Below are 56,162 nucleotides of genomic sequence, written 5' to 3'. Positions count from 1 at the left end.
GGTGGGGCAAACAGCGGAAGGGGTGCACCGTTAGGGGGAAACGTGCTCGGTGCGCTTGACGCGGGCGTTCGTCTTGGTGATGAAACAGAACGGTAAACCCCAGGTCACGAAGGGCGGGGTCGGCGTTCGGCAGCGGACGGGTCGCTCTTAGAGTGATGCCTTTCGACCGGTTTCGCGGTGGCGCCGTGGCGCCCCGGCCGGCCCCAAGTGCCTGAGGAGATCGACCCGATGAAGCCCCTGCGCGTCAGAGCTGCGGTGTGTGTGCTGGCCCTGGGGCTGCTGACCGCGTGCGGGGGGCCGGGTCAGGACGTCGTCGACTCGTCGGACGTCCCGCGGCTGCGGGCGCACGCCGCCGACGCCGTCAACGGCCGGCCGCGGACGGTGCTGCCGCAGGGCCCCCGGTCGGTGTTCACCACCTACCGCACGACCGGGGACGACGGCACCAAGGTGCTGCACACCAAGTGGCACGGTCGGGCCTCCGGCTACACCGGGGACGTCTGGGCCTGGGTCCCGCCGCAGTACGCCCAGCCGCAGTACGCCCGGAGCGGCTTCCCGGTGCTGATCGCGCTGCCCGGCGCCTGGGGGTACCCGGCCAACTACTGGACGGACGCGCCGTTCGCGCTGGAGGAGCGGCTCGCGGAGTGGGCGAAGCAGGGCAAGACGCTGCCGTTCATCCTGGTGATGCCGGTGCTCAACCCGCGCAAGACGTACTACGACGGCAGTGACATCCCGGGGCAGCCCAAGATGGGCAGCTGGCTCACGAAGGACGTGCCGGACTTCGCCCGCGCCAACTTCCGCACGTACGGCTCGCGGGACGGCTGGGCGTACATGGGGTCCTCGTCGGGTGGGTTCGCGGCGTTGAAGGCGGTGCTCAAGGAGCCGCAGCGGTTCAAGGCGGCGATCGTCAACGGTCCGGACACCGCGCCGGACTCGCCGTTGTGGAAGGGGCACCCGGCCGAAGAGCTGGCCAACGATCCGCGGCACCTGGCGCGGCAACTGGTGGCGCGCGGCGGGCCGCAGGTCTACCTGGCCTTCGAGCTCGGCAGCAAGGAGGACGCGGTGCCGGACGTGAAGCGCTTCATCAGCGGGTACACGAACGGGGCCCGCGGGCCGATCCACTCCACGCTCTTCGAAATACCGGACGGCGTGCACAGCGGCCACACGTACATCAAGCGAATGGCTGATTCGTTGCACTGGATCAGCGAGCAGATGCAGGGACCGGTGGCGGCGCCGTCGGTCTGACGGCCCGTCGGCACGGCGCACGGGGTCCGCGGGACCATCGCCCGCGGTCCGTGCGCCGACGGCTGCGCGGCTCACGACGCCGGCCCGCCCTCGCGGTCCCGAGGCGGCCGTCGCGGTCGCCGACTTCCCGTGCACCGAGGGCGGTTGACGGTGCCTCGTCGCGGACGCCGCGGGGCTGCGCGGCGAGCGCTACGCAGCGGTCAGGGGTGCTAGCGGACCGTCAGGAAGCGCCCCAACCGGTTGCGTCGGGAAGGCGTGTCGGGAGCCAATGTCCCCAAAGGGCACCTTTGTTGAATCTCCGTCAGGTGCCAGAACGTTACAGATCTCTGTTGGACTTCAGCCGATGTCGTGATGCTAAGATCATCGCACTTGCCAACCGGGTAGTCACCTGCTATGGCAAAAGAGAATTCCGCGCATTGGCCTGAGAAAATCGCCACCCCGGGGAGAGCTATGCCATTAACCGGGCCTTCAGAGGCTTTCTGGCAGGCGACCGTGCGCGGCCGTTCGTCTATTGTCTGGGGCCGCGTGTGAGCATCTGCACGGCCGCCGGGCATACGGCACCTGGTGGCTTCGTCATCCGAAGAGAGACCTATGACGCAATATCTCCAGGATCCAGCACTGTGGGCATTGGTCGCTGGTACACCTGTCGCCGCTACCGCGATTGTTCGTGGCCGAAAAAAGATTTCGGAGCTGAGAAAAGAAAGGGTTGAGCTAAAGCAGCACTACACCCAACTCGAAGAGCACTACGCGGAGGCCGTGGAGGAGGCCAAGGACCGTGCAGAAGAGGCCACCAAGAACACCTTGAAGGCCGCCATGCGGACCCTCCAGGGACTGGCGAGCGAACAGCAGCTGACGATCTCCAAGATTCAGGAGACCTACGGCGAGCACAAAATCCTGCAGGACCTGCTGGACATCGACCACATGAACTCGCAGTTCGCGCGACGGGCCCAGTCCATCGCGGTGCTCTGTGACGGTTGGCTCGGTCGTCGCCGTAACGATGCCTCGCTCTACGACGTGGTCCGCAGCGCCAAGGGCCGTATTCGTCACTTCACGCGCGTCGAGATCCGATCGCAGAGCAATTTCGCCATCGTGAGCCGTGCCGTTGAACCGGTCGCGCTGGTCCTCGCGGAATTGCTGGACAACGCCACCAGCTATTCGGCGCCGGAAACCATGATCGAGATCAACATCCGCCCGGTACCCAAGGGCGTGTGCATCGTCGTGGACGACGCCGGTGTCGGCATGAACGAGGAGGAGAAGGCGCGGGCCGGACAGCTGCTTTCCGGTGGCAATTCCGCCGGCGTTTCCAGCCTCGGCAACCCGCCGCAGTTCGGCTTCACCGTCATCGGCGTGCTCGCCGCCCGCTACGGCTTCACGGTCTCGGTCGACTCCACCTCGCCGTACGGCGGTGTGCGCGCGGTCGTCCTGCTCCCCGACGAGCTGCTCACGTCCCTGCACGAGCCTGAGGAGGGTCCTGCCGTGGCCGCGTCCAACCCGTTGCCGCCCGAGATTCCTCCTGGTCAGCAGAGCACCCCGACTCCTGGACGGCACCGCGCGCCGGCGGCTGCCGCGTTCGGCGCTTCGGACGAGGGCGCTCCGGCCGCGCGCGAGACGACTGCCGGCGGACTGCCGAAGCGGCGCCGCCGCGGCGCGATATCCATCGTGCCGTCGGCGACCGAGGACACCCCCACTCCGACCCGCGACAGCGCCCGGACCGCCTCCGCCATGGGGGCTTTCCAGCGCGGTACGCAGTCGGGTCGCCGTTCCACCCAAGCAAGCAGTGAAGGGCATGAAGTTCCGTGAACTACGATCTGTCGTGGATGCTTGACAGTGCTCTGGAATTGCCTGAAGCGCAGCATGCCATTCTCGTCTCCGCCGACGGTCTCCTTATGGCTCGTTCCAAGGACGTCGGCCGGGATCACGCCGACACCGTGGCCGCCGCGATGAGCGGTATGCAGTCGCTCAGCCGCACGGTCTCCGATTTCTGCAACAACGGTCCTGCGATGCGCCCGCAATGGCGGCAGACGTTGGTGGAGTTCGACCACGGCTGGGTCTTCCTCATCTCGGCCGGTGAAGGCGCGTATCTCGCGGTCTCGGCGTCGCCCGACGTCGACATGGGAGAGATCTCGTTCCGGATGCAGCAACTGGTCGGTCAGCTGGGCAAGGCGCTGACCAGTCCTCCGCGTGAGAGGGCCGATATCCAACCATGACGACCGATGACGAGCCGGAGCTGGTACAGGAAGCAGCGGGATTAGTACGGCCGTACGTCATCACCAACGGCCGGGACCTCGTCGAAGACAGCGCTTTCTCGCTGTTGACGCTGGTCACCGTCGCTCAGGAACCACCCCATCAAAAGCCGCTGGACCCGGAGAAGCAGAGCCTGCTGGAGCTGTGTGCCGGGGGTTTTCTGTCGATCGCCGAGATAGCCGGGCACACCGGGTTCCCGGTGGGCATCGTCAAAATTCTGGTGTTCGATCTCACGGAGGAGGGCCATCTCTATGCGCGCGCGCCCATCCCCAGCGCTCAGCTTGTCGAACGGCAAATCCTGGAGGAGGTGCTGAATGGGCTCCAGGCTCGCTTTGGATGACGGAGTGTACGTACGGGATTCCGTGCAGACCGCGGCGAAGATCTTGGTCGTCGGTCACTTCGCCGTGGGCAAGACCACGTTCATCGGGACGATGTCGGAGATTCCGCCGCTGCGCACCGAAGAGGTGATGACGCAGGCCAGCGCGGGAATTGACGACCTGCGGGCGGTGCCGGGGAAGACCACGACCACCGTGGCCATGGACTTCGGCCGGTTGACGCTGAGTGAACGGCTGGTTCTCTACCTGTTCGGAACTCCCGGGCAGCAGCGCTTCGTTCAGGTGTGGGAGGACATGACGCGTGGGGCGCTCGGGGCGTTGATCCTCGTCGACCCGCAGCGCCTGGAGGAGTCCTTCGCCATCATGGACCTGGTGGAGCACTACGGCATCCCCTACGCGATCGCCGTGAACCGCTTCGACGGGACGCCGGAGCATTCGCTCGACGAGATCCGGGAGGCGCTCGATCTCCTCCCCGAGACGCCGGTCATCAATTGCGACGCGCGGGACGAGAAGTCGTCGGCGGATTCCTTGATCACATTGGTTCGTTATCTGCAGTCCCGCCTCAACTAGGAGTGCCTCCATGCAATCTCATCCGGAATTCCAGACTCCACCGCCGGGTTGCCCGGCACATGCCGAAGGCATAAAAACCTCCCTGCACGGAACGGAATTCGCCGCCGCACCGCACGCGGTGTACGAGCATCTGCGGAAGTACGGCCCGACCGCGCCGGTCGAACTCTCGCCCGGTGTGGAGGCGGAACTCGTCACGGACTACGCGACGGCGCTGCAGATCCTGCAGAACCCGGATTCCTTCGCCCGCGATCCGCGTCGTTGGCGCGCCCTCAACGAGGGCCGGGTGCCGCTGGACAGCCCCGTCCTGCCGATGATGATGTACCGGCCGAACAGCATGTTCTCCGACGGACCCGCGCACCTGAGGCTGCGTCAGGCGGTGACCGACAGCCTCTCCCGCCTGGACATGCACCGCGTGGGACGGCACGTGGACCGGGTGGCCAAGTACCTGATCGAGCAGTTCAGCGGGCACGGCAAGGCCGACCTGGTCGCTGACTACGCTCGCTGGCTGCCGCTGCTGGTCTTCAACGACCTCTTCGGCTGCCCGGCCGAAATCGGCGACCGCCTGGTGTTCGGGTTCTCCGGCATCTTCGACGGCGTCGATGCCGAGAAGGCGAACGAGACGCTGACCGAGTCGCTGCTGGAGCTGGTCGCCCTCAAGCGCGCCAACCCGGCCGACGACGTCACTTCGTGGCTGATGCAGCACGCCTCCCAGCTCTCCGACGAGGAGATGATCCACCAACTGGTGATGCTGATCGGCGCCGGCGCGGAGCCGATGCAGAACCTCATCTCCAGCGCGTTGCGGCTGATGCTGTGCGACGAGCGCTATGCGGGCGGCCAACACTCGGCAGGCCTGCCGGTCGACGACGCCATCCACGACGTGCTGTGGAACAGCCCGCCGATTGCCAACTACGCCACGCACTACCCCACTCACGACGTCGAGGTGGCCGGCAGCAAGCTCGCCGCGGGGAGCCCGGTCCTGATCAGCTTCGCGTCGGCCAACACCGATCCGGGGCTCGCGGGCGGCCGGCAGACGCTGAGCAAGCGGGCGCACCTGGCCTGGGGAGCCGGCCCGCACGCCTGCCCGGCGAAGGATCCGGCGCTGCTGATCTCGGTGCTCGCCATCGAGAAGCTGCTGAACGCACTGCCGGACATCGAGCTCGGGGTGCCCGAGGAGAGTCTGTCCTGGCGTCCGGGCCCCTTCCACCGGGCCCTGAACTCGCTGCCGGCACGTTTCACCCCCGTGCGGATCGACCGCCGTTCGGTCGGACCGATGCCGGCCCCGGTGGGCGCCGGTGCCATTGCCGCGAAGGAGACGACGTCCGGCAAATCCCGGAAGAGTAGTTGGTGGAGCGGGTTCCTGACGTGGTGGAAGATGTGACGTTCGCAACGAAGTCGATCATGAGTGCGTCGTATGAATGTTCAAGGGTAGGGGTAGGAAGGGGTGTTGCGTCCTACATGATCTTCTGAAAGGGAGTTGTCGTGGAGCCCGCCCTGGCCTCTCGGTCTGTTGACCGGCGTGCGGTGGTTTCGCTCTTCTCGCGTTTGCGGAAGCCGAGCGGACAAGCGAATCCGTTGCCTATCTACTCCGAACTCAGGGGAATGGGCGATGTCGTTCCAGCCCCCTGGGGCGGGTATCTGATCAACTCTTTCGGCTGGTGTGACCGGATCCTTCGGGATCGTGCGTGGGGGGTCCCTGACAGTGCCTGGCGGGCACGTCAGGGGGGTGGTACCCGCTGGGGAGCACCTTCGTCGACGGAAATGGGGCGGACCTTGCCGGCGCTCAATGCGCCGCATCACACCCGGGTGCGGCGATCGTTGGGCAACATGTTCGACCGGAAATGTCTCGGCGGCATCACGCAGACCATCGAGGTTCATGCCGAGCGCCTGCTTGACCGTTTTGCGGACGAACTCCGCAGCGGTGAGGCGGATTTCAGTAAACTGGTGAGTGAACAACTCCCGATGTATTCCATCGGAGAGTGGCTCCAATTGCCGCAGGCAGATTACGAGTTGCTCCGCTCGCTCGCCCATGACCAGGTATTCACCCAGGAATTGTTGCCCTCCGCGAGTCAACTCGCGCTCTCCGACGCCGCCACGCTACAGCTGGAGTCCTATTTCCGGGCACTCGTGCAGGAGCGTCGGAGGGCACCGGGTGACGACCCGGTGTCGAGGTGGTTGCATACCTGGGACGAGCTCGAACCCGATCGGGAAGCGGCCGACGAGGCCGTGTACCTGCTGGCGCTCCTGGTGTTCCTGGCCGCGCCGGAGACCACCGCGACCCTGCTGTCCAGCATGGTGTGGCTGCTCCTGGAGCACCCGCGCCAGCTCGGGTGGCTGCGCGCCCATGAGGAGCACATACCGGCGGCCATAGAGGAGGTCCTGCGCTACGACTCCCCGAACCACATCATCAGCCGGGTCGCCCCCGAAGACACCACCATCGGCGGCGTGCGCATAGAGAAGGACCGCATGGTCCACCTGATGGTGGGAGTGGCCAATCACGACCCCGCGCACTTCGCGGACCCGGAGGTCTTCGACATCCGCCGCAAGGCCAACCACCTCAGCTTCAGCGGCGGCGTCCACTACTGCCTCGGTGCGCCCCTGGCTCGCCTGGAGGCCAGCACACTGCTGACCGCGATGCTCCGCCGCATGCCCGGCCTGCGGGTGAGCGCCCCGCCGGTCTATGCGCCGCGAGTGGGGTTCCGGCGCATCGTGGAGTTGCAGGTCGCCGGGTTGTGACGGGGTTTCGAACGCTCTCGGGTGAGTACAAGCGAGGAAGACAGCACACCGTGATGGAAGACTTCAAGGCCCTCCGCGTGATCATCGAGGGGCCGGTGGCAAGAGTGGAACTGCACAGTCCGGAGACGGGGAACGCCGTGTCCGGACTGCTCCTTGACGAACTCCTGGCCGTACTGGGAGCCGTGCACGACGACCCCCACATACGCGTCATGGTCCTGTCCGGTGGGGGTGACGACTTCTGCCTGGGCGGCGACCGCCGGGAGTTCGGCGACCTCCTTGCCGCCGACCCCGGTGGCGCGGAACTGCGCGCCCTGGCGGGCAAGGCACGCCGGGTCTGCGACGCCCTCGCCACCGCTCCGGCGGTCACCATCGCCCGGCTGCACGGCGGGGTCATCGGGGCGGGGCTGGCGCTCGCGCTCTTCTGCGACCTGCGAGCCGGCGCGGACACCTGCCGTTTCCGGATGCCGGAGCTCGCACTCGGCATGCCGCCGGCCTGGGGCGGTTCCCTGCCGCGCCTGTTGCAGGAAGCGGGTGCCGCCAAGGTGCGCGAACTGATGCTCACCGGCGCCAACTTCGGTGCCGAGAAGGCCGCCGAACTCTCGATCCTGCACACCGTCGTCCCCGAGGACGAGCTGGACGCCGCCGTCACCCGCTGGACCAAGCCGCTGGTCCGCCGGTCGCCCACGGCGCTGCGCACCGCCAAGCTCATGATGAACGCCTACGGGAACGCCAACCGCCTCGCGGACGCCACACTCTTCGACGCGGAGCTGCTCTCCTCCGCGCTCAGCGGCGCCCATCAGGCACGGCGGGACTGAAACCCCGCCCATGACGGGGGACGTCGACCCGTGGGTGCGGCCCTGACCAGGCCGCACCACCGCGTGTCCGCAGCCGTCAGTCCGTGGAATCCCCGGCCTGCGCACCGTCCGTGGCGAGCGGGACCGCCGCGCGGTGACGGGCCGTCAACTCCAGGTACATCGCGGCGTTGAGCCTGATGGACTCCCGCTCCTCGGCGGTCAGTTCGCGCTTGACCTTGGCGGGCACCCCGGCGACCAGCGAGCCCGGCGGCACCCGCATCCCCTGCGGCACCAGTGCCTGGGCCGCGACCAGTGACCCCGCGCCGATGTGCGCTCCGTTCAGCACCGTGGCGCCCATGCCCACCAGTACGTCGTCCTCGACGGTGCAGCCGTGCAGCACGGTGTTGTGGCCGACCGAGACCCGTTCGCCGACCGTCACCGGGAAGCCCGGATCCACGTGCACCGTGCAGTTGTCCTGGATGTTGCTGTCGGCGCCCAGGACGATCGGGCCGCAGTCGGCGCGCAGCACGGCGTGGTACCAGACGCTCGCCCCGGCGGCCAGGGTGACGTCCCCGACGACCACGGAGGTGGGCGCGGTGTACGCGCCGGGGTCGATGTCCGGTGCCTCGCCGCCCACCGCTGCGATCACTGCCCGTTCTGCCATCTGCGCATCTCCTCGCCGGTTGAGTGCCGCGCCACCAGCACCGTAGACGACCCGGCCGGTGGTCGGAGCGGCGGTCGGTGGGGTGAAGATCACAGCCGCTCGCGCGATCGGTGGCCGGGCCCGCTGAGTACGGTGTGCGGGTGCCGATAAACCAGAACGTGTTCTCGTCCCTGACGGCCTGGCGGCGCCGGGCGGTGTCCCGGGTCGTCCACCGCGGGGCGCGTTGGGTGCGGGAGACCGGGGCCGTCACGGCCGAACGGCCGGGCCCGTACCGCTTCCGCCGGATCGGCACCGGCACCCGGCTGGCGTTCCCGCAGGGCACCGTCTTCGGCGCCCCCTGGATCGAGCTGGGCGCGCACTGCATCATCGGCCAGGACGTCACGCTCACCGCGGGCATGATGCCCGACCTGGACCTGGGCCCGGATCCGATCCTGACGCTGGGCGACGGCGTGGTGCTCGGGCGCGGCAGCCACGTGATCGCGGACGTCCGCCTGACCATCGGCGACGACTGCTTCTTCGGCCCCGGCGTCTACGTCACGACCACCAACCACAGCTACGACGACCCCGAGACGCCGGTCGGGAAGCAGTGGCCGCGCACCGACCCCGTCGTCATCGGCCCGGGCGGTTGGATCGGGACCGGGGCGGTCATCCTCCCGGGCGCCCGGCTGGGGCGGAACGTGGTGGTCGCGGCCGGTGCGGTGGTCCGCGGCGAGGTCCCCGACCACGCGGTGGTGGCCGGGGCGCCCGCCAGGATCGTCCGCCGCTGGGAGCCGGACGAGGGCTGGCAGCCGCCGCTGCGGACGCCGGCGCCGGTGCCCATCCCGGAGGGCGTCACACCCGAGCAGCTGGTGGCGCTGGGGGAGTGGGACAAGGCGCAGGGGTAGGTGTATCGCCCCGGTGGCGAGGGCCGTGCGGTGATGATCGAGGCCGTCCGCCGCGCCCGCCGGGCCTGCTAATTTGACGGCATGCCCGTGCCGATGGATGCCTTCGACGAAGTCCGGCCCGCCACCGAGTGCCTGGACCTGTTGCCCGCCCCCGTTGCCGCCGCACTGCGCGACTGGCGCGGCTCGGTCCCCGTCGCGGAACTCCGCTACGTCGACACCGACCCGGCCATCGCCGACACCGAACTCCTCGTCGCCCACTACGGCGACTGGCTGTTGGAGCAGTCGGCGAACTGCGTGGTGGTGGCCGGCAAGCGCGGCGGCGAGGTCACGCTGGCCGCCTGCGTCGTCCTCTCCACCACCCGCGTCGACGTCAACGGCGTGGTCCGCCGTCACCTGGGCGCCCGCAAGGCGTCGTTCGCGCCGATGGACACCGCGGTCGGCGACAGCGGAATGGAGTACGGGGGCATCACCCCCATCGGCCTGCCCGCGGCCTGGCCGCTGCTGGTGGACGCCGCGGTCGCCGACAGCCCCTACGCGCTGATCGGCAGCGGCAGCCGCCGCGGCAAGCTCATCGTGCCCGGCAAGGCGCTGGCCGAACTGCCGGGGGCCGCGGTCCTGGAGGGCCTGGGCACCGCCTGACCGGTCGGCCCGTGGGGCCCGGTCAGCCGGGCTCGACGCCGGGCCACCGGTGCAGGTCCAGGGTGAGCGGCGTGCCGTGCTCGGCGAAGCCGAGGCTGCGGTAGAGCGGCACCGCGGCGTCGGTGGCGTGCAGGTCGACCCGGCCGACGCCCAGTGCGGCGAACCGCCCGAGCAGGGCCTCGGTCGTCGCCCGGGCATGGCCCCGGCCCCGGTAGCGGGGGTCGGTGCAGACGTTGAAGACGAAGCCGACCCGGCCGGACGGCTGGGCCGGTGAGGGCAACCGCTCGTCGATCCAGCCGAGCGCGCACGCCGCGAGGTGCCAGGCGGCCGCGCCGGGCGCGGCCTCGTCCGCCGGCCCGTCCACCACGAAGCCGATCAACCGGGCGTTGGGCCCGGTCAACTGGCGCCGCGCCGCCTCCTCTGCGTCCCGCTCCCACCGGCCCGGTCGGTCGCGGCCGTCCATCGCCAGGTACATCAGTCGGCGCAGCCGGACCAACTCGCCGGCGTCCTCGGGCCGGGCCGCACGTGGAGTGATCATCCCGGCACGGTAGTGCACCCGTCGGTCGCCCTCCCACCGGTTATCGTGCCGGGGGCCGGGGGCCGGGGGCCGGTGGCCGGTACGGACGAGAGGGAACGCCATGGTGGACACGCAGGGCGAGGGCCCGGACAGCACGGCGGTGCGGGTGGCCCTCTGGCGGGCGATGCACGTACGGCTCGATCCGCCGCCGCACGTGCTGGCGGACGAGGTCGGACTGGAGCTGGCGGCCCCCGACGCGGAGTGGCGCCGCCGACCGGACATGGACCCGCAGGCCACCAGGGGCTTCCGGGCGGCCGTGGTGGCGCGCGCCCGGTTCATCGAGGACCTGGTCGTCGAACGGGCCGCGTGCGGGGTGACCCAGTACGTCGTCCTGGGCGCCGGTCTGGACACCTTCGCGCAGCGTCGGCCGGAGGTCGCGGCCCGCCTGGACGTCTTCGAAGTGGACCGGCCCGGCGCGCAGGCGTGGAAGCGCCGCCGCCTGGCCGCGTGCGGATACGGGGTGTCCGACCGGCTGCACCTGGTGCCGGTCGACTTCGAGGCCGGCGGTTCCTGGTGGGCGGCGTTGGTCGCGGCCGGTTTCGATCCCGCGCGGCCGGCGGTCGTCGTCTCGACCGGCGTCACGATGTACCTCACCGAGGACGCCACCGCGGCCACCCTGCGGCAGATCGCGGGGCTCGCCCCCGGCTCGACGCTGGCCATGACCTTCCTGCTGCCGGCCGAACGCGTCGACGCCGCCGACCGCCCGGGCCTGCGTGCGAGCCAGGAGGGCGCACGGGCCTCCGGCACGCCGTTCATCAGCTTCTACACCCCGCAGGAGGTGCTGGCCATGGCCCGCGCGGCTGGTTTCCCCGACGTCCGGCACGTGCCGGGTGCCGCGCTCGCCGAGCGCTACTTCGCCGGGCGCGGCGACGGCCTGCGCCCGTCCAGCGGCGAGGACCTGCTGGTGGCCACCACCTGACGCGCCCGGCACGGCGCCACCGGGCGACACGTCCGCGTCACGGCACCGGCCGGCGGTAGACCCGCCGCGAGCCGCCTTCGGGGCCCGGGGCGGTGGGTTCGGCCGGGGCGAAGCCGAGGCGTTCGTCGAAGACGTGGGCGCCGCTCGTGACCGCCCTGGCACGGCGGCCCGTCGTCGGGACCGTGCCCGAGGGGTGCGGCGGCCTCAGCCCAGCCGCGGGATCTCGATGGCCGGGCAGCGGTCCATGACCATGTCGAGGCCGGCGGTGCGGGTGTGGTGGTAGGCGTCGCCGTCGGTGACGCCGAGTTGGAACCAGACGGCCTTGGCGCCGATGGTGACGGCGTCGTCGGCGACGGGGCCGGCCAGGTCGCTGCGCACGAACACGTCGACGACGTCGATCGGGAAGGGGACGGCGGCCAGGGACGGGTAGCCCGCTTCGCCGTGCACGGTCTCGGCCTTGGGGTGCACGGGGACGATCCGCTTGCCGTACTGCTGCAGCACTTCCGCGACGCGGTACGCGGCCCGCTGGCGGTTGGCCGACAGCCCTACGACGGCCCAGGTGTCGCCGAGCTCGGTGAGGATCCTGCGGATGGTCGCCTGGTCGTTCTGCACGGGGGTCTCCTGTCGTCCGTGGTGGCGTCAGGGATCAACGGGCGGGCGACGCCGCTGATTCCCGGAACGCGGCGCGGGTGCGCCGGTCAGACGGACTCGTAGGTGCGGGTCGGTGGCCGGGAGCGGTCGCCGTCGCCCTGGTGGGGCACGGTGGGCGTGGGACGGGCGTGGCGACGGCGCGGTGCGACGTGCTGGCGGACGTCCTCGATGCCGCCGCGCATCTTGGTGCGCAGCCACGCGCCGAGGGGGCGTTCGACGAGGCGGTGGACGAGCCAGGCGAACACCAGCATCAGGGCGGTGACCGAGACCACCAGGACCGGCGCCGGGACGCTGTTGCGGAAGCGGTGGATGAGGGTCATCCCGATGTTCATGTGGAGGACGTAGAGCGGGTAGGTGAGCGCGCCGGCGGTGGTGAGCCACCTCCACTGGACGCGATCGAAGGCGCCGAGCGCGATGGCGCCGACGAGGACGAACGCGGCGACGATGAGCAGGCGGGCGGGCCAGGTGGGCACGGCGTGCGCGGTGGCCTGGCCGAGGTTGGTGGCCAGGCGGTAGCTGATGTAGCGCTGGGCCAACAGGAGTTGCAGGATCACGATCGCCCAGAGGACCGCGTTGGGCCGGTGGCGGCGCATCAGGTAGAAGGCGATGCCGGCGATGAAGAACGGTGCGTACTGCGGCATCGCGAACGCCGTGAGCAGGGGGGTCTTCAAGGCCGGTGCGAGGGCGGCGGCCGCGGTCCACACGCCGCACAGGAGCAGGCAGTTGCGGTAGGTGACGCCGCACAGCATGACCACGACCATGATCAGGTAGAACTTCAGCTCCACGAAGAGCGTCCAGTACACCGGGTCCACGTTGGGCGTGTTGTTGCCGGCCTGGAGCATGGTCAGGTTGGTGATCACCGTGTCCCAGCCGCGCAGGGAGGTGACCTCCGGCCAGAACTTCACCACCAGCGCGGTGAGCAGGATGCCGGCCCAGTAGGCGGGGAACAGCCGCGAGACGCGGGAGACCGCGAACTGGCCCACCGTGCGGCCCCACACGCTCATGCAGATCACGAAGCCGCTGATCAAGAAGAAGACCTCGACGCCCAACCACCCGTACTGGGCTGCTTTGTGGGCCGTCGGGAAGATGGTGGCGGTGGGGTGGCCCCACGGTACGGCGAGGGCGACGTAGTGGTAGAAGACCACCAGCAAGGCGGCGACTAATCGCAGGCCGTCGAGTGCGGCCAGTCTGTTCCCCGAGCGTTTCCCAACCATTGCGCAACCCCCCTAGAGCTCCCGTCGCGGGAGCGGTCTCTGCCTGGTGAGACTGACAGACGGTAGGCAAAGTTGGACGAAGTTTCGATTACGGGCCGGTCACGGGTCAGGGCGGGGCGTGTGGAGGCTACCCACGGTCACGAAGGGGCCGTTGCGCAGCGAAACGCCCCGCCCGAAGGGGAAGACGGGCGGGGCGGGTTCAGGGGGCGGTCAGCCGGTGCGGCGGCCCGATCCGGCGCCGACGACGCGGTCGCCCGCCGCGGAACGGGCCGGCTTGCCGATCGCCGGACCGCCGCCGACCGGTTCGGGCGCACCGGCACCGGTGCCCGGCCGCAACGCGCCCTCGGCGGCCGGCTTCCGGACGCGCCGGGCGGCCCCGGCGCCGTCCGCGCCCGCCAGCGCGGCCCGCAGCCGGTCGGGCTCCACGACCATGCTCACCGGCCCGGACGGGTTGAGGTAGAGGGTGTGGCCCGGCGGCAGCTGCTCGACCAGCTCGGCCGCCGACCGCCGGTCGTAGAGCAGGCGGCCGGCCGACTCCAGCTGGGCCGCGGAGGTGTAGACGGGCACCACCGGGGCGCCCTCGGGCGACGCCGCGGTCAGCGGCGCGCCGGCGGCACTGACCAACACCGACACCTCCGCCCGGGCCAGCTCCTCGCAGACCGCCCGCTCCGGGCCGTACCCGGTGGCGGACAGCTGCACCGCGCGGTCCACCGGGTCGGTCGGGGCCGCCCACTCCAACATCTGCGGTGACGGGCGGTACTCCGGGTTGTCCCGCCATTCGACGATCGTGCCGTCCGGGCCCGACCGCCACTGCCCGATCACCGCCCACAGCGGGGGCGCGCCCTCGCCCACCCAGGTCAGGTCCACCATGGCCAGCCAGTGGTCCGGGGCCTCCCGGGCCGCCTCGACGACCTCCGGGGGCGGCACCGGCATCTCCTCGCCGGTCACCGGAGCGCCGGCCGTCATCGCCGCCTGTGTGCTGTCGTCCATCGAGCCCTCCGCCGAGCCGCCGTTCCGGTCCCGCGGGCCGCCGGGCCGACCCAAGGGCCGCCGGGTCCCGCTGGGGGCCACAGTGCCCACGGGCGCGGCGGACGTCTCCTCGACGCACCGTGCGCAGCGCCCGGGTACGCCGCCCGGCGGTGCGCACTGCGCCCGTACGGCGGACATCCGAGCGCGGCGCCGGCTGCCGGGTGGCCCCTCGCCCCGGTCGGACCGGCCCGTAGGCTGGACGGATGCAGGAGCAGTACCGGACGTTGGCCCGCGAGGGTGTCCACGAGATCGAGATCAACAAGTCCCGCTTCCTCTGTGCGCTCGCGCCGGTCGCGACGGAGGGGGAGGCCCAGGACTTCATCGCGCGGATCCGCAAGGAGCACCCGACCGCCCGGCACCACTGCTTCGCGTACGTCCTGGGGGCCGACGGCGGAGTCCAGAAGGCCAGTGACGACGGCGAACCAGGCGGGACCGCCGGGGTGCCGATGCTCCAGATGCTGGTGCGGCGCGAGATGCGCTACGTCGTCGCCGTGGTCACCCGGTACTTCGGCGGCATCAAGCTGGGGGCCGGGGGCCTGATCCGTGCCTACGGGGGCGTGGTCGGCGAGGCGCTGGACGCGCTGGGCACGGTCACCCGGCAGCGGTTCCGTCTGGTCACGGTCACCGTGGACCACCAGCGCGCGGGCCGGCTGGAGAACGACCTGCGCACCACGGGGCGGGCGGTGCGCGAGGTGGCCTACGGGGCGGAGGTCCGTATCGAGGTGGGGCTGCCGGAGGCGGACCTGGCGCAGTTCCGCGCCTGGCTGGCCGACGCCACCGCCGGCACCGCCCGACTGGAACTCGGCGGGGAGGCGTACGGGGAGGTGTAGGCGGCCCGGCGCCGGCGGCGCTGCCGCGGGAAGTTCGGTCCCGACCGGTGCGCGGTGGCGCCGGACGTGTCAGCCTGGCCCGGCGGAACGGGCCGCGCCCGGCGTGCGCGCGCCGGCACGGGAAGGGGCTGCACGCATGCCGGACGTCCTCGGGGAGCGGGTGGGCTTCGTCCGCCGGATCGGCCTGTTCCAGGCCACCGCGATCAACATGAGCCAGATGTGCGGCATCGGCCCGTTCGTGACGATCCCGCTGATGGTCACCGCGTTCGGCGGGCCGCAGGCGGTGATCGGGTTCGTGGCGGGTGCGGTGCTGGCGCTGGCCGACGGGTTGGTGTGGGCGGAGTTGGGGGCGTCGTTGCCCGGGGCCGGCGGGAGTTACGTCTACCTGCGTGAGGCGTTCCAGTACCGCACCGGGAAGCTGATGCCGTTCCTGTTCGTGTGGACCGCGATGCTCTTCATCCCGCTCGGGATGTCCACCGGCGTGATCGGCTTCGTGCAGTACCTGGGCTACCTCTGGCCGGGGATGGGCCAGGGGCGGGGGGACGCGGTCGGACTGGTCGTCACCGTCGGCATCGTGGTGCTGCTGTGGCGCCGGGTGGAGCGGATCGCCCGGCTCACCGTCGTGCTGTGGACGGTGATGATCGCCGCCGTCGGCCTGGTCATCGTCGCGGCGTTCACCCACTTCAGCCCGGAGCGGGCCTTCACCTACCCGGCGCACGCGGTGGACCTGACGGCGAGCCACTTCTGGATCGGCTTCGCCGGCGGACTCACCATCGGCGTCTACGACTACCTCGGCTACAACACCACCGCCTACATGGGCGCCGAGATCAAGCGCCCCGGCCGCACCCTGCCGCGCGCCATCGTGTTCTCCATCCTCGGCATCATGGGGATCTACCTGCTCCTGCAGATCGGCACCCTGGGCGTCGTCGACTGGCGCGAGATGCTCGACCCGCACAGCACCGCCGGCTCGTCGGTCGCCTCCGCCGTCCTGGAGCGCACCTGGGGCCGCACCGCCGCCGACGCGGTCACCGTGCTCATCCTGATCACCGCCGTCACCTCCGTCCTCACCGGACTCCTCGGCGGCTCCCGGGTCCCCTACGACGCCGCCCGGGACCGGGTGTTCTTCCGCCCCTACGGGACGTTGCACCCCCGCCACCGCTTCCCGGTCCTGGGGCTGCTCACCATGGGCGTCATCATGGCCGCCGGCTTCCTCCTCGGCCGGCACACCGACCTGACCACCGTCATCCAACTCCTCACCACCGTGATGGTGCTGGTCCAGACGCTGGCGCAGATCGCGGCGGTCACCGTGCTGCGGCGCCGGCAGCCGACGCTGCGCCGCCCGTACCGGATGTGGCTGTACCCGTTGCCGAGCCTGGTCGCGTTGACCGGCTGGCTGGTGATCTACGGCTACGCGGACCGCAGTGCCCCCGGCCGGCACCCCATCGAATGGTCGCTGGCCTGGGTCGCGGCCGGGCTGGTGGCGTTCCTGACGTGGGCCCGGCACGAGCGGGAGTGGCCGTTCGGGCCGAAGCGGATCAGCGAGGAGTACCTGCACGCGGCGGAGCCGGACGCCGCGGACGGGCCGGCGGAGTCCCCGGCGACGCGCTGATGCCACGTCAAACCCCTTCTGTGCAGGGAGCTTTCAGGGGTCGGAGAAGTCGATCCGGCGGGACGTGCCCGGGGCGACGGTGAACGGGCGGCCGCGCAACCGGGCCCGCACCGCGGCGTGCTCCGAGTCGGGCACGGTGAGCCGCACCCGGTCCGGGTGGATCCGCAGGTCGATGTCCCGGTGCCGGCGGTAGCGGAACCGCACGCCGAACTTCGACAGCTGGGGCAGCGGCGCCGGATCCAGCCACAGCGCGCGGTCCCGGGTCTCCAGACCGGTCATCCCGCGCTGCACGAAGTCCAGGGTGCCGGCCATCGCGCCCAGGTGGATGCCCTCCGCGGTGGTGCCGCCCTGGACGTCGGCGACATCCCCGGTGAGCGCCTCCTCGCAGTACGTCCAGGCGTCGGCGCGACGCACCCGCGCCAGCACCCAGGCGTGCACCACGGCGCTCAGCGTCGAACCGTGGCAGGTGCGGTGCAGGTAGTGGTCGACGGTCGCCCGCCATCCGTCGTCGTCGAGCCGGTAGCCCAACTGCGCGAAGACACCGGCAAGTTCCGACGGGGAGAAGAGGTAGCCGAGCATCAGCACGTCGGCCTGTTTGGACGCCTGGTAGCGGTTGACGCTGTCGCCCTCCGCCTCCAGGATGCGGTCCAGCCGCCGGACGTCGCCGTAGCGGGCCCGGTAGCCCGCCCAGTCCAGTTCGGCCAGCTGCCCGTAGCCCGCGAACTGGCTGATCACGCCCCGGTGGTAGGGGACGTGCAGCCGGTGCGCGACGTCGTCCCAGTGCTGGCGCTCGTCGTGGGAGAGCGCCAACCGCTCGAACAGCGGCCGCCGGCGCGCCTCCGGCAGCGTCCGGCACAGGTCCAGCGCCCGCGTCAGCACCCAGGCCGCGGTGACGTTGGTGTAGGCGTTGTCGTCCAGTCCCGGACGGTCGGCGTCCGGATAGCCGTCGTGGTACTCGTCGGGGCCGACCACCCCGCGGATGCGGTAGCGCTCCAGCGCCGGGTCCCAGTCCGCGCTCGCCGCCCAGAAGCGCGCGATCTCCAGCACCATCTCCGCGCCCTTGGTGTGCAGGAACGCGGTGTCGCCGCTGGCCTGCCAGTACTGCCACACGTTGTACGCGATCGCCGAGCCGACGTGGTGCTGGAGGTGGGAGTGGTCCGGCAACCAGCGGCCCGAGCGCGGGTTGAGGTGCAGCCGCTGGGTCTCCTCCCGGCCGTCGCTGCCGCTCTGCCACGGGTACATCGCACCCGCCCGACCGGCCGCGCGCGCCGCCTGCCGGGCCGCCGGCAGCCGCCGGTGGCGGTACGCCAACAGGGCCCGGGACACCTCGGGCAGATGGAGGTTCAAGAACGGCAGCACGAACAGCTCGTCCCAGAAGACGTGCCCCCGGTACGCCTCGCCGTGCAGGCCGCGCGCCGGGACCCCCACGTCCAGCCGCGCGGTGTGCGGCGAGAGGGTCTGGAGCAGGTGGAACAGGTGCAGCCGCAGGATCCGGCCCGCCGTGCCGGGCACGTCCAGCCGCACCTGCCGCCACAGGTGCTGCCAGGCGCGGTGGTGCGAGGCCAGCAGCCGGGGCACGGCCGGGGCCCGGCGGACCGCCTCCAGGGCGGCCGGCAGCGGCGCGGCGCGGGCCCGGTCCCGCGAGGTGTGCAGCGCCACCGTCTTGTCCACGGTCGCCGGGGCCCCCGGCGACACCGGCACGGTGAACAGCCGCCGCACGCCGCGCGGCCCCGGTTCGCAGCGGTCGGTCCCGCCGCGCGGCGCGGCGCGGAAACGGGCGGCCAGCGCGATGGTGACACCGGACGTGCGGGTGCGGCAGCGCAGCCAGCACACGCCGTCGTCCTCGGCGCCGGTCTCCCAACCGGTCAGGTGGCCGTCGGCCAACGCGCGGTAGCGGGCCACCCCGCGGTTGTGCACGTCGCCGTCGAGCCCCGCCGCGACCTCCACCGTCCCCGTCCAACCGGTGGCGGCGAACACCGCGCGCTGCACGGCGAGGTCGGGCTCGGCCATGTGCACCAGGCGGCGCTCGGTGACGCTCAGCCGCCGCCCGGCGTCGTCCTCGTACGACGACCAGCAGGTCAGGGTGGCGCGGCGCAGGTCCAGCGTGCGCCGGTGCCCGGTCAGCTGCGGATGGTCGGGGGAGAGCCACGGGCCTGGTTCCGCGGCTCCCCGGGGGCGGATGCGGTAGCGCAGCGGCAGCCAGTTCGGCAGGTTGACCAGGTCCTCGTTCTCGACCCGCCGGTCGGCGACGGTGGACGTCGACCGGTTGTAGAGGCCGGCCGCGTAGGTGCCCGGGTAGTGCACCGGGCCGGCCGGTGCCTCCGCCGCGGCGCCGCGGGTGGCGAACCGGCCGTTGCCGAGCGTGCACAGGGCCTCCCGCAACCCCTCGTCCTCCGGGTCGTACCCCTCGTACGTCCAGGTCCAGCCCGGCGCCGTCACGGGGCCGCCCCGGGCACCAGCAGGTCGCCGAGGTCGTCGACCACCACGTCGGCGCCGCGGCGGCGCAGGGCGGCCGCGTGCCCCGGGGCGCCGCTGCGGTCCACGCCGACGACCAGGGCGAAGCCGCCGCGGCGGCCCGCCTCGACGCCGACCTCGGCGTCCTCCACCACGGCCGCGTCCCGGGGCGGGACCGCCAGCCGCCGGGCCGCCTCGGTGAACAGCGCCGGGTCCGGTTTGCCCGGCAGTCCCAGCCGCGCCGCCGCCCGGCCGTCCACCACCACCGCGAACAGCCCCAGCAGCCCCGCCCCGGACAGCAACTCGGTGGCGTGCCGGGACGCGGACACCGCCGCGCATGGCACGCCCGCCGCGCGCAGGGCGTGCAACAGGCGGACGCTCCCCGGCCAGGGGGCCGCCCCGCCCTCGCGCAGCAGCGCGGTGAACGCCTGCTCCTTGCGGGCCGCGACCGCCGCCACCGTGCCGGTGCCCGGCGGGTCGTCGGGGGCGCCGGGCGGCAGCGCCAGCCCCCGGGAGGCCAGGAACGCGGCGGCGCCGTCCAGCCGGGACCGGCCGTCCACGTGGCGGAGGTAGTCGGCCACCGGATCGAAGGGCCGCGCCTCGCCCGCGGCCGCCAGGCAGGCGTCGAACGCCTGCTGCCAGGCCGCGGCGTGCAGCCCCGCGGAGTCCAGGAGCACACCGTCGGTGTCGAAGACCACGGCCCGCACCGGGCGCAGGCACGCGGCCAGGGGTGGGGCGGCGGACATGACGGGTGCCTCCAGCGTTCCTCCCGCGGGCTCGTCCCTCCATGGCACCACGACATCCCGGCCCGGGCTGCTCGTGGCCGACCGCCCGGCCCTGGCGTGCCGCGCGGTCGGAGCCCACGATGGAAGGGGACCGTCGGGCGCCGACGGACGCCGCGGCCCGGCCCCGCACCGCCGGCCGCGCGCTCCGCCCCGGCCCGGCCGCGGCCCGAGCGACGAAAAGGCGGTGGGGACGATGGAACTCCCCCTGGTCGTAGGCGTGGACGGATCGGACGCCGGGATGCGCGCCCTGGACTGGGCGGTGGACGAGGCGGCCCGCCACGGACTGCCGCTGCGCCTGGTCCACGCCTCGCGGTGGGAGTGGTACGAAGGGGTGGCTCCGCAGGACAGCGCCCCCGCCGAGCAGGCGATGGCCGACCGGGTCGTCGCCTCCGCCGCCGACCGGGTGGCCCGCCGCAACCCCGAGGTCGAGGTCTCGGTCCAGGTGTTGGCCGACGACGCGGTCACCGCGCTGCTGCGCGAGGCGCCCTACGCCACGGCGGTGGTCCTCGGCTGCAAGGGGCGCGGGGAGTTCGCCGACCTGCTGCTGGGGTCGGTCAGCCTGTCGGTGGCGGCCCGCGCCCAGCACCCCGTGGTGGTGGTCCGCGGCGACAAGGCCGGCCTGGAGAGCCGCCACGACCGGGTGCTCCTCGGCGTCGGCGACACCGCGCCGGGCTCCCCGGCCGTCCGGTTCGCCTTCCGGGAGGCGGAGGCCCGCGGCTGCGTCCTCGACGCGGTCCGGGCCTGGCGGTCCCCCGCCCACGAGACCGCCGACCGCACCGAGCCCTGCGCCGGCCCCGAGCAGCGGGCGTCCGCACTGGTCGACGCGGCGGTGGCGGCGGAGGCCGAGGCGCACCCCAGCGTGCCCGTGCGGCGCACCACCGTGGAGGGGCCGGCGCACACGGTGCTGGTGCGGCGGTCCGCCGCCGCCGACCTGCTGGTGCTCGGGGCCCGCCACCGGCACGGCCACTTCGGACTGCAACTCGGCCGGGTCGGGCACGCCGCGCTGCATCACGCGGCCTGTCCGGTCGCGGTGGTTCCGCGCCGCTGAGCCCGCACCGCCCACCGGGCCGGAGTCCTCAGGCGAAGTGGTCGTACGGGGCCAGCACCGCCCGTTCGATCCGCCGCTGCACGAGCTGCGACAGGGCGGCCAGCGGCGCGGAGACCGACGGCCGCACCGCGACCGGCGCCCGGATCGCCCGGGCCGGCGCCGGCAGCTCCGCGAGGTCCGCCGTCAGCCGGGCCCGGGCGTCCGCCAGCGGGGTCCGCGGCGCACAGCGCAGCCCGTTGCGCATCAGCGTCTCCAGCAGCGGCACGCTGCCGACCGGCGCCGGCTCCTCGGCCAGCCCGATCACGTCGCGGCAGCCCGGGTGCCGGAACACCTGCTTGCGGCCCGGCGCGGTGGCCTTCGCCGTCGACAGCTTCATCACCGGCCGCCCGTCGTACACCACGAGCTTGTACGCCGAATCGAGGTACGGCGCGTCGGAGCTGACCCCGACCCGGGTGCCCACCGCGAACACGTCGACCGGCGCCCCGGCCCGCACCAGGTCGTCCACCGCGAACTCGTCCAGCCCGCCACTGGCCACGATCCGCACGCCCGGCAGCTCCGCGCGGTCCAGCATCGCCCGGGCCCGCACCGCCAGCTCCGCCAGGTCGCCGCTGTCCAGCCGGATCGCGGCCCCCTCGGTGCGCTGCAGGGCGTGCAGCACCCGGGCCGCCGCCGCCACCCCGGAATCGACGTCGTAGGTGTCCACCAGGAACGTCACCGGGCCCGGGTGGGCCCGCGCGAAGGCGCTGAACGCGGCCTCCTCGTCCTCGAACGCCTCGACGTAGGAGTGCGCCATGGTGCCGACCGCCGGCAGCCGCTCGGCATGCGCCGCCGCCACGTTGCTGGTCCCCGCGAAACCGGCCATCGCCGCCAGCCGCGCGGTCCGCAGGCCCGCCTCCACCCCGTGCGCGCGGCGCAGCGAGAAGTCCACCACCGGCCGGCCGCGGGCCGCCAGGACGCAGCGCGTGCACTTGGCGGCGATCGCGGTCTGGTGGCTGAGCTGGTTCAGCACGTAGGACTCCACCAGCTGTGCCTGGGGCAACGGCGCGGTGATCTCCAGCAGCGGTTCGCCGGCCAGTACCACCCGGCCCTCCGGCACCGCCCGGACCTCCCCGGCGAAGCGCAGCCCCAGCAGCGGCGCCAGGTCCGTGGTGGGCCGGTGCATCGCCTCCGCGAACACCTCCACGTCCTCGGGCCCGATCCGGAAGCGGGCGAGGAAGTCGAGCACCGCCTCCACCCCGGCGGCGACCAGGAACCCCCGGTCCGCGGGCAGCTCCCGGACGAAGCAGCTGAAGGTGGCCGGCCGGGTCATGCCCTCGCGCAGGTACGACAGGGCCATGGTCACTTCGTAGAGGTCGGTCGTGGTCGGACCGGCCGTCGTCGCATCCGGCATCGCCGGCTCCTTCCCGGGCCGGGTCGGCGGACCGGGGCCGCGCACGGCCCGGTGGCCCGGTCCGTGGCGGTCTCAGGCCGGCTCGTTCGTCCAGCCGTAGACGGTGCGCCGCCGCTCGTGCCCCGGCGGCGCGGCGCCGACGCCCGCCAGGTCGTGGTCGGCCAGCCGGATCAGCTGTCCGGCGAGGTCCTTCAGCGCCCGGCCGGCGGCCAGCTCGTCCCCGATCACCGGGACGTCCTGGTCCCCGGGACTGCACCGGGCCCGGCCGTGCCCGGTGAGTTCCTGGGTGCCGGTGTCCAGCTCCACCCGCGCCCGGGTCGTGCCGTCCTCCTCGACGAGGATCAGCCGGACCGGCCACTCCGTGGTCTTCGCCATGGCTCACCTCCGCGGTGTCCTCGGGGGCCGCGTGGGACCGCGCCACCGCACGCGCGTCGTCCGTGGGCCCTGCCACCCATTGTTCGGAGAAACCGACCGGGGCGCCTGTCCGTACCGGCCGGAGTGCCCGCCGCGGGTGGGTGCGGGGCGGCTACTCGTGCGGCACGATCGCGACCGGGCACGGCGCGTGGTGCACCGCGGCCTGGACCACGTGACCGATCTTGGGCGCCGGGAAGTGCAGCTTGTGCCGGCGGCCGACGACCAGCAGCGCGGCGTCCGCGGCGTCCCGCAGGACCGCCTGCGCCGGGCTCTCCTGCTCCACCCGCGCGTCCACGTGGACGTCGGGGAACTTCTCCCGCCACGGCAGCAGCGCGGCGGCCAGCTCCTGCCGGGCGTCCGCGGCCGCCTGCTGCGCGGCGACCGGTTCGACCCCGCCGCCCCGGTTGTACGCGTACGAGGGCAGGTGCCGACCGTGCACGATCCGCAGCGGCGCGCCCCGCCGGGCGGCGCTCTCGAACGCGAACGCCAACAGCGCCTCGCACGGCTCGTGCAGGCTCAGCCCGGCGGTCACCGGTGCGTCCGGCGCCGGTGCCGCGGCGCCCGGTCGGGCCCGGACGAGGACCGTGGGGGTGCGGGTGTGCGCCACCACCTGGAGCCCGATCTCGCCCATCACGTACCGCGCCAGCGTCCCCAGGTCCCGCGAGCCCAGGACCAGCAGCGTCGAGTGGTCGGCCGCCTCCTTCAGGGCGGTCAGCGGGTCGTCGGCGACCAGGGCCTCGTCGACCGGCAGGTCCGGGTGACGGTCCCGGACGGCCTCCCGGGCGTCGCCGATGATCCGGTGCGGCCAGTAGTTCTGGTCGGCCGCGTCGGCCGGCCCGGGCTCCGGTTCGGGCGCCAGCAGCACCCAGGCGTGCAGCAGCCGCAGCCGGGCCCGCCGCAGCTCCGCCTCGCGCGCCGCCCACACCACGGCGGCCGTCGCCTCGGGCGTCCCGTCGACGCCCACGGTGATCACGTCCTGCATGACCTCACCTCGCTCCCGGTCCGCACCGCCGGACACCGCGGCCGGCGGTGCGCCGCACCTCCAGTCTCCGTCGGACCGGCCGCCGCGGCCCGGGCGGCGCGGGGCGGGAGCGGCGGTGCCCGTCCGCCCGGCGGGGGAGCGGGGAGGCGCACGCGGACCGGAGGGCACGCCGACGGCCCGTCCCGCGGACGACGGGAACGCGCACCGCCCAGCGGCTGCGGGCATCCCAACTCCCCTGCCCTGCTCCCTGGTTGGCCGGCATACCCGCGCCGTGCGCGACGCGCGGCGGACCGACGTCGTCGTCCTGACGCCCCCTCGCGGCGCGCCCCGACCTGACGCCGTACGCTGATGAGCCGCCCGGCCACGGGGACGGCACCAGGGAAACTCCGCGGCCCGGGCACGTCACCGCGCGCGACCCCGACCGGCACACCGCGACCCGCACGCCCCTCGCGGCCCCGGTGCACGGCCGCCGCACCCGCCACCACCGCACCGCCACGCCCCGACGGCCCGCTCCCACGGAAAGCAGCCATGAACCCCGCGTACGCCACCGTCGACCACGTCTTCACGGTCCCGCTCGACCACACCGCGCCCGACGGCGAAACCCTCCGGGTCTTCGCCCGTGAGGTCGCCGACCCGTCCCGCGCCCACGAGGACCTGCCCTGGCTGCTGTACCTCCAGGGCGGCCCGGGCGGCAAGTCTCCCCGCCCGTACCGCACCTCGCCCGGCTGGCTGGCGCACGCCCTGAAGACGCACCGCGTCCTCCTCCTCGACCAGCGCGGCACCGGCCGGTCCACGCCCCTGACCGCCCGGACTGCCGCCCGCTTCCCCGACCCGGCCCGACTCGCCGCCCACCTCGCGCACTTCCGGGCGGACGCGATCGTCGCCGACGCTGAGCTGATCCGCCGCGCACTGTGCGGCGGGCGGCCCTGGGAGACCCTCGGTCAGAGCTACGGCGGCTTCCTCACCCTGACCTACCTCTCCCGGGCCCCCGAAGGGCTCCGGGCGTGCTACGTCGCCGGCGGCCTGCCGGGCCTGGCCGCCACCGCGGACGACGTCTACGCACGGACCTTCCCCCGGGTCCGCGACCGCGTGCACGCCTACTACGCCCGCTACCCGGACGACGCCCACCGCCTCCGCCGGGTGGCCGACCTCCTCGCCGCCCATGACGTCCGACTGCCCGACGGGGACCGCCTCACCGTCCGCCGACTGCGCACCCTCGGCATCGTCCTCGGCACCGGCGACGGCTTCGAGCGCCTGCACTGGCTCCTCGACGAAGCGCTCGACGACGACGGCGAGTTGACCGACACCTTCCGCCACCAGGTGACGGCCCTCACCGGCTTCACCGACAACCCGCTCTACGCCGTCCTCCAGGAATCCCTCTACGGCCAGGGCGCCGGGCCCACCGGCTGGGCGGCGGCCCGCACCCACGCCGCCCTCCCGGAATTCACCGAGGACGCCGACCCGTTGCTGCTCACCGGCGAGATGATCTACCCCTGGATGTTCGCGGACGTCCACGGCCTGCGGCCCTTCGCGGACGCCGCCGACCTGCTCGCCCGGCGCACCGACTGGCCCGCGCTGTACGACCCCGACCGCCTGGCCGCCAACACCGTCCCGCTCGCCGCCGTCGTCTACCACGACGACATGTACGTGGACGCCGGCCTGTCCCTGGACACCGCCGGGAAGATCGGCGGCGCCCGGGTCTGCGTCACCAACGAGTGGGAGCACGACGGCCTCGCCGCCTCCGGCGACCGGGTCCTGTCCCGACTGATGGACCTGGCCGCGGGACGCACCTGATCCCGGCGCGCAGGGAGTGGCGGGCAGCGGGCCGCAGCGGTGTGCGGAGATCCGGGCCGATGAGAGAGACAGGCCGCACAGCGGCTAGCGTGGTCGCTGCGGACCGCGACGCCCGGGAGCACCGGGCCGGTCACCATCCACGAGGAGCCGAGAACATGCAGGTCGGAGCGTTGTCGTGAGATTTCTGCACACCTCCGACTGGCACCTCGGCCGGTCCTTTCACCGCGTGAACCTGCTCGCCGCCCAGCGGACGTTCCTCGACCACCTCGTCGAGACCGTCCGTACCCGGGACGTCGACGCGGTGCTGGTCGCCGGCGACGTCTACGACCGGGCGGTGCCCCCGCTGGCCGCCGTCGAGCTCTTCGACGAGGCCCTGCACCGGCTGGCCGAGCTGGACGTGCCCACCGTGATGATCTCCGGGAACCACGACTCCGCGCGCCGGCTCGGCGTCGGCTCCGGGCTGATGCGGCGGGCCGGCATCCACCTGCACACCGACCCGGCCGCCTGCGACACCCCCGTCCTCCTGGAGGACGGGCACGGGCCGGTCGCCTTCTACGGGCTGCCCTACCTCGAACCGGCGATGGTGCGCGCCACCCTCGGGGCCGCACGCGCCGATCACGCCGCGGTGCTCGGCGCGGCCATGGACCGGGTCCGCGCGGACCTCGCCACCCGGCCCGCCGGCACCCGCTCGGTGGTGCTGGCGCACGCCTTCGTCACCGGCGGGACCCCCAGCGACAGCGAGCGGGACATCACCGTCGGCGGTGTCGCCTCCGTGCCCGCCACGGTCTTCGCCGGCGTCGACTACGCGGCCCTCGGCCATCTGCACGGCTGCCAGACCCTCACCGAGCGGGTCCGCTACTCCGGCTCTCCGCTGGCGTACTCCTTCTCCGAGGCCACCCACCGCAAGTCGTCCTGGCTGGTCGACCTCGACGCGGACGGCGCGGTGCGGGCCGAGCGGGTGGACTGCCCGGTGCCGCGCCCGCTGGCCCGGATCCGGGGCCCGCTCGCGCGCCTGCTCGACGACCCCGAGCTGGCCCGGCACGAGGACTCCTGGATCGAGGCCACGCTCACCGACGGCTCCCGCCCGGCCGAGCCGATGGCCCGGCTCAGCAAGCGCTTCCCGCACGCCCTCAGCCTGGTCTTCGACCCCGACGAGGCCCCGGACCGCCCCTCGGCCTCGTACGCCCAGCGGCTGCGCGGCCGCAGCGACCAGGAGATCGCCGAGGACTTCGTCGCGCACGTCCGCTCCGGCCGCGCTGCCGACGACGCCGAGCGGGCCGAACTGCGCTCGGCCCTCGACGAGGTGCGGATCACCGACCTGGCCGCGGAGGTGGCGCCATGAGACTGCACCGCCTGACCGTGACCGCGTTCGGCCCGTTCGCCGGCAGCCACACCGTCGACTTCGACCGGTTGGCGCGGGACGGCCTGTTCCTGCTGCACGGCCCGACCGGGGCCGGCAAGACCTCCGTCCTGGACGCGGTCTGCTTCGCGCTCTACGGGTCGGTGCCCGGCGCGCGGCAGAGCGGCCAGGCGCTCCGCAGCGACCTCGCGGACCCGCAGGTCCCCACCGAGGTCGTCCTCGAACTCACCGTCGCCGGACGCCGGTTGGAGATCACCCGGCTTCCGGAGCAGCCCCGCCCCAAGAAGCGCGGGACCGGGACGACGAAGGAGAAGCCGCAGAGCCGGCTGCGGGAGTTCGCCCCCGCCGCGGACGGCGATCCGGCCGGCGGTGCGTGGCGCGCGCTCAGCCGCTCCCACCAGGAGATCGGCGAGGAGGTCGGGCAGCTGCTCGGGATGAGCAAGGAGCAGTTCTGCCAGGTGGTGCTGTTGCCGCAGGGCGACTTCGCACGTTTCCTGCGGGCCGACGCGGAGGCCCGGGCCCGACTCCTCGGCCGGCTCTTCGACACCCGGCGGTTCGCCGCGTTGGAGGACCAGCTCACCACCCGCCGCCGGACCGCCGCCGACCGGGTCGCGGCCGGCGACGAGCGGCTGCTCGCGCTGGCCCACCGGATCGCGCAGGCCGCCGGGGACCTCCCGGACCTGGCCGACCCGTCCGTTCCCGCACCGGCCGTCCGGGCCGCGGTGCCCGCCCAGGCCGGCCCCACCGGCCGCGCCGCCCGGGCCGCCGCCCCGGCCCGCCCCGCCGACGGGGCCGCCGACGCCGCCCCCGGTCCCGGCGAGCCCGGTTTCGCCGACGCGGTGCTGTCCCGGGCCGCCGTCGCCCGGGTCGCCGCCCGCGAACGCCTGACGGGCGCCCGAGCCGCCGTGGCCGCGGCGGAAACGGCCGAGCACGCGGCGGCCGGGCACCTGGAGGAGGTCCGCGAGCAGGACCGCCGGCAACGCCGGCACGCCGACGCCCAGTCGCGCGCCGACCGGCTCGCCGCCGCCGGCGACGAACGCGACCGGACCCGTGCGCGGCTGACGCGGGCCGCGGCCGCCGCCGAGGTCGCGCCCGCCCTCGCCCTCCGCGATGCCGCCCGGCGCGAACTGTCCGCCGCCCAGGACGCCGAACGACACCACCGTGCCCCGCTGCCACCCGTCCTCGCGGACGCCGACGGCGCTCAACTCGCCGCGCAGGAGCGGGAGGTGCGGACCACGCTCGGCTCCCTTGCGGCGGCCCGGCGCGCCGAACGACGGGCCGCCGATCTCGCCCGGGAACGCGCCGACCTCGACCGGGAGGCCCGCGCCGACGAGCAGACGCTGCTGGACGCCGCGGAGTGGCTGGCCGACTGGGACGCCGCCCGCGCCGCCCACCAGCGCCGCATCGACGCCGCGCAGGAAGCCGCCCAGCGCGCCGAACAGCTCGCCGTGCAGCGCGAGTCGGCCACCGAACGGCTCGCCGCCGCCCGCCGCCGCGACCGGCTCGCCACCGAACTCGCCACCGCCGAACGGCAGGTGCTGGCCGCCCGGGAGCGCGCGGCCACCGCCCGCGAACACTGGCTCGACCTCAAGGACCGGCGGCTGCGCGGCATCGCCGCCGAACTCGCCGCCAATCTGACGGACGGTCAAGCCTGCGCGGTGTGCGGGTCGGTCAGCCACCCGGAGCCGGCCCGCCCCGGCGCCGGCCACGTGGACCGGGCGGCCGAGGAGGCCGCGCAGGCCGACCACCGTCGCGCCGAGGACGCCCGCCAGCAGGCCGAGGACCGCTGCCAGGCCGTCAAGGAGGCCCGGGCCGTCGCCACCGCCGCGGCCGGCGACACCCCCACCGCCGAACTCGCCGAGCAGGTCGAGCGCGTGACGCAGGAGACGGCCCGCGCGCACGCCGCCGGCGCCCACCTGCACGCCGCCCGCGAGGCACTGGCCCGCGCCGAGCGCGAGTACGAGCGCCGCCGCGACGACCAGCAGCGGGCCGAGCGCCGGGCCGCCGCCCGCACCTCCCACCGCGAGGCCCTGGACCGCGAACGGGCCGCACTCGACGCCGAACTCGCCGACGCCCGCGCCGACTGCGCCAGCGTCGCCGACCGGGCGGCCCGACTGGAGCGGCAGGTCACCCTGCTCGCCGCCGCCGCCGAGGCGTCCCGCACCGCCGCGGCCTGCGCCGAACGCCTGACGGAGGCCGACGCCGGGCTCACCGCCGCCGCCCACCGCGCCGGCTTCGCCACCCCGCGGGACGCCGTCGACGCGCTGCTCCCCGACGTCGAACGGCGGGCGCTGCAACAGCGTCAGGACGCCTGGCAGGCCGAGGCCGCCGCCGTCGCCGCCGAACTCGACCACCCCGAACTCCGCGCCGCCGCGGCCCTCCCGGCCGCCGACCCGGACGCCGCCCGCGCCGCCCACCAGACCGCCGCCGCCCGCCTGCGCACCGCCACCACGGCCCTCGCCGCCGCCCGGGACCGCTGCGCCGCCCTCGACCGGCTCTCCGCGGACGCCGCGGCCGACGCCCGCGAACTGGCCCCGCTGCGCGCCGCCTACGACCGGATCACTCGCCTCGCCACGCTCACCGCCGGCACCTCCGCCGAGAACGCCCGCCGGATGCGGTTGGAGTCCTACGTGCTCGCCGCCCGCCTGGAACAGGTCGCGGCCGCCGCCACCGCCCGGCTGCACCGGATGTCCGCCGGCCGCTACACCCTGGTCCACTCCGACGAACGGGCCGGCGGCGCCCGCCGCTCCGGCCTCGGCCTGCACGTCGTCGACGCCTGGACCGGGCAGGAACGGGACACCGCCAGCCTCTCCGGCGGCGAGACGTTCTTCGCCTCGCTCGCCCTGGCGCTCGGCCTCGCCGACGTCGTCACCGACGAGGCGGGCGGCACCCCACTGGACACCCTCTTCATCGACGAGGGCTTCGGCAGCCTCGACGAGCAGACCCTCGACGAGGTCCTCGACGTCCTCGACGGCCTGCGCGAACGCGACCGCAGCGTCGGCATCGTCAGCCACGTCGCCGACCTCAAGGCCCGCATCCCCGCCCAACTGGAGGTCGTCAAGGACCGCGCCGGATCCAGCGTCCGGCACCGGGTACCGGCGGGGCCCTGACGGCGCGGCGGGGGAGCCTCGTTGGAGGGTCAGGTGCTGACCGGGCAGCAGGGTGGAATCAACGATTCTTGCCCGCTCTTACCTGGTCTCGCCTCGGTCGTCATTGGCCTGCTGTCCCCCGCTCGTCCCCCGCAGGTGCTCTCTACGTCGATGGCTCATCAGACGGAGCTGCGAGATGGCAAGGCTGCAGGTGGGGGCGTGGGGTAATCCGATGACGGCCGTTCAGAGTTCGCGGTTAAAGTCCGTCTTCGCGGAATTGGGCACCCGGGCGCGGCGTGCTTCCGCTTCGCGGATCATGCGCTCCTTGGCCTCGGTATCCCTTATGTGCTCCTGCGCAACCGCTCCCATGTCGACCGGGGCGTCCACGCCGAGGTCACGGTGGACACGCTGGTAGATGCCGTCCTCAAGCAGTGGCAGTTGGATGCTGCGCCAGCTCGTCGGGCCGACGAGCGAGGTGAGCATCTTGATGCGGTCCACCAGGAAGTCACACGTCATGGACCAGTGCCCGTTCAGGGCACTGCTGCGTGCTGTGTCGAGATCATCCCAGAGGCCTTCCAGCTCGTCGCGGATGGCCGCTCGCAGAGTTTCGAGTTCGTTCATGGGGTGGGGTTCGCTTCTGTGAGTGTCCACTGAAGTTGTCATGGCTGCCACGTGGCTCTGGGCTGCGTGGTGTGTTCGGCGACGAGGTAGGTGGTTCCGCGGGCGGTGTCGCGGCGTATGGACGTTCCTGGCTGGAGCGTTTTGACGGCGAGCTGGTAGCCGTCAGATCCGTCGTCGCATGAGGCGAAGCCCTGGTGACCTCTCGCAGCGAAGATTGAGCATCCTCAGCGAAGACCGGTGGCAGCTCGATATTCTCAGCGAAGGTTGAGTGGCAGGCCGCGGCCTGGCTGTCTGGGGAGACGAGGGACACACGCCATGAAGGACCCGACTCGCACCACCGACGGCCCCGAGCGTCAGCTTCTCGAATACATGCTTGACCATGTTCGGGCCGAGCTGATCGACACGGTGCGCGGCCTCTCCGAAACAGAGGCCCGCCGCCGTCTCGTTCCGTCCATGACGACGTCGATCGGGCTGGTCAAGCATGCCGCGTTCGCTGAACGCAACTGGTTTCAGCGCGCCTTGGCAGGATTGCCGGACTCTGAATGTGACGGTGCGATGGTGGGCGAGGCCAGTTTCGTGGTCCGTGACGACGAGACAGTGGCCGACGTCATCGCCGAATTCGAGCGCGCCAGCAACCGAGCACGAACGATCGCCGCGAACATCGACCTCGACGCCACCCGACAGCACCCTGCCGTCGGCACCGTCAGCCTGCGATGGATCTACCTGCTCATGATCCAGGAGTTCGCCCGCCACGCCGGCCACAGCGACATCCTGCGTGAGCAGACCGACGCCACCAGCAGGACTTGAGCCAGACCGGCAGAGCGACGACACCACTCGTCGCTCAAAGTTCGCTGAGAATCCCTAACCTTCACTGCGAGAGGTCACCTGGTGGGTGCGGAAGATGATGGGTTCGCCTTGGGCGGCGATGGTGTAGCCGCGCCGGCGGTACCAGCGCATGGTGGGGAACGCGCCGGTGCGGATCTTGGCGAGGGCAAGGTGGGTGCCGGCGGCGCGGGCGGTGTGTTCGGCGGCTTTGAGGAGAGCTGTTGCGGTGCCGCGGTTGCGGTAGGGCTCGGCGACGGCGAGGAGTTCGATCTCGACGAGGGCCTGGGTGAGGCGGGCGCGCTGGCTCGTGGGCTGGCTTTGCAGCCAGCGGACGGGGGGCGTGGCGTAGAGCATGCCGATGATGGTGTTGCCGCTGCGGGCGGTTAGGCAGTGACCGTGCCCGTAGGGCAGTGGTAGGCGCCCGCCGTGGTTGTCGATGGCGTCGATGAGCGATTGCAGGCGCGGGGCTTGGTTGCTGATCGCGAGAGCCCCGAGGGTGGCTGCCGCTTGGCCGTCGCCTTTGGCTGCGAGGGGATCGTGATGGTGTCGCTGCCGGGCTGGTCGGTCATGGTCGCACCTTACGGGGCTGGTCGCGTGAGGCGTGGGGTGGCTACGTGTCGGGTTGGAGGATCATGCGCTGCGCTGCGCGGTCCCAGCGGCATTCGCGGTATATGCGGTTGAGGTCGTGCATGGCGTCGGGGTTGTTGGCGTTGCAGGGTTCGTAGCCGCCGGGGACGGGGCGGCAGTAGAAGCCGTACTCGGTGCACTCGGCTTGGCTGGGTATTTGGCCGGTCCAGATGGTGTTGCAGGTGTTGCCGGGGTGGCAGTGGGTGCGCTGGAGGCCGGTGTGGGCGCAGCGTGCGATGTCGCATCGGTCGGCGTGGAATGTGCCGGGTGAGGTGGAGCAGTCGGGGCAGTGGTCTGAGGTTGTCGATGTGAAGTGGGTTCGGGGGTGGGTGTTTTCGGGGGGTGTGAGGCGGCCTAGCCAGAGTGTGCGGAGCGCGTTGTTGAGGTCGTGGGTGTTGGCGATGGTGTGGAGGTTGAGGGTGCGGTGGATGAGTTCGCGGAGGAGGTGGGGGTGGAGTTGGGCTGTGGCTCAGTGGAGGGTGAGTCCGCGGCTTGTGTGGTGGCGGGTCCAGGTGGTGTGTGGAGAAGGTGGCGGCTAGATTCCGGTTTGTAGTGTTTACAGCGATCTGTGGAAGGCTGGCTTCCAGCCATTCACGGCCGCTGTCGGCGTAGAAGTTGATGAGGGTTCGGCGTGCTTCGTCGCTTTTGAGTGCAGTGCTGCGTCGCATGTGGAGCCAGCTGCCGGTCGGGGCGCTCCGTAACTGGATGAGTGGCTCGTTCTGGTTGCTGTCGGGGACGATTCGCAGGCGGTGACGTCGGCCGAGAACATCGAACCCTGTGCCGGGGACGAGTTCCTTGAGCGGGTCTTCGGGTGCAGTCTTGGCGAGGTGCGCGAGTTGCCGGTAGATCCATGAGCAGCGTCGGGTGACGAGGTCTGTGGCGTCGGCGTCGGTTGTTGTGGGCGGGCCGTGGACGATGACGTTGCCGTTCTGGGTGACGGTGCGGCCGAGCGTGGTCCTGTTGCTGGTGCGAATGGTGACGTCGGTGGTGCCGACTCGTATGGTGCGGTCGGTTGTGGCCATGTCGGGTGTCCTTGGTTCAGCTGACGTGTGGAGGGGGCTGTGCTGGGGTCAGTGGTGGCTGCACACCCAGGTCTGGGGAATGCCGTGTACGGGGAGGTCCAGGACGTGCCGGGCGGTGCCCCCGCAGAGCTGGCAGGTCAGGTCGAAGGCACGCAGCATCTGTAGGGGCGTATCTGTTCGTCGTCGCGCAGGGTGATCGGGGCGTCTTGACCTTCGAGGGTGAGCAGCCACAGCGACTGAAGGTGGCGGCGCCTGGTGAGGATGGCCAGGGGGCTGCCATTGCCGACGAGGGCGAAGGTGTCGCCCTCTCGCAGGGCGGCGGCGTGGATGGTCGGTGTCTGTTCGACGGTGACGATGAAGCCGTTGGACGGTGCGCTGGTGTTCATGGCGTGTCTTTCACGGTTGGTGTGGTGCATTCGATGTTGTGGACGGCTGTGATCTCAGATGTGAGTCGTTCGCGAGCCTTTTGGAGTTCGGCCTGGTGTTTGCGCAGAGCGGCCCGGGTCTTCTCCAGCACCGCAGCCTGACGGACTTCGAGCTCAGAGAGCCGGATGATCTGTCGTTCGTGGTAAGCGACTTGGTCTGAGCGAAGGACGGCGGTGGGCCGACGAGGGCCGGGCCTTTTGACGCTGCGTCGCTTGTTGAGTTGGGTATGGCCCCACGTGAGGAACTCGTCCTTGGGGACGTACTTGTTGCGTCGTTCGCCGATGCCTGTTAGAAGAGCGATCTTCGGGAAGCTGGAATGACGTTTGGCCCAGTTGCTGACGGCGGAGCGGGAGACACCGACGAGGTCGGCTGCGGCCGCAAGGTTGATCAGCTCGTCTTCACGGCCCTTGTATTCAGGTCGAAGCCAGATGATGGATTCCAAGAGGTGCATCCTTGATCGGTTGTCCAGCCCTTCACGGGAACAGGACGGTGTTGATCGCTAGCGGTTGAGCACGCGGAGGGGTGCTGTTGGATGTGGAGGGGAGGCCAGCTGTGACGCGGGCCTCCCGTACGGTGAGGTCAGGCTGCGGCCGGCACCGGCTCCGTGTGCTGCTCGGTCCCCTCGGCGCTCTCGTCGTGCTCCGCAGAGTCGGGCTGTTCATCCTTCGCGGCCCGTTCGGTCTGCTCCTCCTGCTGGGCGCGGCCCTTGGCGACCGTCTCCGCCTCGACGGTGCTGAGCGCGTAGCCCTCCGCCTCAAGGAATGTCAGCCATTCGACGGTCTGTGGATTGATGTGGCTGCGCCAGGCCGCGTCGTACATGTACTCCACCTCGTGGGCGGCGGCGACGTGGGCGAGCAGGAGGCGCCAAGCACGGGCCGGGCTGGTGCGCGCGATCAGCGTGCCGAAGGGGTCGTCGACGCGATCCCACTGGCTGCGGCCTTCGTTGGGGTCCTTGACGCCGAGGAAACGAGCGGTCAGGTCGGTGCGCTTGCGTCCGACGAAGTTGGCGTAGGCATAGCTGGTGCCGGTGATCGCCGACAGGATCAGTGGCCATACTCGGGCGCTGGCTTCGGGCTGGGCGCACAGGTCTGTGAGGAAGGCGTAGCGGACCTCTCGGGCCTGCCGCCATGCCTTGTTGTTGGCGATGACCAGGCGTCGTTCGGCTTTGGCGGCCTCGCGGTCAGGGCCGTCCTGTGCCTTGTCTGCCTTTGCAGCCTCGGGGGTGAGAGCGTGGCCATGCCGGTGCCAGGCCGTGCACAGCCAGATCACCTCTGCTTCGCTGGTGTCGATGCACGCCGCGTGCCCGGGACATGCCTGGTGTGTCTCGGGTGTCTGGGGTGCGCCGTCGCTGGTGAGGAGGTCTGCGAGTGGCCGGGTGCTGGTGTCGGTCCAGTTCTTCCCGTCGACGACGGGGATCTCCGCGGCGGCCAGCTCCTTGAGGAGGCTGTTGCACTTGTCTGCGAGTTCCTTCTCGGCGCGCAGTTCGGCCAGGGCGTGCTTCCAGTTGCCGCGCTTGGTGTTGTCCTGGCGTATGTCGCGGGCCTTGGCGCGCTTCAGGGTCCACAACGCGCCCTTGAGGCTTTCGACCTCCTGGAAGTCGGCCAGCTCGATGAGGTTGAAGTCCGCTTCGATGCCGTCGGCGAGTGCTTGGTCGGACAGCTTGGCGGCCTTGGTGGCGGCTCCGAGGTCGGCAGGCTTGAGACCCATGGCGCGTGCGTGGCGGGTCTTGGGAATGCTCATGAGGGACAGCTGCTTGGCGGCGTCGATGTCGTCGCGGATCGTGGCCTGGGTGCGGTGCTTGTTCTCGATGAACGACACCGTCAGGGACGTGTCGTCGACGTCCTTGAGGTCGTCGCGGATGATCGCTGGAACCAGCCGGTAGGGCTTCTTCCTCGCCTTGGCCTTCTTGGCGGCGGCCAGCGCGGCGTTGTTGCGCCGCTGCCCGAAGATGATGCCGAGCTTGCCTTCGTTCTCTCCGCTCTGGGGACGTAGTACGAGCGGGGTGAGGACGCCGAACTCGTCGACGCTGGCCTGGAGGTCGGCATCGGGCTGTGTCCCGTCCTTGCCGTCCTCGGTGGTGCGGTGCTTGCGGTGGTTGTAGGGGTCGATGACCAGGTCGTGCGGGTCAACCCAGGCGAAGCGGCCGGTGAAGCCCTCGACGGGGGTGGTGTGGTCGGCAGCGGTGCTCATGTCGGTGTTCTCTCGTGAAGGGCGGGCGGACGCCAGGCTTCATGCCGGGCGCCCGCCCGGGGTGGCAAGGAGTCCAGGTCAGGCGGCGGCGGGGGAGGTGCGGCGCTGCTTGGCCGAGGTCTTGGTCTTGCGCTTGGACGGCGTGGTGCTGCCGCGCTTTGCGGCTGTCGTCTTGGCCTTCTTGCCCGCCGTGGTGGCGGGTTCGTCGGTGTCGGACTGCTCCTGCTGCGGCGTAGCCTGCGCGGGCTGGTCGACCGTGGGCTCGGCAGGCGTGATGCGGGCGCCGTTGGCGCGTAGGCGGGGGCGGTGGCCGTCGAAAGCAGGCAACAGCACGGTGCGGATGGCGGCCAGGATCTCCTCCAACGGCTCGGCGGTGGTGAAGAAGACACCGGTGCTGTACCGCACGCCCTTGGCGAGTCGGTTGGGGTTCTCGGCAGGCGCGCTGTCGGTGTCGGCCGAAGGCTTGGGGGCCGGGCCGCCGACGGCGAAGGTCTGCGCGGCCTCGCCCTGCCACAGGTGGCGTATGCCAATCGCGCGGCCGTCGGGGTGGACGAGGCGGATGGCCTTGTCTACGAAGCCGGCGGGATTGTCATCAGGGTCCTCGCTCCAGCCGTCGCCGAGGGCTTCGGCGACGGGCTTGGCCAGCAGGTAGAGGTCGATCTCGCTGAGGATTGCTGCCTCGGTCGGCTGGGTGTCTTCGGTCTCGGGGGCGCCGGTGTCAGTCTCGATGGTGTCGATGTTGGTCATGGTGTGCTCCTGTTCCAAGAGGTGCGTGGCTGAGGGTGGGCAGTTGACCGGGGTCGGAGTGGCTCCCCCCCTCAACTTCTAAATTAATTCTACTATGGAAGAGGAATGGGTCAACTGCGTCTATGCAGGTCAGGCGGGGTGTTGGGCTTACGCTGCAGGCGAGAGGGCTTGTTCCATCAGCTGTTGAGTCCGGCGGATGGCGGCGATGATCCGCGCCTTGCCGAGCACTTCGTCGCGGCGCTCGAAAGCGGCGCGTGCCTCCTTCATCGCGTCCTCGACGGCGTTGGGGTTCGCCAGTGAGTCGGCGCACGCGACGGTCACCCTCGGGCCGAGTGCCCAGACGATCGCATTCACCGCAGCGCAGGCGGCCGCGATCGGGTCGATGTCGACCATCGACCACTGATAGGCCGCCGGATCCTTGCCGCGTTCGCGAAGGCTCTGCGCAGCCGAACGCGGCATGCCTCCGCTCCCGGCGCATGGGTCGTGGATGTGGTAACCCTCCTTCGGCTCACGCAGGTTGAGCCCGAGGCCGGCGATGTGTCCCAAGTTGGCTTCGGCGATGGCGTCAGCGATCGGCGGTGGGGTGTGGTACTCGCCGAGCCCTTGACGGGCCCCGTGTGAGCGTAGGCAGGTCATCACCGGCGACAGGGCGTCGGTGGCCGAACGCAGGTAGGGGTCCTCGTGTGCGGTCAGGTCGAACAAGCCTCGCTGGAGGGCGGTTTGAGCCACGGCACGCACCGCGTGCATGCGGTGTTCGTCCACCTCGTCGTTCAACCACTCGTGCAGGATCCGGGCGCGATCGATCAGGTCAGGGCGGTGAACCCAATGCAGCGACCAGATCTCGCGGAGCATCGCGATCAGCTGCGCACCGTCCTGGGCGAGGATCTGAGCCTTGAGGTCCGGGCCGTTGGGGTCCTTCTCCTTGATGAGGCACAGCGCGGCGACAACTCCGATGGGTACTTCCATGGCCGTTCCGCCATGCCGGTTGTGCCACCGCTCCGCCACCGCCTCGCCGATCTCTATCGCGCGCCGGTGTGGCTCACGCACCGGTCGCGGCCGGCCGGAGCGACGGGGCGCAGGGCTCTCGGCTGTGGTCGAGAGAGAGTGCTTGGGGTGTCGCGGTGGAGGCGGCGTCGCCCTCACCTTCGGTGACGCGGCGAAGGTGGCGGGTACGGGTTCCGGATCGGCGGTGCGGCCGGCAAGGTCCGCGAACAGGTCGAGCTGAGTCACGAGTGGATCACCTTCTGTGACGGGGGTGGGCGTAAAGGACCCCGCTACGCAGGGAGTGGCAGCGGGGTGAGGTATCGAGACGCGGGTGCCTGATGAGGGTCCGGGGGTAGCGTGCCCGGAGTGTTGGGCATGGCGGGGCGCCTGTGAAAGGCACCCCGCCATGCCTAGTTGGCTCCGCCCGTGGCCCAGTGGATGCCGCGCGCCTCTTGGGCTTCTTCGTGGCGCAGTTGCGCCAGCCGCGCGTCGCGTTCTGCGGCGCTCTCCTGCCACATGCGGATATCGGAGATGTCCCGATGGCCGTGCAGCTGGGCGATGTGCGCGGCGGCGCCTTCCGCCCCCAGTAGTTCCTCGCCAGGCATGAGGAATATCCCCAGCCGGTTGTTGTGGCGGCCACGGATCTCGGTCCAGTAGCACCGGGGCTGGCACATGCAGGCGTAGGCCGGCCCTGTGGAGGGCGGTCAGCCGTGGAGTTGGGGTGGCGGCAGCAGGCGGCCCGCCTCGCTGCGAGGCGGGCCGAGGCTGTGTCGTGTCAGTGGATACGAAGGCGCGGCCTGTTGGTGCGCATCACGCGCGTACGGCCAGCCTGCTTGCGGTAGATCTCGGCGAGAATGTTGTCGGCGCCAACAACGGCAATGACCGCGTCGTCGAGGACGGCTTGCGGTGCGGCCGGACCGAGCGAGCGGAACCATGCCTCCATCGCGTCACCGTCGTCCTGCGCCAGGCCGCACGTGTCCGCGTATCCATGCCAGGCGTGCACCGTCGTGCGGGCGGCCCACTCGATGGCGGTCGCAGCCTGCTCTTCGGAGATGTTGTAGTCGGTGGCGACCTGAAGGACGGCGAGCGGGTCCGGGGCGTTCGTGTACATGAGGAGGGCGTTCCTTATCTCGTATTCCAAGAGGTAATTGGGAGGGGTTCCCCCTTCCAGCTGAGGTTAATTCTACTACGGTTCGAGGGGGTGTCAATTGCGTTTACGCAGGTCAGGGGGGGGTGAGCGAGATGTCTGCGCGCGGTATCACGACGCACGGGTACGCGCCTGGCGGTCGCCGTGCGAGGCCCGCTTGCGGATGCTCGCCGCGCCGGCGCGGCGCACCTCGGCCCGCTGCGCGGTCACCCGGCACTCCCCGCACAACGGCTCCCCAAGCCGCCGATGTGCCTTGACCCCACTACTCGTGCCGCACGTGCCTGCCCGCGAAGCGAGCTTCGACAGCGCAGGCGCGTCTTCGGCGGCCGCGACCTCCCGCCCGTTGATCCACGTACGGGCAGCGCAGACCCCATCGAAGCCATTCGACTGCGGCCGCACCCGCTCGTAACACTGCAGCACGAACGGGCACAGTGCGGCGCAGTCATCCATCAACGGCCCGCATGCTTTGAGTACTTCGTCCGGGTGGCGGCGCACCAGGTCCTCGCTGGGCAGGTATCCGTCGATCCCGGCGCACGGAGCGGCGCTGGTCCAGGCTGTGGAAGAGGTGGAGGTGATCACGAGGCAGGCTTTCTTGCGGTCGCGTGGGATTAGAACAAGGAGGGCTGCGCCTTGACGGGTGGACAGATGGCATCCAGCGCGGCAGTGGCCTTCAGGGCGAGCTGACTGGCGCGCCGCGCCCACGGCCTGTGGAAATGGCGCTCCCACATCTCGGGCGTGCGGTACGGGATAGGGCCCGGGAGGTACGCGATGTCGTGGGCCTTCGCGGCCTCGACCGCCGCACGCAGTGCGCCGTAACGCACCGGGGTGAGACGGGAGTTCACCTCCTGGTGCACGTCGTGCCAGTGCACAAATCCGGACCGTGTGCCTCCACGGGCCTCGACCTCGTAACGGAACCCGCCAGGCGCGGACGACCAGTGCGTCAGGCAGCCGGCGTCCGGTTCCCCTTCGAGACGCCGGACGCTGTGCCTGCGATCGCCCGCGTCGAACTGCCTCTGACCCCAACGGATGCGGGAGAGGGGATCGGGCAGATCGATGAACTCCAAAAGCCGCGCGGGGGTGAAGAAGTCGCGGACGGCCATCTGCTGATCGTCGGCAGTCAGGGTCACCGGGCCTGGCCCCCTTTCGCAGTGTGCGCGCATGCGGACAGGTGGCTGAGCGCAGCGTCAACGAGGGGCTCAAGACTCAGGTTGCCCGCCGGGTCGCAGCGCAAGTCCGCGGGAGTGGTGTCGTAGACGACGCACCGCCAGGCCGGGGCCGGCTCATCCTCGGGCACGTGGGTGAGGTGCCAGCCCAGGAGCATGTCGCGGTTGAGGGGAAGGAAGTCCTGGCAGGCGACTACGAGCAGCGTGCCGTTGGGGGCGTGGGCGCAGATGGCCAGTCCACCGCGGGTCTCCGCGTACGGGTGCAGTCCAGCATCCTCGAAGGCTTTGAGGGCGTCGTCGTACACGTTGAGCGCGGCGTTTTCGTCGGGCCCGTAGGTGGCTCGGACGTCGGCCACCCTGGCAGCGATATCAAGCATGGGTATCCAATTCAGGATTAGGCGAGTGTGCACTGGCCTATTTTTGCCAGTGCATACACGCCGCGCGGTCAGCCTCGTCGTACCGTCAGGGATTCCTCGAAGTCGCCCACGCCGAGCCTCCATTGGAGTTGGCACATCAGGTCGTTCAGGCGCAGTCGGGCGTAGCTAGGTACTTCCCGCATCAGTAGCCCAGTCCTCGCAGGCCGCCCCTCTTCCGTCAGCGTCAGCGAAACGGCGAGCCAGGCGTCATCCTGGAGGCGCTGAGCCCTTACGGTCATGCCGTCGTAGCGGCGACTCCAAACTGTCACCTTGCCGCCGGCGCTCGCGATGCTCAGCGCGTCGGGCCTGATCAATGCCCACGCTAGGTCCGTGTCGGCGATCTGCGCTACTCCGTTGTTGATCGATGCTGCAATCACAATGTCTCCAAGAGGTGGTGAGCAGACCCCCTGCCCACAAGGTTAATCCTACTATGTCTAGTCGGGGTGGCAAATTACCCGCCGGCCGCCTGCTCGTAGTTTTACATCAACCTATTTCTGGGGGTGACTCTACCTTGCGCATCGGGTCAGCAGCCCGCCTCACCTCCCGCATCTGCGCAAGCCGCTGCTGCGCCACCTCCGACAACACCTCCCCGCCCGGCCTGCTCCGTACCTCAGCGAGCAGGCGCGCATTCGCGTCACGCTCACGTACCTTGAACCGCTCCCTCTCTGCCTGTTCCTGCCGCTCCCGCAACTGCCGCGGACTTGTCCCGCACCCACGGCACGAACTCCCCAGGCCGTCCGGATGCCTCGGGCACGACCGTGCCCCGGCTTCTTCGAGCGGCGCGGCGCCGGACTCCCCCGCAGCGCCAGCTGCGGGGGTAGGGGGGTTCTCTTCTGTGTGTTGGTTCTGGTTACTAACTAGAAAGCCTGAAGAACCGGCGCCTGGTTCACCGACGCCTGAAAAGCCGTCCCCGGTTGGCTTGCCCGCTTCGTCGACGTCGCTGGGAGCGTTTTCCATCTGGCGCTCCAGCCTGCGCGCGCCCCGTCGGCCCACCTGCCGGCTGTACTCCTCGGACGCCCATTCCTGGGCGGTGTCGTGAACCTCCGTGACCCTCACCAGCGTTCCGTCGTCCAGCCGCTCGGTCACCACCCGGTAGTAGCCATACGTCCGCAGCTCCCGCAGAGCCTTGCGCACCGCATCCCGCCCCTCCTGTCCCGCAGCCGCGATCGACTCCGAGCGCACCTTCCACTTGTCCGGCTTCGCGAGCAGAAAGGCGAGGATGCCCCGTGCACGAAACGACAGCCGTGAGTCTTCGATGGTGGCCGTCGGCAGCACAGTGAAACCGGTGCTGAGGTGGCGGCGCAGAATCGTCACGGGAAGGGCCTCCAGGGTGGTACAGAAGAGTTAGTGATCAACAGCAGGGGAGCGACCCCGCACGCCGGCGCGGGGCTCGCACAGGGCCTGTCAGGCCGTTGGGCGAGCTGGGCTGACTTTGATGGAGCGCGGCGTCTTCTGCCCGGCCGCTGTACGCATCGGCACCGTCATTCCGGCACGGCGCAGGGTGTCGACCATGGCCTGCGCGTCAGGCAGCATCGGCACGACGAGGTCGGCGTCCTCGAACTGCTCGACCATCGCCGCGACATCCACCTCCTGCCTCGGGTTGCCACCGCTCCAACCGAGCTCGTTCTCGCCGTAGCGGCCCTCCGGGGAACTGGAGAGCATCGCCCGCGCCCTCTCTTTGAGACGCCTGCCCTCCCGGTACATCTCGTGGCCGCGCACATAGTCCGCCAGCGCCTGGGCGCGGTCGGCGTCGTCGTGCACGAGGATCGTCTGCGCGGGCACCCCCGGCGGCACATCAGGCCAGCACGCGTCGCGGAAGGCGCAGTTATCGCAGATGACCGATAGCCCAGGACCGTCGTGGTCGCGCGGCAGATCCTCAGGGGCGGGAGCTTCCAAGACACGGTCCACCCACCAGCGAGCCTCCGTCGCCAACCAGGGGTCGAAGTCGAACTCCTGCACGTGCTCCTCCCCGGTGTCGCGGCACACGAACCGGAACCGGATCCGCTGCACATCGATCGGGCCGAGGCGGTGCAGGTACCGCTGGCCCGGCATGTCAGCAAACCCGACGGTGCGCAACAGGCCGGCGTACAGCAGAACTTGCCGCATCTCCGCCGCAGTCGGCCCGTAGCGCACGACGCGGTCCCATATCCGGCCGGACTTCGTCTTCACGTCCTCGACCGTCACGACATCGGCAGGCTGAACAGGCCGGTGGCGTTTGGGAAGCCGCGCGGCAGCCGCGGCGTCGAGCTGGACGATGTCGATGTGGCCGCGCAGCACCTCGTCGGTGACGGTGCGTTCGACGAGCCACCCGTACTCGCGGCGCGCGTCCTCCAGCAGCCCCTGGTGGATGTACGTGCCGAGGATCGCCGCGCGCATGTCCGGACTATGCGTGCGCTCGGCTTTGTGGAGGATGTATCCCGCTCGGCGGGAACAGATGGTGTCCGAGGCGCCCAACTGCTGCTGGCGGGATCGGGGCCGGCGCGCGTCGGCGGCGTGCGCGGCGTCCCAGACCGACACCGGCGCCGGCGGGGCGAAGACTTGCGTGCTCACACGGAACTCCAAGAGGGCATGCCGGGGCCCGGCCACGCGGACAGCAGGCCCTGGCAAGAGATGAGAAGAGGCCAGAGAAGGAGGTTCAGGCAGCGGTGAACTCGCTGGCGGCCGCCTCGTCCACGGCGTCCTCAGCGGCCGAGTCCTGCTCAGTGGCCGCAGCGGCGGCGCGGAGCTTTGCGGCGTCGCTGGTCGGGTCGGTGAGCTGTTCGGGGTTCTTCAACTCCGCGGCCTGCCGCTCGATCGCTGCCCTGACGACTCGGATTTCCTCACGGGAGAGATCCGCGTCCGAACTCGCCTCGGTCCACAGCTTCTTCAGCTCTTCCAGACCGTCCTTGGCGGCCTTCTTCACCTTCGGCAGCCACCGCTGCGCGAGATCCCCGGTCAGTTCGGGAGAGACCCTGGGCTGGGTGTGGACGGAGCAGCCCATCAGATCGAACACGAGACGCTCAACGGTGAAGTCCGGCAACGTCTTGGGCTGCCCGCTGCGCGGCACCTCGAACTTCAACGACCGCGCCCCGATGATCTGCGGATCACTGTCCCGCTGAAGGCGCACCCACACGGTGGCGTCGTAGGCGAGGGACTTGTGCCCCTCGACCCGCCAGTCCTTCGTGTTCGGAATCGGATCACCGTTGCCGTCCACGGCGGCGATTTCCTTGCCCCGGGCGAGCAGGATGACGATGCCCGGCATGGTGCGCACGAGGTACATGACGGCCGCCCACCGCTCGTAGGCGTCATTCCACAGGTTCATCGTCGGTTTGACCTCGGCATCCGGGTCCTGCCGCAGTTTCCTCTGCCCCTTGGGCGAGCGCCTAGCCCGCTCGTTGGTCCAGTTGACGAGCATCCTCCACAGCAGCGAGATCGAGTCGATTACCAGGACGACCGGGGGTTCCTTGGCGGCCGCCGCACGCTTGGCCTCGGCATGGACGGCTTCGATCTGGCCGAGGATGTCGCGGTAGGTGCCGTTGTGGTCGATCAGCAGGTAGTCCGCGCCCGGAACCTGGGCGTACTCGTCGGCAGTGTCCTCGCCGAGCTCCAACCAGTACGCCTGGCCGGTCTTCTCGGAGCCGGTGAACTGCGCGGCGACATACGACTTGCCGGCCTTCTCGTGGCCTTCGATGAGGATCTTCGGCCACGGCACGATGCCGGTGGGCTTGCGCGTGCGCAGGGGCGGCACGGTCACGCTGGACATAGAACATCTCCAAGAGGTAAAGGCGAGATAGATACTCGCCTATTTTTAGGCGGTGTGGATCTTCCGGGTTTCGAACAGGGGGGACCACTCGGGATGCAGCTCGATGAGGCGTCGCGCGTAGCGCGACCTGTAGTCGTTGTTGAGCTTCCAGGGTTCTCCGTGTGTGGCGAGCCCGTACTGCCAGCGCAGAACCTCGAAGAGCATGCCGATGCCGATGCCGATGCGCTTGAGTCCTCGCTCAACGCAGTCGCCTGTGAGGCGCTCCAGGTGCTTGAGGATCCAGGGGTTGAGCTGGTGAAACGCCTCAAACCGCTCCTGGATCGTCAGCTTGCCACCGAGATTTTCGGGTTGGCGGATGGCCGCGATGGGCAGCTCTAGTTGCACTGTCGCCACTGCCCCTCCTTCTGGGATGTATCGCAGCCTATTTTGCATGAAATGAGAACCGGGCGACTTTCACCCCTCCTGCTCTGCGGTGAATTCTACTACGGATGGGGTGGGGGTCAACTCCGCAGCAGCAGTCCCCGAGCCCTACAAGGCGTGTTTCAGCAGTGGCTTGAGATACTGCTGGTTGGTCACTCTTGATGCGACGTGAGCCAGCGGTCGTCCTCGAACTCGGCAGGGATCTCGTCCTCCCCTGGATCGATCCCGCGACGCTCTAGCTCGTCGAACCACCGGTCCCGCTGAGACTCGGGGAGACGTCGTCCGCACCAGGGGCAGAAGTCGATTGTGCTGCTCGACGTGCCGCCGTCATGGATGATCAGCCCGTACTCCTGGAACTTGGCGCTGAATTTGATCAGCGCGTCCGGGCAGGCGAAAGCGTCGTCATGCTGGTCGCAGGACACGTTCGCGTGGCTGTTCATCGCCTCGCAGCAGTGGTTGGTCATGACCTCGGTTTCTCGTTGATCGGCGCTATGGCCAGAAGTAGATCACGGTCTGTAATGATCACCGGTTGGCGCGTGGGATATGACAGACGCGCAGTGGGTCCGACTTGAGCCGCTGTTGTCGAAGGGTAAGAAGCCAGCGTCCCTGCGAGCGCGCTGAAGTCAGGCCCCGCTCGCAGCCGCCTTGCCTCGCTTCGCGATCACCGAGCCTGGACCGTCATACCGGCCTTCCCGCAGGGCGTCCGCCACATCCTGCTGCAACTGCCACACGCCGCCACGGCTCTGTTGCATCGTTGCCTCTGCGGCGTCGAGCACGGTGTCCAGCAGCCACAGCGGAGAACCCGACAGGAGGTAGTCCTCGACTGGCAGCATTCCGGTGCCCCGCTGACGAGCGTTTGATGCCACGAACTGGCTCACGCCGAACAAAGCCCCATACTCCTGCAGCCCCACCAGTGGAGGCAGTTCACCCTTCTTCATCGGCCGAACCGTTGCCTGCTGTTCCTTCTCCAGCTCGGCGAGGAGCCGTTCATCCAGCTGCCGGCCGCGGCTGCCCGGCGGGAGGGCAACGTCCACCGCCAGACCACCAGGCCAGAACGGCTTGCCCGACACGATCACAGCGTCCTCATAAGAGACGATCCCGCTTGGGACCCACCGGTCGCTGATCGCCGTCGGCGCAACGTTGTAGATCTTCGCGAACTCCTTGCGGCCCACGATCAGCGGCTTTGCCACGACAGCCTCCTACTCCCGGTTCAGGCATAGCAGAATAGCCGCTCCCGAGGGGGTGCCTGCACCCGAGGGCTCTACCGTTGCGACTGCTAGCCTTAAAACGCACATTCCAAGAGGTGCACAAGACCCCCAGGCCCTCCTAGCCGATGCTCTGGGGGTCTTCGCCTTGCTGCGGCGGGTGTCGGGAGCGTCCCAGGCCGTGGCTCGGCGGCGCCATCGGGGGACGAAGACCGCCCACAGGGCTACCGACCGGATCAGGCTGAGCCGCCCGGACGTGCGTGAGCTATCCCGCTCCCTGAGATACGGGCGTCGGCCAGGTATCCAGGATGATGTTGCTGCCGTCGTCCGCCTCCTCGACAAACCGAATCGTGGAGGATTGGACGCTGCCGTACAGACCTATCCAGGAACGGAATTTGTTGCGAGTGGTTGCCTCCCGGGTCCACTCGCCCGTGACTTGAGGAGCGTCGGCGTCTCCCGTGAACTGAAGGGTGACGCGATACAGACTCACCCTGACCGGCTTCCGTGATGGCTGGTGGGCATCTCGCCAGTAGCGATCGGCATGCTCCCCGTGCTGGGGCCCACGGCGCTCCCGTGGGCTACCCGGAGCCGGCCTTTCTGCGGCCACCAGTACGCCCGGTGCGTTGCTGACGTCCCCCCGTCTAGAGCGATCTCGACGTGATACGCACAGCGCCCGTCGGGCCAGTCATGCCGGGCGTGTACGAGGGCATAGCGCCACTGGTCATGGACGAGCACCCACAGTGCCGGGCGACTGCCGGGAGGCCATACCCATACCGTGGGCGCCGGTCCATCCTCCGGTCGCCACGGCGGAGCCTGATCCGGCTCGCGTTGGTTGTCACCTCTCCAGGGTAGGTCGCTGGCAGCGGCCGAACCGTGGCTCGGCTGCGAGTGCCGCATCGAGATCGTCAGCCTCTCCGAAGCTCCTCCGCGACCTGCCCGGCCATGAGACGTGCGGGTTCAAGGCGAGGGTCCTCTGGGTGAGCGTCCGGGGCCAGGATCTTCGCGCAGACGAACAAGGTCATCAGCTTGCCGTCCCGGCTCTCCAGATCGTGGCGTCGTTCGTGGCGGACACGTTCGGCCAGAGGCGGGACGGCGAGGGAGTTGCCCCACAACGACGCGGCATCCAGCCCTTGAGGGGCCATACCCCAGTCCTCCCAATCGAACAGGCAGAACTCCGGCCCGGTCATGTTCGCCCAGTTGAGATCCGCGTGTGCCGGCAGCCACCGATCCACCGTCGCGTCGACACCGTCAGGGAGGAGGCAGTGGATCGCCTCGGTGACACTGCTTTGTGTGATCAGCGCGGTGTCCGGGGTGGCGATGCGCTGAGTCTGCTGCTTGGCCAGGGCATCCAGCGACCTATTGAACGCCCGCCACCAGTCATCCGACAGCGCAGGCTCGATGGCCAGGACACTGCTGCCGATGGGCTCACCGGGCAGGAGGTCCGTCTCATCGACCCGCCACATCACGGTGTCTCCCGGTTGCCTCCACGCGGCGCTCCGAAGCCACTGCGGCTTGGCCACTCCCTCCAGGAGCGCGGCACATTCGGTGCCGTTCCAGCCCTGAGTGCCGATCTTGTCGAAGGAGCGGCGTTCAACCCGCAACCACGTGCCACGGTCAGTACGTGCCCCCAGCGACCGCCGCTTGCGTACCAGCGTCCCTCTGTCCAACTGCGCTTGCAGAGCACGCTCGACCTCGTCGAGCACGGCGTCGACCGGCTCAACCCGCAGATCAGCCCCTGTGCTGACAGACAGGCAAGACGGCACTGGACCTCCTTGGCATCGGATCGAACCTAGCAAGAATCCTGACCCTGTCACTGCGGAACCTCTTCGAGTCACCCCGGACGGATCCCCTGTTGCTGAGCTGTGCTCGGCTCAGCAACAGGGGCCTATGGCCACCTACGCGGTGTCAATTTTCAACAGGGCGGATGTATCTCGGTCAGCGTCACATGGACGCGAGGAGCTTGGGTCACCCGCCGTTGGGATACGCGCCCCTGTTGTCGCGGATGGCCAGCCGCCAATCCGTGCGCATCTGAACCCACTGGCGATGGGACTGACCTGAGTAATGGAATTTCTTATTCCGTTGCGCGTGAATGTGCACCCGTCAAGCGAGAACCGTTTTATGGCGTGTCGGCCAGAGAGGGGAGGTTCGGGCCAGTGAGCAGAAAACCACTCGACCGCATCGAGGTGTGACTGCTATAAAAGGTCACGCATCATCAAAGGAAAAGGGGGAAAATGAAGGGCAAGATATTCAACGGAAAATCCACACGTCGCAATAGGACTCGTAGTGCCGCCGTGGCCGTCGTCGCCGCGGCCGTCACCGCGGTGTTGGTACCTGCAGCCAGTCCCGCAAGCGCCCAGAGTAGTAGTCCCATTGGTGTCGCGATCGACAGCGTCGACGCTACGTGCAAGCACAACGGCCGCAACTACATCGTGCGGCAGTACTTCCGTGGAGTCCAGAGGTACACGCTGCGCTGCGGAACGGCGACGTGGGGGTGGAAGCACATCAAGTTGGGTCACGGCTGGAACGCCGGGATGGATGGCAAGATAAACAATGCCATCGCCAACGGGGCGCCCAACGGTCGAGGTGGATTCTCCATCTACACCAATCAGTGCCCGCCAGTGGAAAGATTCCGCACCATCATCGGCACTCCTGCCGGACTGAATGACGTTCTCACTGCGTACAATGTCACGAACCTGGCCAGTGCCAGTAAGTGCTAGTTCTCCTGTGCGCAGGGAAGCCGTCCGTCAACAGATGAGGCGAGGGGTGGATGGGTCGCATGGCGAAGCAGACGCCAGCGGAGCAAGCCCTGGCTTGCTCGTACACCACTGGCGATGGGCAGGTCAGATTTAACATCTCAAGCCTGTCGGTCCATCATCATGCCGACCGCAGCGTGACCTTTACGTACGAGGTCGCTGTAGTGCGCCAAGGGCGCCAGGACGAACGCTGGGAGTTCACGTTGCCGTGGGATGACAAGTCCTTCGTGGATGTGCTCACCTCACCTCACCCCGACCCTGAGCGGCTTCGACAGCTCGTGCACCTGGTCCGCACCTTGTTGGAAGAGTGGTGGGAGACTAAGGGCCAGAGCAGGCGGGCGGCGAAGATGGGGCGTCAACTGCACTGAGTTGCCCGACAGTAGGCCCCGTCCCGCCCTCGGGCTGGGCGGGGCCTACTTCATGCCAGCCGAAGCTCGTCGACCCGCATCCCGAACGGGGGTGAGGATACTGGAGCTGGCGTACAAGGCTTTCCGAGAAATGCGCACTGCTAACTGATGCGGTTCGGTCAGCCACGGCGGCATCGCAGGCGCAGGCCCCCAGATGATCACAGAGTGGCTCATCTCCATGATCACGGAACCTGTGCCTGTCCCGTCTCCGATTGGGCCAGCTGCCGCCTACCTGCGCGGCGTCTGAGCGATGCCAATTTCTGGTTGCGGCGTCCGCGTCACGGGCAAAGTCACGTGGATGTGGGCGGTTGCTGGTTGAGGGCCTTGGCGGTCTTCCGGTCCTCGACGCGCTGGACGGCCTCGCCCGTACCGAGAACTGCGGCGACGAGGGCGAGGATCAGGCCGGTCGGCAGGTCCTGGACGTAGTGGGCGATCAGGGCCAGAGCCGCGGCGGCGATGGCGTACAGGCGGGTGCTGTGGTCATGGATGAAGTCGATCAACGTTTCAGGGTCCGTAGGCGAGTTGGTGCAGGAGGTCCCAGCCGCGGCGACCGATCGCCGGGTCGGTGGGTCGTCCTGTGCTGAACAGGTTGTGCTTGCGGTTGAAGCCGGCCACGGCCTGCTGGGTCTGAGGGCCGTAGGTGTCGGAAAGCGGCACCGAGGGGTCGAGCCACCCCGTGTCCTTCAGCGCCTGCTGCAAGCCCTTCGCAGACGGTGACGAGCGGCCCGGAGCAAGACCATCCGGAAAAGGAGGCGGGGCATACGTACCCCCGGATGTCTTCACCGGGATCGTGAGCAACTGCCCGGGCTTGATGACATACGGCGCGGTGATCTTGTTGGCCTGGGCGATACGCTCCCAACTCACGCCGAACCGCTTGCCGATGCCGGAGAGCGTGTCACCACTCTTGACGACGTACGTCGAGCCGCTGCTGCCCGTCGAGTCTCCGGCAGTCGGCTTGGACTTCAGGCGCGCGGCAACCCGATCACGTAGCCAACCCATGGTGAAGCCTTCGGGATCGATCTTCCCGGGCTGCCACTCACGGTGCCCGATCACGCTAGCGGCACTCCAGCCATGGGCGCGGCACAGTGCCGCAGCGGCACGTTCGATGGTATCGAGCTGGGCCGCCGGCCACGGATCGCGGCCATCGCCGAGGTTCTCGCACTCAAAGCCGTAGAAGTGCGTGTTGCCGTCCGTATCTGCCTCGTTCGCCGAAGGCAGCGTTCGTTCCGCGATGACGGCGCTCAGGACGTCTCCGTCGCCGCGCCCGGCATGGTTGGCGCGGCCGTAACCGACCAGATGCACGGTGCCGTCCTTGGCGATCACGCCATGGCACAGCGGGCCGGGCAGGCCGTCATAGCCGCGCTCGCAGATGTTGACGGTGTTGGCCGTACCGGAGGTCACGGTGTGATGGATCATCACCCCGTTCATTGGACCCCACGGCCCCTTGTGATTCCTGTTGTGGGTTCTCCACTTCGACCGCTCCACCACACGCACACCCTCGGCGCGCAGCGCGGCAACGAAACGATCAGCACTGATAGGTGTCGCCACGTTCGGCGCTCACTGTTCTCCCCGCGCCCCGATTGAAAGTCAACTGCCCCCATCGCCCAGACTACGGAGCCGCACCACGCGATGCGAGCCACAGCTGGAGCGCCATCAGCCCCAGCGGCGACACGAAGGAACTGACGACGAGCCGTCGTGTCGCTGCGGCCTGCGCTTGGTCCTCGCGGCGTTGTTGCTGGGCACGCTCCGTCGCCTGGTCATGCTCGCCGCGCAGCCCGGACAGACCAGCCTCGATCTGGCTGATGCGCCGATCGACCGCACGCTGATCGGCCCGGTACACATCCTCGGTGACAACCTGGTCCAGGCGGGCGGCGAGCTGGGCGAGGTCACCACGAAGATCCTCACGCAACTGCGAGACGGCACGGTGCAGTTCCCACAGCGTGGGCTCCGCGCCCGGCGGTACGGACACCGCGAACCTCCTGGCGGCCCCGCGCCTACCTCGATCGTACGGGAGCCAAGGCGAGTCGGCGGATCGTTGCTAACAGGTCGGGAATAGGGGATACGGCGCTAAAGGATAGGGCGGTAAAGATGCTTATGGCTTAACATCCACACGCCTAATCAACTACGCTCAGTCGTGTCCGCCAAGGTTATGGGAAGGAGTTGAGAAGCTTCTCAACTCCTTCTCAACATCGAGGTCTGCCGCCAACGGACCGCCACGCCCCCAGGGAACGACTGCTCGTGCCTAGCTTCGACCACGTCCGGCTACCGAGCTTCCAAAGGTGAGGCCCCGCTCTGTCGAGCAGAGCAGGGCCCCCGGGGCGTGGCCCTTCAGCGGCCGGCGACCGTGGTGACTACCATTCACCACGGTCGCCGGCTACAGAACGATGTCGACCAGCTTCGCGACCACCGCTGAGACAAACGCCCCTACGACGATCAATACGAGCTCGCGTCGCCCTAACTTCTGAACCAGAACCCCAATGCGCCTTGGCCGCATGCGTAACCTCCTTGTCTGCACCCGAACCCGTTGTCCGGGTGCATGGGGCACTGGAAGTGGCGCGTGCCCGTGGCACGGACCCGATGTTACGTCTATTGCCGTACCCGCAAGAACAGTTGGGGAAAAGTGTTGACTATGTGGTCATGGGCCGCCGACACATGCTCAGTCGGCACGGCAGCTCACCCCGTCGAATCCCACCCAGGTACTGCGATTCCCGATCATCGGATACAGGTTCAGGGTGCCGTCGACGCCGATGTCGATCCGCAGGATCGTGCCGTTCGCGGTGGACGGAACGAGGACATGTCGGCGTGCAGCCGGGCGATATCCCTTCGGCAGAATGCCGAGTTGGCGTCCGGGAGGGATCTGGGAGTCTTTGAGGGTGACATAGCCGGACAGTTCGATGGTGCGGTTCGCGGTGACCCGGACCATCGCGGGGCTCGTGGCGTCGGAGGCCACGCCGGCGCTGAGCTCGGTGATGCGCGTCCAGTCCGTTCCGGCGTGGGTGATCCAGCCGTCGACGGTGATGCCAGCTGGGGTGAAGATGGTCTGAGTATCGCCGGCGGTCGAGGCGGTGCGGACGGTGACCTTCGCGCCTTCGAGAGTCACGAAGGATCGGGCGCCGAGGTTCCCCGACCCGCCGGGGGCGTCTCTGCCGTCCTCGACGTAGAGCTCGCAAGTACTGCTGCCCGAGGGTCCGTTGGCGCTGACTCCGCGGAGCTGAGAGTGCCCGTGGTCCTTGTTGAGCCCGGAGGTCGCGGTGAGTTCGAACGACCCACCCCGCACCCCGAGTTGGGGGGAGAGGAGGGACAGGCTTGATGCGTCGGGGAGGTTCCAACGGTCGATCTGCACGGCCGGCGCGGTCAACGCCGCGTACGGGAGGGCGGTGCCATCAGCGTTGACGCTGGCCTTAAGCGTGCCCGGCGCCCTCTCCAGGCCGGAGTCGGAGTACAGCAGGACTGAGGGGATCGCCTCCAGCGGGGAGGGTGGCTTTGGGGTGACGACGACGCGCTTGCCGGTCTCGGCGGTTCGCACAGTGGAGCCGGTGACGACCGCTCCGTCGATGGTGCCGCCGGTGATGCGCTTGCCGGAAATGGCGTCCGCGGCGAGGGTGTCGGCAGTGACCGCCCCTGTCTGAAGGTCCGCGGTCGCAGCCCGGCGTGGCGTCCCCACCACGGCGTCACTGGCGCGGCCCGGTGTGCCGGAGAGGCTGCGCCCGCGCAACCGCACCCACCAGTCGGTATAGGGCAGCGGCACGGTGCACGATCCGCCCTGCGGGGTTTCGACGGTGTCGCGCAAGGTGCCCTGCGTCGGCTCAAAGCCCGGTGACGGTCCGACATGGACCTCTACGCGGGCAAAGTCGAGTGGGGCCACCGTCGCGTCGGTGAATGTGCCGTCCCAGGCCACTGACAGGGCGCCGAGGGCTGCCTCGACGGTCGGGGCGGCGGGTGTGGGCGGGGGAGGGCCGTTGACGACGCTCACGCCGCTGGTGCCGTCCGGCTGCTGGCCAACGAGCGCGCGCAGCGACCCTTGAGCGTCGTACACCTCCAGGGCGTCGTCCTCGATCGATGCGTTCACGAGCTTCGGGGCCCGGATGAGGGCCTGGACTCGCCTCTCCAGGCGCGCGAGACGAGTGCCGATGTCGGCAGGCAAGGCGGTGTCCTTCCGGGCTATGCGGCGGTGCCGTAGTGATAGGCGTCGGCTCGGGCGAGGCTGAGCGTGGCAGTTTCGCCGGCAGAGGTGTCGGGCCGGATCGTCCAGCCGGTGATGCGGCACCAGCCAGACCACTGTGTCCACTGCGAGCGGACGGTCACGCGGACGTCGTCCCCGACCTGCCAGGAGCCGATCGGTGCCTGGGGGTGGTCGCGGACGGTGATCTCCTCGACGTGTCCGAGGGACTGCCGCCACGCTCGCTCTGCCTTCGCGCGCTGGGCCAGGGTGTCTTTGCCTCGGACCTCCGGCAGCTCCAGGACGTGTTCCAGGCGCAGCCGGTGGTTGCGGACAGCGTCGATGGCTCGTTGCTGGGCGCGGCCTTCACCGGTGCCGGTGGCGATGACCACCTGCGCGTATTCGTCGGCGCTGTAGGTGACCGGAGGGCTGTCGATGATGTTGATGCCGCTGGTGAACGACACGTCGGTGCGGCGGGTGCCCAGGCGTGGATAGCCCAACTGGATCCGGCGGACCGGCTGGCGGAGGTGTCCCCACCAGGTGGTGCAGGTGTAGTCGGGGGAGTCGGGGCCTTTGACGAGGTCGTCGAGCTGGTCCCCCAGGACTGGGGTTTCCCACCAGCGGGAGTGCCATGGTTCGGCGGCCGTGCCCACGGTCGCCGTTGACGTGGTGGCGTCGAGGGTGAGGCTCAGGTCGCCGTCCGGGAGAGACTGGGCGTAGTCGACGATGTCTCGCGCTATCTGGCACGGGTCGGCGTTGACGTAGGGAGCACGGCCGTTCAGCTCGCCGTCGACATCGTGCCGATGTTGGAGATACGAGGACCAGCCCGCGGCCTCCACCTTCAACTCGTCGCCCTCCGGTTCGACCTGCCAGATCAGACCGCCCCAGCGCAGCAACCCATCTCGCTCGACGTACAGCAGCGTGTTGCCGGGGTCTGCCAGTTCGGGGTGCACCCAGGCCAGCCGCGGGGTGAGAGTGCCGCGCAGGTGCCCGGGGCCGTTGAGTTCCGGTCCGAACTCCACGTCCGTCAACGGCAGGTGCGGGGAGAGCCATGCGCCGGTCAGGGCGTGCTGGGTGAGGTAGCGGTAGGTCATACCGGGCCCTCGGTGAACTCGACGTCAGCCACGATGGAGGTGCCCTCATCGACGGACAGGTCACCCTTTTCGCTCTTGCTCATCCGGGCCCGCAAGAACAGCGACTGGCTCGTGCCGCGGTAGTTGGCAGGGAGCGTGAGGGTGTCGGCGATCACGGCGGTGGTGCGGCGGACTCCGTTGCCCTGATCATCATCGATGACAGTGCTCTCGCTCTCGGCCGTGCCCAGAACGATCTGCATGGTGCCGAAAACGTCGGCGAAGTCCATCCGCAGCCCTGCCAACGTCACCACGATGATCACCTTCGTGGCCCACTCGGGAACAGCGATCATCCAGCGGGCCTCGGCGGGCCACACGTACCACTTCTCGTCATCTCGCCACGCCTTGCTGAGCGTGCGCGGATAGGCGGTGTAGAGGGCGCGTTCACGGCGCGGGTTGGCGACCTTCCGCAGATCCTTGATCATGCCGGCCGTCACGGTCCCGGTATTGGCAGGCAGGTCCAGGCGGGCGATGGGGATTCCGGTGACACCTGCCGGCGCGGCAGTCGCGGTCTTGTCGACGTTTGGGATGATCTCGAACGCGTTGATGGCATCGACCGCCGGATCCAGACCGCCCTCGTACTCGGGGTCCGTGACCCGCAGGACCACCAGGTCCGAACGGGGCGTGGCGCCCGTCGGGGCAATTGGCACGGTGGTGGTGCCGATGTTGTAAGCGGTGTAGGACCCCTGCCACGCATTCGCCTTCCCCCTGATCACCGCCGAGCCGTCAGCCACCTGCACACCTGCCCCAGGCACCGGCAGCGGCGTCACCTTCAGATCCGGGGCCGCCGTGATGCCCTCCTGGCCACGGGAAAGGTCCCTGATCATCTGCCGGAACGTCTGCGCGGAGTGCGTAGCGCCGTCGACGAGCAGCGGGGCTTGAGCAAGAGTCATCGGGATTCCGTCCTTCGGCTGTGCAGGGAGATGTAGGTGTCGCGCCACGTCGCGGTCAGGCGCGCGGTGGCGGTCGGGTCGGAAGCGTTCCAGCGCAGTTCGCTGCGCCCAGGCGGCAGCACGAAAGTGTCCAACCGCGAAGTGCAGGGGGTACTGCCGCCGTTGTCCCGAAGGATGCGGATCCGCCCGGGGCGGGTATCGATGCGCACCCACTGGCCGGCGGCCAGCGTGACGGGCACGGCGATGGTCCGTCCGGTTTCGACGTGCGTGATCTCAGGGTTCGCGCACGGGCCGTGGATGGTCAGGACCGGATGCGCGTCCACGTCGCCGTTGTTGGTCACCCAGCCGCGCCGCGGCTGGCCGGACGGGTCCGCGCTGGTGACACGGATCGGTGCCTGCACCGGAGCCTTGAATCCGCCACCGGACAACCAGCCCAGCCGCAGATGCGCCTGCTGCTCGACATCGGAGTAGAAACGCGCCCCGGGTGCCACGAACTCCATGTCGAGCGGCATCCAGCCCAACGCCGCCTTCTCCAAAGCTGGTTCGATCTTCCGCAGCCGGCCGAACAGCACCCGCACGGGCGCGCCGGGCCACTTGATCCGCAACGGCATGACCGCCCCGCCCACCGTCCGCACCGGTGCCTCGTCCGCGACAGCTTCTAGGTCCGCGAGGATCTGCATGGCCGCGGCCGGATCGCCTGGAGTTTTGATCGCGCAGTCGATGCGCACCGTCCGCGCCTCATACCAGTCCGGGCCCAACCACGCCCCATCGGAGTCCGGCTGCGGCACCACCTCACCGCGCACCCCGGCACGACCCAGCCCTTCGATCTCCGCGATCGGCACACTAGTAGTGCTTGGTCAGGTTCACTCGCCGGTGGCGTGTCCGTTTGATCGGGTGTGTCGTTGACTGGGTGTGCTGGGTGGGGAGTTGGCCGCGGTCCGGTGTGATCTGGAGGACTTCGCGGCGGAGGTGTTCGAGCCGTTCGCGCGGGCTGATCAGCGCCGGTGGGGAGCGGTGTATCTGCGGGGGCTGCTG

At 70.2% G+C, this 56,162-nt stretch carries 58 protein-coding genes; 20 read left to right on the top strand and 38 right to left on the bottom strand.

What is annotated here, in order from left to right:
• Positions 1-228 precede the first annotated feature (228 nt).
• From ACLJT4_RS08870 to ACLJT4_RS08835, 8 genes are all read left to right on the top strand, one after another.
• Entirely contained in the window at positions 229-1,242 is a 1,014-nt protein-coding gene (locus tag ACLJT4_RS08870) for an alpha/beta hydrolase (RefSeq protein ID WP_411121763.1), read from the top strand.
• 591 nt (positions 1,243-1,833) lie between these two features.
• The gene (locus ACLJT4_RS08865) at positions 1,834-3,042 is read left to right on the top strand and encodes an ATP-binding protein (protein WP_411121762.1); all 1,209 of its coding nucleotides are present in this window, start codon (positions 1,834-1,836) and stop codon (positions 3,040-3,042) included.
• The gene (locus ACLJT4_RS08860; protein ID WP_016574205.1) at positions 3,039-3,449 is read left to right on the top strand and encodes a roadblock/LC7 domain-containing protein; all 411 of its coding nucleotides are present in this window, start codon (positions 3,039-3,041) and stop codon (positions 3,447-3,449) included. Before ACLJT4_RS08865 ends, ACLJT4_RS08860 begins: the two co-directional genes overlap by 4 nt.
• Positions 3,446-3,826: a DUF742 domain-containing protein gene (locus tag ACLJT4_RS08855; RefSeq protein WP_411121761.1), complete on the top strand. Its 381-nt coding sequence runs from the start codon at positions 3,446-3,448 to the stop codon at positions 3,824-3,826. Before ACLJT4_RS08860 ends, ACLJT4_RS08855 begins: the two co-directional genes overlap by 4 nt.
• On the top strand, positions 3,801-4,391 hold the full coding sequence (locus tag ACLJT4_RS08850; RefSeq protein ID WP_055583375.1) for a GTP-binding protein: 591 nt from the start codon (positions 3,801-3,803) through the stop codon (positions 4,389-4,391). Before ACLJT4_RS08855 ends, ACLJT4_RS08850 begins: the two co-directional genes overlap by 26 nt.
• A gap of 10 nt (positions 4,392-4,401) precedes the next feature.
• Positions 4,402-5,769, top strand: a complete 1,368-nt coding sequence (locus ACLJT4_RS08845; protein ID WP_411121760.1) for a cytochrome P450 — start codon at positions 4,402-4,404, stop codon at positions 5,767-5,769.
• A 392-nt stretch (positions 5,770-6,161) separates the two neighbouring features.
• On the top strand, positions 6,162-7,124 hold the full coding sequence (locus ACLJT4_RS08840; protein ID WP_411121759.1) for a cytochrome P450: 963 nt from the start codon (positions 6,162-6,164) through the stop codon (positions 7,122-7,124).
• A 50-nt stretch (positions 7,125-7,174) separates the two neighbouring features.
• Positions 7,175-7,939 (top strand): enoyl-CoA hydratase/isomerase family protein, encoded by a 765-nt coding sequence (locus tag ACLJT4_RS08835; protein ID WP_411121758.1) that lies wholly within the window; start codon positions 7,175-7,177, stop codon positions 7,937-7,939.
• Positions 7,940-8,015: 76 nt separating this feature from the next.
• Here the strand turns inward: ACLJT4_RS08835 and ACLJT4_RS08830 are convergent, their stop codons facing one another.
• Entirely contained in the window at positions 8,016-8,582 is a 567-nt protein-coding gene (locus ACLJT4_RS08830; RefSeq protein WP_411121757.1) for a gamma carbonic anhydrase family protein, read from the bottom strand.
• Positions 8,583-8,722: 140 nt separating this feature from the next.
• Here ACLJT4_RS08830 and ACLJT4_RS08825 point away from each other — a divergent pair, with 140 nt between their 5' ends.
• The gene (locus ACLJT4_RS08825) at positions 8,723-9,466 is read left to right on the top strand and encodes an acyltransferase (RefSeq protein ID WP_411121756.1); all 744 of its coding nucleotides are present in this window, start codon (positions 8,723-8,725) and stop codon (positions 9,464-9,466) included.
• Between the two features lie 81 nt (positions 9,467-9,547).
• Complete coding sequence (locus ACLJT4_RS08820; protein ID WP_016574213.1) at positions 9,548-10,105, top strand: YbaK/EbsC family protein; 558 nt, start codon at positions 9,548-9,550, stop codon at positions 10,103-10,105.
• Positions 10,106-10,127: 22 nt separating this feature from the next.
• On the opposite strand, the gene ACLJT4_RS08815 is transcribed toward ACLJT4_RS08820, so the two are convergent.
• Positions 10,128-10,643 (bottom strand): GNAT family N-acetyltransferase, encoded by a 516-nt coding sequence (locus tag ACLJT4_RS08815; protein ID WP_411121755.1) that lies wholly within the window; start codon positions 10,641-10,643, stop codon positions 10,128-10,130.
• Between the two features lie 100 nt (positions 10,644-10,743).
• On the opposite strand from ACLJT4_RS08815, the gene ACLJT4_RS08810 reads away from it, so the two are divergent.
• Positions 10,744-11,601, top strand: a complete 858-nt coding sequence (locus ACLJT4_RS08810; RefSeq protein ID WP_411121754.1) for a class I SAM-dependent methyltransferase — start codon at positions 10,744-10,746, stop codon at positions 11,599-11,601.
• 204 nt (positions 11,602-11,805) lie between these two features.
• Here ACLJT4_RS08810 and ACLJT4_RS08805 read toward each other — a convergent pair whose 3' ends face one another.
• From ACLJT4_RS08805 to ACLJT4_RS08795, 3 genes are all read right to left on the bottom strand, one after another.
• Positions 11,806-12,213 (bottom strand): CoA-binding protein, encoded by a 408-nt coding sequence (locus tag ACLJT4_RS08805; protein ID WP_411121753.1) that lies wholly within the window; start codon positions 12,211-12,213, stop codon positions 11,806-11,808.
• Between the two features lie 86 nt (positions 12,214-12,299).
• Positions 12,300-13,466 (bottom strand): acyltransferase family protein, encoded by a 1,167-nt coding sequence (locus tag ACLJT4_RS08800; protein ID WP_411121752.1) that lies wholly within the window; start codon positions 13,464-13,466, stop codon positions 12,300-12,302.
• Positions 13,467-13,676: 210 nt separating this feature from the next.
• On the bottom strand, positions 13,677-14,456 hold the full coding sequence (locus tag ACLJT4_RS08795; protein ID WP_411121751.1) for a type VII secretion system-associated protein: 780 nt from the start codon (positions 14,454-14,456) through the stop codon (positions 13,677-13,679).
• A gap of 242 nt (positions 14,457-14,698) precedes the next feature.
• On the opposite strand from ACLJT4_RS08795, the gene ACLJT4_RS08790 reads away from it, so the two are divergent.
• Together ACLJT4_RS08790 and ACLJT4_RS08785 are read left to right on the top strand one after the other, a co-directional pair.
• Entirely contained in the window at positions 14,699-15,325 is a 627-nt protein-coding gene (locus tag ACLJT4_RS08790) for a YigZ family protein (protein ID WP_016575205.1), read from the top strand.
• Positions 15,326-15,461: 136 nt separating this feature from the next.
• Positions 15,462-16,934 (top strand): APC family permease, encoded by a 1,473-nt coding sequence (locus ACLJT4_RS08785; protein WP_411121750.1) that lies wholly within the window; start codon positions 15,462-15,464, stop codon positions 16,932-16,934.
• Between the two features lie 33 nt (positions 16,935-16,967).
• Here ACLJT4_RS08785 and ACLJT4_RS08780 read toward each other — a convergent pair whose 3' ends face one another.
• Both ACLJT4_RS08780 and ACLJT4_RS08775 read right to left on the bottom strand, forming a co-directional pair.
• On the bottom strand, positions 16,968-19,373 hold the full coding sequence (locus ACLJT4_RS08780; RefSeq protein ID WP_411121749.1) for a glycoside hydrolase family 65 protein: 2,406 nt from the start codon (positions 19,371-19,373) through the stop codon (positions 16,968-16,970).
• Complete coding sequence (locus ACLJT4_RS08775) at positions 19,370-20,134, bottom strand: HAD family hydrolase (protein WP_411121748.1); 765 nt, start codon at positions 20,132-20,134, stop codon at positions 19,370-19,372. Before ACLJT4_RS08775 ends, ACLJT4_RS08780 begins: the two co-directional genes overlap by 4 nt.
• 232 nt (positions 20,135-20,366) lie before the next feature.
• Between ACLJT4_RS08775 and ACLJT4_RS08770 the strand changes: the two genes are divergently transcribed.
• The gene (locus ACLJT4_RS08770; protein ID WP_411121747.1) at positions 20,367-21,221 is read left to right on the top strand and encodes a universal stress protein; all 855 of its coding nucleotides are present in this window, start codon (positions 20,367-20,369) and stop codon (positions 21,219-21,221) included.
• Positions 21,222-21,249: 28 nt separating this feature from the next.
• Here the strand turns inward: ACLJT4_RS08770 and ACLJT4_RS08765 are convergent, their stop codons facing one another.
• The 3 genes from ACLJT4_RS08765 to ACLJT4_RS08755 form a co-directional block, all read right to left on the bottom strand.
• A complete protein-coding gene (locus ACLJT4_RS08765) occupies positions 21,250-22,611 on the bottom strand; it encodes a nicotinate phosphoribosyltransferase (RefSeq protein WP_411121746.1) in 1,362 nt (453 codons plus the stop codon).
• Between the two features lie 72 nt (positions 22,612-22,683).
• Positions 22,684-22,986 (bottom strand): DUF1876 domain-containing protein, encoded by a 303-nt coding sequence (locus ACLJT4_RS08760; protein WP_411121745.1) that lies wholly within the window; start codon positions 22,984-22,986, stop codon positions 22,684-22,686.
• Between the two features lie 151 nt (positions 22,987-23,137).
• On the bottom strand, positions 23,138-24,007 hold the full coding sequence (locus ACLJT4_RS08755; protein WP_411121744.1) for a universal stress protein: 870 nt from the start codon (positions 24,005-24,007) through the stop codon (positions 23,138-23,140).
• Positions 24,008-24,535: 528 nt separating this feature from the next.
• Here ACLJT4_RS08755 and ACLJT4_RS08750 point away from each other — a divergent pair.
• From ACLJT4_RS08750 to ACLJT4_RS08740, 3 genes are all read left to right on the top strand, one after another.
• The gene (locus ACLJT4_RS08750) at positions 24,536-25,801 is read left to right on the top strand and encodes an alpha/beta fold hydrolase (protein ID WP_411121743.1); all 1,266 of its coding nucleotides are present in this window, start codon (positions 24,536-24,538) and stop codon (positions 25,799-25,801) included.
• Between the two features lie 175 nt (positions 25,802-25,976).
• Positions 25,977-27,143 carry an exonuclease SbcCD subunit D gene (locus tag ACLJT4_RS08745; protein ID WP_411121742.1) on the top strand — a complete coding sequence of 389 codons (1,167 nt, stop codon included), beginning with the start codon at positions 25,977-25,979 and terminating at the stop codon, positions 27,141-27,143.
• The gene (locus ACLJT4_RS08740; protein ID WP_411121741.1) at positions 27,140-30,271 is read left to right on the top strand and encodes an AAA family ATPase; all 3,132 of its coding nucleotides are present in this window, start codon (positions 27,140-27,142) and stop codon (positions 30,269-30,271) included. The genes ACLJT4_RS08745 and ACLJT4_RS08740 overlap by 4 nt, the downstream gene beginning before the upstream one ends.
• Before the next feature lie 222 nt (positions 30,272-30,493).
• Here the strand turns inward: ACLJT4_RS08740 and ACLJT4_RS08735 are convergent, their stop codons facing one another.
• Positions 30,494-30,871 carry a hypothetical protein gene (locus ACLJT4_RS08735; protein ID WP_411121740.1) on the bottom strand — a complete coding sequence of 126 codons (378 nt, stop codon included), beginning with the start codon at positions 30,869-30,871 and terminating at the stop codon, positions 30,494-30,496.
• A gap of 315 nt (positions 30,872-31,186) precedes the next feature.
• On the opposite strand from ACLJT4_RS08735, the gene ACLJT4_RS08730 reads away from it, so the two are divergent.
• Positions 31,187-31,678, top strand: a complete 492-nt coding sequence (locus ACLJT4_RS08730) for a DinB family protein (RefSeq protein ID WP_411121739.1) — start codon at positions 31,187-31,189, stop codon at positions 31,676-31,678.
• 54 nt (positions 31,679-31,732) lie between these two features.
• On the opposite strand, the gene ACLJT4_RS08725 is transcribed toward ACLJT4_RS08730, so the two are convergent.
• The 19 genes from ACLJT4_RS08725 to ACLJT4_RS08635 form a co-directional block, all read right to left on the bottom strand.
• Positions 31,733-32,107, bottom strand: coding sequence for a GNAT family N-acetyltransferase (locus ACLJT4_RS08725; RefSeq protein WP_411122339.1), 375 nt, complete (start codon positions 32,105-32,107; stop codon positions 31,733-31,735).
• A 167-nt stretch (positions 32,108-32,274) separates the two neighbouring features.
• Positions 32,275-33,345 carry a YgjP-like metallopeptidase domain-containing protein gene (locus ACLJT4_RS08720; protein WP_411121738.1) on the bottom strand — a complete coding sequence of 357 codons (1,071 nt, stop codon included), beginning with the start codon at positions 33,343-33,345 and terminating at the stop codon, positions 32,275-32,277.
• A 137-nt stretch (positions 33,346-33,482) separates the two neighbouring features.
• A complete protein-coding gene (locus ACLJT4_RS08715) occupies positions 33,483-33,731 on the bottom strand; it encodes a hypothetical protein (RefSeq protein WP_411121737.1) in 249 nt (82 codons plus the stop codon).
• Positions 33,728-34,213, bottom strand: a complete 486-nt coding sequence (locus ACLJT4_RS08710) for a hypothetical protein (protein WP_411121736.1) — start codon at positions 34,211-34,213, stop codon at positions 33,728-33,730. The genes ACLJT4_RS08715 and ACLJT4_RS08710 overlap by 4 nt, the downstream gene beginning before the upstream one ends.
• A 137-nt stretch (positions 34,214-34,350) precedes the next feature.
• Positions 34,351-35,961 carry a ParB/RepB/Spo0J family partition protein gene (locus tag ACLJT4_RS08705; RefSeq protein WP_411121735.1) on the bottom strand — a complete coding sequence of 537 codons (1,611 nt, stop codon included), beginning with the start codon at positions 35,959-35,961 and terminating at the stop codon, positions 34,351-34,353.
• 78 nt (positions 35,962-36,039) lie between these two features.
• Positions 36,040-36,708, bottom strand: a complete 669-nt coding sequence (locus ACLJT4_RS08700) for a hypothetical protein (protein ID WP_411121734.1) — start codon at positions 36,706-36,708, stop codon at positions 36,040-36,042.
• A 147-nt stretch (positions 36,709-36,855) separates the two neighbouring features.
• Positions 36,856-37,938, bottom strand: a complete 1,083-nt coding sequence (locus tag ACLJT4_RS08695; RefSeq protein ID WP_411121733.1) for an N-6 DNA methylase — start codon at positions 37,936-37,938, stop codon at positions 36,856-36,858.
• Positions 37,939-38,102: 164 nt separating this feature from the next.
• Complete coding sequence (locus tag ACLJT4_RS08690; protein WP_411121732.1) at positions 38,103-38,297, bottom strand: hypothetical protein; 195 nt, start codon at positions 38,295-38,297, stop codon at positions 38,103-38,105.
• Between the two features lie 170 nt (positions 38,298-38,467).
• Entirely contained in the window at positions 38,468-38,803 is a 336-nt protein-coding gene (locus ACLJT4_RS08685) for a hypothetical protein (protein WP_411121731.1), read from the bottom strand.
• A 147-nt stretch (positions 38,804-38,950) separates the two neighbouring features.
• Positions 38,951-39,418: a hypothetical protein gene (locus tag ACLJT4_RS08680; protein WP_411121730.1), complete on the bottom strand. Its 468-nt coding sequence runs from the start codon at positions 39,416-39,418 to the stop codon at positions 38,951-38,953.
• 29 nt (positions 39,419-39,447) lie between these two features.
• Positions 39,448-39,966 (bottom strand): hypothetical protein, encoded by a 519-nt coding sequence (locus ACLJT4_RS08675; protein WP_411121729.1) that lies wholly within the window; start codon positions 39,964-39,966, stop codon positions 39,448-39,450.
• Positions 39,963-40,379 carry a hypothetical protein gene (locus ACLJT4_RS08670; RefSeq protein WP_411121728.1) on the bottom strand — a complete coding sequence of 139 codons (417 nt, stop codon included), beginning with the start codon at positions 40,377-40,379 and terminating at the stop codon, positions 39,963-39,965. Before ACLJT4_RS08670 ends, ACLJT4_RS08675 begins: the two co-directional genes overlap by 4 nt.
• Before the next feature lie 522 nt (positions 40,380-40,901).
• Positions 40,902-41,732: a hypothetical protein gene (locus tag ACLJT4_RS08665; protein ID WP_411121727.1), complete on the bottom strand. Its 831-nt coding sequence runs from the start codon at positions 41,730-41,732 to the stop codon at positions 40,902-40,904.
• 90 nt (positions 41,733-41,822) lie between these two features.
• Positions 41,823-42,968, bottom strand: a complete 1,146-nt coding sequence (locus ACLJT4_RS08660; RefSeq protein WP_411121726.1) for a hypothetical protein — start codon at positions 42,966-42,968, stop codon at positions 41,823-41,825.
• A gap of 85 nt (positions 42,969-43,053) precedes the next feature.
• Positions 43,054-44,160: an AAA family ATPase gene (locus ACLJT4_RS08655; protein WP_411121725.1), complete on the bottom strand. Its 1,107-nt coding sequence runs from the start codon at positions 44,158-44,160 to the stop codon at positions 43,054-43,056.
• 45 nt (positions 44,161-44,205) lie between these two features.
• Positions 44,206-44,553: a hypothetical protein gene (locus tag ACLJT4_RS08650; RefSeq protein WP_411121724.1), complete on the bottom strand. Its 348-nt coding sequence runs from the start codon at positions 44,551-44,553 to the stop codon at positions 44,206-44,208.
• Positions 44,554-44,732: 179 nt separating this feature from the next.
• Positions 44,733-45,044, bottom strand: a complete 312-nt coding sequence (locus ACLJT4_RS08645; RefSeq protein WP_411121723.1) for a DUF6980 family protein — start codon at positions 45,042-45,044, stop codon at positions 44,733-44,735.
• Positions 45,045-45,203: 159 nt separating this feature from the next.
• On the bottom strand, positions 45,204-45,770 hold the full coding sequence (locus ACLJT4_RS08640; RefSeq protein WP_411121722.1) for a hypothetical protein: 567 nt from the start codon (positions 45,768-45,770) through the stop codon (positions 45,204-45,206).
• A gap of 920 nt (positions 45,771-46,690) precedes the next feature.
• Positions 46,691-47,548 (bottom strand): hypothetical protein, encoded by an 858-nt coding sequence (locus ACLJT4_RS08635; RefSeq protein WP_411121721.1) that lies wholly within the window; start codon positions 47,546-47,548, stop codon positions 46,691-46,693.
• A gap of 468 nt (positions 47,549-48,016) precedes the next feature.
• Between ACLJT4_RS08635 and ACLJT4_RS08630 the strand changes: the two genes are divergently transcribed.
• Both ACLJT4_RS08630 and ACLJT4_RS08625 read left to right on the top strand, forming a co-directional pair.
• Positions 48,017-48,502: a hypothetical protein gene (locus tag ACLJT4_RS08630; protein ID WP_411121720.1), complete on the top strand. Its 486-nt coding sequence runs from the start codon at positions 48,017-48,019 to the stop codon at positions 48,500-48,502.
• A 59-nt stretch (positions 48,503-48,561) separates the two neighbouring features.
• Positions 48,562-48,906, top strand: a complete 345-nt coding sequence (locus tag ACLJT4_RS08625) for a hypothetical protein (protein WP_411121719.1) — start codon at positions 48,562-48,564, stop codon at positions 48,904-48,906.
• A 329-nt stretch (positions 48,907-49,235) separates the two neighbouring features.
• Here ACLJT4_RS08625 and ACLJT4_RS08620 read toward each other — a convergent pair whose 3' ends face one another.
• From ACLJT4_RS08620 to ACLJT4_RS08585, 8 genes are all read right to left on the bottom strand, one after another.
• On the bottom strand, positions 49,236-49,445 hold the full coding sequence (locus tag ACLJT4_RS08620) for a hypothetical protein (protein WP_411121718.1): 210 nt from the start codon (positions 49,443-49,445) through the stop codon (positions 49,236-49,238).
• A gap of 4 nt (positions 49,446-49,449) precedes the next feature.
• Positions 49,450-50,493 (bottom strand): N-acetylmuramoyl-L-alanine amidase, encoded by a 1,044-nt coding sequence (locus ACLJT4_RS08615; protein WP_411121717.1) that lies wholly within the window; start codon positions 50,491-50,493, stop codon positions 49,450-49,452.
• Positions 50,494-50,554: 61 nt separating this feature from the next.
• Positions 50,555-50,914, bottom strand: coding sequence for a hypothetical protein (locus tag ACLJT4_RS08610; protein ID WP_411121716.1), 360 nt, complete (start codon positions 50,912-50,914; stop codon positions 50,555-50,557).
• 687 nt (positions 50,915-51,601) lie between these two features.
• Positions 51,602-53,089 (bottom strand): hypothetical protein, encoded by a 1,488-nt coding sequence (locus ACLJT4_RS08605; RefSeq protein WP_411121715.1) that lies wholly within the window; start codon positions 53,087-53,089, stop codon positions 51,602-51,604.
• Between the two features lie 17 nt (positions 53,090-53,106).
• Complete coding sequence (locus tag ACLJT4_RS08600; RefSeq protein ID WP_411121714.1) at positions 53,107-54,198, bottom strand: hypothetical protein; 1,092 nt, start codon at positions 54,196-54,198, stop codon at positions 53,107-53,109.
• A complete protein-coding gene (locus ACLJT4_RS08595) occupies positions 54,195-55,127 on the bottom strand; it encodes a hypothetical protein (protein WP_411121713.1) in 933 nt (310 codons plus the stop codon). The genes ACLJT4_RS08600 and ACLJT4_RS08595 overlap by 4 nt, the downstream gene beginning before the upstream one ends.
• Positions 55,124-55,969 carry a phage distal tail protein gene (locus tag ACLJT4_RS08590; RefSeq protein WP_411121712.1) on the bottom strand — a complete coding sequence of 282 codons (846 nt, stop codon included), beginning with the start codon at positions 55,967-55,969 and terminating at the stop codon, positions 55,124-55,126. Before ACLJT4_RS08590 ends, ACLJT4_RS08595 begins: the two co-directional genes overlap by 4 nt.
• A gap of 1 nt (position 55,970) precedes the next feature.
• On the bottom strand, positions 55,971-56,162 hold a 192-nt coding region (locus ACLJT4_RS08585; RefSeq protein WP_411121711.1), incomplete at its 5' end, for a hypothetical protein.

It is taken from the genome of Streptomyces sp. x-19 (assembly GCF_046549115.1).
In the GTDB taxonomy this organism is placed as follows: Bacteria; Actinomycetota; Actinomycetes; order Streptomycetales; family Streptomycetaceae; genus Streptomyces; species Streptomyces albulus_C.
Note: the sequence above shows the minus strand (reverse complement) of the source record. Positions and strands in the feature narration are given on the sequence as shown.

Bases quoted from the DNA above. Each gene is read 5' to 3' on its own strand.
- ACLJT4_RS08740 (WP_411121741.1), top strand. From the start codon at position 27,140: ATGAGACTGCACCGCCTGACCGTGACCGCGTTCGGCCCGTTCGCCGGC.
- ACLJT4_RS08595 (WP_411121713.1), bottom strand. From the start codon at position 55,127: ATGACTCTTGCTCAAGCCCCGCTGCTCGTCGACGGCGCTACGCACTCC.
- ACLJT4_RS08670 (WP_411121728.1), bottom strand. From the start codon at position 40,379: ATGCTTGATATCGCTGCCAGGGTGGCCGACGTCCGAGCCACCTACGGG.
- ACLJT4_RS08870 (WP_411121763.1), top strand. From the start codon at position 229: ATGAAGCCCCTGCGCGTCAGAGCTGCGGTGTGTGTGCTGGCCCTGGGG.
- ACLJT4_RS08765 (WP_411121746.1), bottom strand. From the start codon at position 22,611: ATGCCGGATGCGACGACGGCCGGTCCGACCACGACCGACCTCTACGAA.
- ACLJT4_RS08820 (WP_016574213.1), top strand. From the start codon at position 9,548: ATGCCCGTGCCGATGGATGCCTTCGACGAAGTCCGGCCCGCCACCGAG.
- ACLJT4_RS08800 (WP_411121752.1), bottom strand. From the start codon at position 13,466: ATGGTTGGGAAACGCTCGGGGAACAGACTGGCCGCACTCGACGGCCTG.
- ACLJT4_RS08790 (WP_016575205.1), top strand. From the start codon at position 14,699: ATGCAGGAGCAGTACCGGACGTTGGCCCGCGAGGGTGTCCACGAGATC.
- ACLJT4_RS08600 (WP_411121714.1), bottom strand. From the start codon at position 54,198: ATGACCTACCGCTACCTCACCCAGCACGCCCTGACCGGCGCATGGCTC.
- ACLJT4_RS08815 (WP_411121755.1), bottom strand. From the start codon at position 10,643: ATGATCACTCCACGTGCGGCCCGGCCCGAGGACGCCGGCGAGTTGGTC.
- ACLJT4_RS08735 (WP_411121740.1), bottom strand. From the start codon at position 30,871: ATGAACGAACTCGAAACTCTGCGAGCGGCCATCCGCGACGAGCTGGAA.
- ACLJT4_RS08705 (WP_411121735.1), bottom strand. From the start codon at position 35,961: ATGAGCACCGCTGCCGACCACACCACCCCCGTCGAGGGCTTCACCGGC.
- ACLJT4_RS08730 (WP_411121739.1), top strand. From the start codon at position 31,187: ATGAAGGACCCGACTCGCACCACCGACGGCCCCGAGCGTCAGCTTCTC.
- ACLJT4_RS08685 (WP_411121731.1), bottom strand. From the start codon at position 38,803: ATGTACACGAACGCCCCGGACCCGCTCGCCGTCCTTCAGGTCGCCACC.
- ACLJT4_RS08655 (WP_411121725.1), bottom strand. From the start codon at position 44,160: ATGTCCAGCGTGACCGTGCCGCCCCTGCGCACGCGCAAGCCCACCGGC.
- ACLJT4_RS08850 (WP_055583375.1), top strand. From the start codon at position 3,801: ATGGGCTCCAGGCTCGCTTTGGATGACGGAGTGTACGTACGGGATTCC.
- ACLJT4_RS08720 (WP_411121738.1), bottom strand. From the start codon at position 33,345: ATGGCCACAACCGACCGCACCATACGAGTCGGCACCACCGACGTCACC.
- ACLJT4_RS08785 (WP_411121750.1), top strand. From the start codon at position 15,462: ATGCCGGACGTCCTCGGGGAGCGGGTGGGCTTCGTCCGCCGGATCGGC.
- ACLJT4_RS08795 (WP_411121751.1), bottom strand. From the start codon at position 14,456: ATGGACGACAGCACACAGGCGGCGATGACGGCCGGCGCTCCGGTGACC.
- ACLJT4_RS08865 (WP_411121762.1), top strand. From the start codon at position 1,834: ATGACGCAATATCTCCAGGATCCAGCACTGTGGGCATTGGTCGCTGGT.
- ACLJT4_RS08760 (WP_411121745.1), bottom strand. From the start codon at position 22,986: ATGGCGAAGACCACGGAGTGGCCGGTCCGGCTGATCCTCGTCGAGGAG.
- ACLJT4_RS08630 (WP_411121720.1), top strand. From the start codon at position 48,017: ATGAAGGGCAAGATATTCAACGGAAAATCCACACGTCGCAATAGGACT.
- ACLJT4_RS08845 (WP_411121760.1), top strand. From the start codon at position 4,402: ATGCAATCTCATCCGGAATTCCAGACTCCACCGCCGGGTTGCCCGGCA.
- ACLJT4_RS08775 (WP_411121748.1), bottom strand. From the start codon at position 20,134: ATGTCCGCCGCCCCACCCCTGGCCGCGTGCCTGCGCCCGGTGCGGGCC.
- ACLJT4_RS08625 (WP_411121719.1), top strand. From the start codon at position 48,562: ATGGCGAAGCAGACGCCAGCGGAGCAAGCCCTGGCTTGCTCGTACACC.
- ACLJT4_RS08855 (WP_411121761.1), top strand. From the start codon at position 3,446: ATGACGACCGATGACGAGCCGGAGCTGGTACAGGAAGCAGCGGGATTA.
- ACLJT4_RS08700 (WP_411121734.1), bottom strand. From the start codon at position 36,708: ATGACCAACATCGACACCATCGAGACTGACACCGGCGCCCCCGAGACC.
- ACLJT4_RS08755 (WP_411121744.1), bottom strand. From the start codon at position 24,007: ATGCAGGACGTGATCACCGTGGGCGTCGACGGGACGCCCGAGGCGACG.
- ACLJT4_RS08645 (WP_411121723.1), bottom strand. From the start codon at position 45,044: ATGACCAACCACTGCTGCGAGGCGATGAACAGCCACGCGAACGTGTCC.
- ACLJT4_RS08810 (WP_411121754.1), top strand. From the start codon at position 10,744: ATGGTGGACACGCAGGGCGAGGGCCCGGACAGCACGGCGGTGCGGGTG.
- ACLJT4_RS08715 (WP_411121737.1), bottom strand. From the start codon at position 33,731: ATGAACACCAGCGCACCGTCCAACGGCTTCATCGTCACCGTCGAACAG.
- ACLJT4_RS08830 (WP_411121757.1), bottom strand. From the start codon at position 8,582: ATGGCAGAACGGGCAGTGATCGCAGCGGTGGGCGGCGAGGCACCGGAC.
- ACLJT4_RS08690 (WP_411121732.1), bottom strand. From the start codon at position 38,297: ATGCCTGGCGAGGAACTACTGGGGGCGGAAGGCGCCGCCGCGCACATC.
- ACLJT4_RS08770 (WP_411121747.1), top strand. From the start codon at position 20,367: ATGGAACTCCCCCTGGTCGTAGGCGTGGACGGATCGGACGCCGGGATG.
- ACLJT4_RS08750 (WP_411121743.1), top strand. From the start codon at position 24,536: ATGAACCCCGCGTACGCCACCGTCGACCACGTCTTCACGGTCCCGCTC.